This is a genomic window from Nocardia sp. NPDC004278, from assembly GCF_053602975.1.
In genome coordinates, this window is sequence record NZ_JBSGEQ010000019.1 from 112,695 (window position 1) to 169,844 (window position 57,150).

Genomic DNA, 57,150 nt, shown 5'->3' on the forward strand with positions numbered 1-57,150 from the left:
GCCTCGACATGTCGACCGTCGCCAAGCGGGGTCTGCTGGAGGCCCTGCGCGACCGGATCTTCGGGCCGCGCGGTCTGGACTACAAGGTGCAGTTTCCCGGTCCGACCGGCGCGAATGCCGTTGAGGCCGCGCTGAAGTTGGCCCGAAAAGTCACCGGCCGCCAGACCGTTATCAGCTTCACCAACGCCTTCCACGGCATGTCGCTTGGCGCGTTGGCGGTGACGGGCAATGCCGCCAAACGCGCCGGAGCCGGTGTGCCGCTGCCGCATGTGACGCCCATGCCCTACGACGGATTCCTCGACGAGCACGACGATCTGCGGTGGCTGCGGCGCGCGCTGGACGATTCGTCCTCGGGCCTGGACAAGCCCGCCGCGGTGATAGTGGAGACGGTGCAGGGGGAGGGCGGGGTGAATGTCGCACGCGCGCAATGGCTGCGGCAGTTGGCCGAGTTGTGCGCGGCGCGCGGCATTTTGCTGATCGTCGACGATGTGCAGATGGGTTGCGGACGGACCGGCGGGTTCTTCTCGTTCGAGCTGGCCGGTATCACGCCCGATATCGTGACGCTGTCCAAATCAATCGGCGGCTACGGATTGCCCATGGCGCTGGTGCTCTTCAAGCCCGAACTCGATCAGTGGGCGCCCGGCGAGCACAATGGCACGTTCCGCGGCAATAATGCGGCATTCGTCACCGCGCGGGTGGCGCTCGAGCACTACTGGTCCGATACCGCGCTGGAGTTCGCGACGCTGGCAAAGGGCGAGCTCGTGGCGGCCGCCCTCGCCGATATCGCGGCGGCGTTTCCCGGTGTGTCGACCCGTGGGCGTGGGCTGGTGCACGGACTGGTCTTCGAGGACGCCTCGCGTGCGGGCAAGGTATGTCAACTCGCCTTCGAACGCGGGCTGCTGGTCGAAACCTCGGGCTCGGCCGACGAAGTGGTAAAGCTGTTGCCGCCGTTGACCATTACCGAGGACGAGCTGAACCGTGGACTGGCACTGCTCGCCGGTGCGGTCGAGGTCATCTGCGGATAGTCACCGGCGCGCCAGTCCGATATCGATCACCGGATGGGCGCTCGGATCCAGTCGCGGGGCGCTGGTGCACGCGACGACTCCGGGCAGCAGCACGATGATCAGCGCTACCCGTATCGACAACTGATACCTCCCGAAATAGCGGCCCCAGGGGTGTCGACCCTGCTGCGCGTTCAACCGTTGCCCAGCGCTGGCGATGGGGCGGCGTTTCGGCGGTCGATACTCTCGGCAGACCTGGTCGGACCTGCGGTTTTGTCCCGTGCCATCGGCTTGTTCACCGAGCGCGGGTCGGCGCAGGTGACTGCTCCTGAACGGGCCTGGTCACCGACCAGCGAAGCGAACTTCAGCCCGGTGAACACCGCCGACAACTGGCTGTACTTCGGTCTCGGTGCCGGCATGGTCGCGCTCGGGGCGTTATTCGGATTTTCGGCCCACAGGGCTACCGGGCGCCGAATCCGTGTCGATAGGTGCGAGATACCTGATGACCCCGCATCGAGGGGAGTTCATCCAATTTCGCACCCGGTTTATCGGCTTTCGGGGGTGCATCAACTGGTGACGTAGGGGAATGCTCGTAGTAAGGGTCGCGGTTCCGCGCGGGCCGTGACTCCGCTGTAGGAGGTGATGAACGTGTCGGAGTCGCCAACGCTGCCGGTGCGCCTCTGGCGTGTGCAGCCCTGGAATCCCAGCCCACTGATGCGGATGTCGGATCGCTTCCAGGGGATCATGCGGATTCTGGCCGTCCTGATCGTGCTGCTCGCGGTGCCGATCGCGGCGGCAGCAGGGACCGCCGCCTACGGCACGGCCTCGGCGCGGATCCGCACCGAGAATGCATCGAAAGTCGCTGTGACTGCCACCATCACCGGCAATCCCGTGCGGGCCACGGCACCGGTCGCGGACCGAAACGGCTCGATGGTCGAGCACTACCAGGCGCAGGTGTCCTGGACCCGCGACGGAAAGTCCGCGACTGCGATAGTCGGCGTCCCCGATAACGCAAAAGCGGGTCAGCCGACCCCGGTCTGGCTCAGCCCGGACGGACTCCCGACCAGCGCCCCGCTGCGATCCAGCCTCGCCGCCGTGCACGGCATCAGTGTCGGCGCGGCCGTGCTGCTCGAAATCTGGCTCGGCGCGGCAGCCTTCCTCTGCGCCACCACCTGGGCCCTCGACCGCCAGCGCCATATCCACTGGGATCGCGAGTGGCGCCAGATCACCCACCCAACCGGCCAGGGCAGCCAATGAGCTGTCCGGACTCAGACCGTCAGGAAGGCATGGGTGACCTGGTTGAAATAGTCGGCGCGTTCCCACTGCACCCAGTGCCCGGCGTTCGCGGCGAGTAGCAGATCGCAGTTGGGCATGATGTCCGCCAACATCTTTCCCCCGCTGGGGCGGTTGACCTTGTCGGCGCTGCCCCAGATCACCAGCGTCGGAGTGGCCAACTCGGCCAGCCGGCTGTCGCGGGTGAAATCCATCCGCCACAGGGTGCGCAGGCCGGACGGGCGACGCAGTGGCGGATTCGCGATGACCTCGGGGTCGATGCTCGACCGGTAGCGGGTGTCGATGACCTCGGCGGGCACCGCACTGCCGTCGAAGACGAGGTCTTCGCGGATGAAGGTTTCCAGCTTCTCGCGGGAGGGGCCGGAGCCGGCGTAGTACGCGAGGAGATGTTGCAGCCCGGCGGTCGGCAGCGCGCGGGTGGTGCCGATTCCGCCGGGGCCCATCAGGACCATGCGGTCGACACGATCGGGGGTGTCCAGCGCCAGTCGCAGCGCACACGCGCCGCCGTAGGAGTTGCCGACCAAATGCGCCTTGCGAATGTCGAGTCGGTCGAGCAGGCCGCGAATGGAGTTGGCCAGATAGCCGAACGGGTCGTTCTGGTCGACACCCTTGCCGGACCGTCCATAGCCGGGCAGATCTGGCACGATCACCCGGAAGCTCTTCGCCAATTCGGTGATATTGCGGGAGAAGTTGGAGACCCCGGAGGCGCCGGGGCCGCCCCCGTGCAGCAGCAATACGGCCGGGCCTGCGCCGGTCTCGGCGTAGAAGATCGTTTTGCCGCCTAGCTCGACGGTCTGCTCGATCATCGTCGGTGTGCTCATTTTCGCTGTCCCTTATCGGTGAATCATTCTGTTGGGCTGGATATTTCGGCTCCCACCGTGAGTCCCTTCGGCGGTGACGGCAACGTCTCGTTCGCATCGGCGGCGGCGTAGACGAACCCATCGGGCCGCAGCGCCAGCACCGTCGCGTCGTGCTGGCGCATCCAGTCGACCAGGGCGTTGTCGATATCGACGGCAGCCCCTTGCGATATCGCTGTCCCCGCTGGTTGGAGCCGCATCAGGGGCACTCCGGCGGCCGTCCACTCGGGCCAGGCGCGTGCCGGTCCGAGATGGATCAGCCGCCATCCGGCCCCGATCACATCGTCGAGTCGCTCGCGGTCGCCCACCTCGTCGAGCACCCAGGGCTGTGGTGGTAGGTGTCCCACCGCCGCGTGCTTCGACGGGGAAAGCAAACCCTTCGGATAGTGGGCCGCCGGAAACCATTTGGCGCTGCGTAGGTAATCGCCGACGAACGGAAGTCGCATGGCTGCGCGGAACGCGATATTTCGCGCGGCGGTCACCGGTGGCCGCCGCTCGGTGATGACGCGACCGAAAAAGACTGCGGCCTTGGTCACTTCGCGGACATGTGGTTGGCGTTCCACCTCGTAGCTGTCGAGCACGCTCTCGGGCAGCGATCCGGTGACCACCGCGGCGAGCTTCCAGCACAGATTCGCCACATCGCGGACCCCGGCGGCCATGCCCTGTCCGATCCACGGCGGCATGACATGTGCGGCATCACCGGCCAGAAAGATGCGGCCGACCCGCCACCGATCGGCGAACCGGACATGATGGCTGTAGACGACCGCACGAAGAATTTTGACCTCACTGTCGGTAATGCCCTGGGCATTGAGCAGACGCCACACGGCGGCATCGGTGACGAGTTCCTTTTCGTCTTCACCGGGCAGTACGGGGAACTCCCAGCGGTGATGACCGAGTGGGGTGGGGCAGTCCACGGCCGGTCGGGCCGGATTGCAATGGAACCGCAGCCGATCGTGGGTCGGCCATTCATTGATGACCTCGGTATCGATGACGACCCAGCGGTCCTCGTAGGTGCGCCCCTCGAAACCCACCCCGAGCAGCCCGCGGGTCGGGCTGGAGCCGCCGTCGGCGGCGATCACATAGGACGCGCGGATGCGCTCGAAGGTATCCGCGCGCAGATCGGCGACCAGCAATTCGACGCCGTCGTCGTCTTGACCGGTGCGCATACATTCGTGCTGCAGAAGGACTTTCACATTCGGATACCGGTCCACACCGTCGCGGAGCACCTGCTCGAGCGCGGGCTGGTAAATGAACACCTGCGTGGGATGGCCATTGCCGCGCGGTGCGGGAACGAAGTTCAGGAACGAGCGTCCCGCAGCGTCGACGAACTCGAGCGGCTTATCCGCCAGCATGTCCTGCTCGAGTCGTTCGGCCAGGTCGAGCCGCTGCCAGATGCGGATGACCTCCTCGTCGGTCGCGATCGCCCTGGCCCGGCTGTAGATGGACTCGTCTCGTTCGATGACGACGACCTCGAGGCCGAGTCGGCCGAGGAAGTTCGCGGCAGTCACACCGGACGGGCCGTAGCCGACGATCGCGACATCGTAGGAGCGCTGGACGGTCACGTCGAGACCTCTCGTCATTGGGGGCTTTCGACCCGAAGGACCACATCTGGGGATTGTTCCCGTAGCGGCCACAACGGTATGACGATTTCATCAGAACGTCAATGGATCATCAGAAGCGCGGAGAGGGTCAGTAACCGACCTGCTGAAACCTCGGCATCGTCGCACGTCGCGGGCCCGTGGTTTGATCCCGCGCAGACGGCTTGTTTCCGCACTTTCTGACAAAATCATCAGATTCACTTGACGGAGTGTTGCCTCGCAACTGATGATTTGATCATTAGAGGCTGTGGAGGTAGCTGTGACGAGCATCGACAAAGGTGTCGGCATCGGATGGACGGTGCGGTTCGGCGGACACGAAATCTACGGTGCGGCCGGATCCGGTCCGTCGGTGTCGAGTCGGGAGACGCGGTCATGAGCGGCTTTCTGCGCCCGAATATCGACGGTTCGGTTTTCGGTGCCGTCCATCTGGGTTATGTAGTCGTGCAATCGAATCGGCTGCCCGACTGGCGGCGGTTCGCTGCCGACGCGATCGGGATGCACGTGGACGAGACCGGCGCGGACGCGCTGCGCTTCCGTCTGGACGATCGCGCCTGCCGATTCCTGGTCCAGCGCGGCCCCGCCGAGGATGTCATGGCCTTGGGCTGGCAGGTCGATGATCACGAGACCTTCGACCGCATCGTCGCTCGGGTGGCCGATCGTGGTGTCCCGATCACCGAGGGCACAGCGGCGGAGGCGGCCCTGCGCGGGGTGGAGCGACTGTGGCGCTTCGCTGGCCCGAAAGCTTTGGCGCAGGAGATCTTCACGGTTGCGGTGACCACACCGGATCCGCTGCGGATGCTCAGCTCGGGCTGGGTGACGGGGGACGCCGGAATGGGGCACGTCGCGATCGTTTCCCGCGAACCGGAGTCGATGCGCGGCTACTACCACACCGTTTTCGACTCCCGACTGAGCGACTACATAGACGAGAACGTCTCCGGGCTGAAGATGAAGATCCGATTCCTGCGGGTCAACGAGCGCCACCACTCGATCGCGATCGCCAACGTGCGCGGGGTGAAGATCGATCCGATTCGAACTCGGGTGCAGCACATCAATATTCAGTCCGCGACCTTGGATGACATGCTCGCATCCTTCCAGCGCGTCAAGGATCTGGGTTTCCGCATGGCGTGGTCGGTCGGGCAGCACACCAACGACCGCGAACTGTCGTACTACTGCGTGACGCCGTCCGGATTCGAACTCGAGGTCGGCTGGAACCCGATCGTGATCGGTCCGGAACTCGAATCCACCTGGGAGCCGACGACCTATCGGGGCATCAGTATCTGGGGTCACTCAACGGTCGGCGCGACGGTGCTGGACAAGTTCGCTCAGTTCCGCCGGGCCCTGCGCACGGTGAGCACCCCGGAGATCACGGTTCCGGAACTCACGGATGGCGGCCTGACCAACCGGCCACACCGTACTCGCGGCCATGGCCGAGGCGAGCCACGGCTCTCGGACAATGGCAGAAGCGGTCGAACTCGGCTGGGATGATGTGGGACCGGCTCCGCAGCGGTGGACTTCGCTCGGCATCGTTCCGCCGCTTGCGCTGTTCTTCTGGTGGGGCTATATCCGGCTGCCCGATCGACGCCCAATTCTGCTGGTCCGGCTGATGACTCGGGTCGGCACCTGGTAGGAAGCGCACAGTGAGACCGACGATGGCATGTTCGTGCGGCAATACTGCTGCAGCCAATGGGTTTCGGTGGACGGGCGCCATATCGAGCCGGCTGTAAACACGCAGTGGATGGGGCCGATCGAATCCCATATCCCCGACGGATCGGTGCAGCTCGCGATGTCGATTGCTGCGAGATCCTCATCTGGTCAAAGGGAAACGCTCCCCTCCCGCTCTCAACATATAGCGCACCCGGGGGCTTGCGGCAAGACCCGGGGCATGCTGCAGAATCGCAGGCCGAGTTCAGAACCTGCGGAAATGGGAGTACCGAATGCGTGTTGTCGACGAGCCGGGACGCGACGAAATACTTCGAGAGGAACGGCGCGTGACCGACACCGACGTGATCATCGTGGGCGCCGGCCCGACCGGCCTGATGCTGGCCGCTGAGCTGCGCCTGGCCGGAGTGCGACCGCTGATACTGGAGCGCCACCCACAGCTCCGGGACACCCCGAAGGCCCACGGTCTCGGCGGGCAGATCCTGCAACTGCTGCGCTACCGGGGCCTGCTGGAACGGATCCGCGCGGCCGTCACCGACCCCACGCCGGCTCCCATATTCCCGTTCGGGGGAGTGCATCTGGACCTTACGCAGCTGGCAGATCCCCCGCTGGAAGGTTTGCCGCTCCCGCAGCGGCGACTCGAGCGCCTGCTCGACGAACACGCTCGTGAACTGGGCGCCGACATTCGCCGCGGACACGAGGTAGTCGGGGTGAGCCAGGACGAGTCCACGGTGACCGCGGATGTGCGCGGGCCGGACGGACCGTATCGGGTGACCGCCCGATATCTGGTGGGCTGCGACGGAGCGCGCAGCCGGGTCCGCGGCCTGGCGGGCATCCCGTTCCCCGGCACCACTTATCCAGAGGTCAACCGACTCGCACAGGTCACCATGCCCGATTCGGTGACCATGCTCGACAACGGCGATCTCGACGTTCCCGAACTGGGCCGGATCCGTGCGGGTTTCACCCGAACAGACCGCGGTGTGTTCGCGGTCGGGTCACTCACCCCCGGAGTTCTGTTCCTGCAAACCACGGAGGACGAGCTCACTGAAGTCGACGATGACGTGCCGATGACCATGACCGAGCTCCAGGGGAGCATCCGGCGCGTACTCGGCGGCAATCTCCCGCTGGGAGACCCGATTCGGCTGTCGCGCTACCAATTTCAAGCTCGTCAGGCCGAACGGTACCGTGCCGGGCGGATCCTGCTCGCTGGCGATGCGGCCCACCTGCTGCCCGCCACCGGCTCGGCGATCAACGTCGGCATGCTCGACGCGGTCAACCTTGCCTGGAAGCTGGCCGCCGATATCAACGGCTGGGCGCCGACCGGCCTGCTGGACACATATCACGATGAACGCCACTACGCCGGTGCCCGCGCGCTGCTACAGACCCGAGCCCAGGTGGCACTGCGGCGCGGACACGACCCGGCCGCCGAAGCACTTCGGGCGGTTATCCAGGAACTGCTCGTCGACGAGCAGCCATTGCGCCGCATGGGAGCCCTTATCGCGGGCACCGACATCCGCTACCCACTACCGAACTCCGACCAGCACGCTCTGACCGGCACCTTCGCACCCGACCTCACCCTGCACACCGACCAGGGCACAACCAGCGTCGCGGAACTCGTGCACACCGCACGGCCGGTCCTCCTCGACCTTGCCGACCGCCCGGACCTCCGCGAGATTGCCCGAGACTGGCAGCATCGGATAGATATCCACACCGCAAAGACCGAAGACCGGCCAGCCGATGCCCTGCTGATCCGCCCGGATGCCCAAATCGCCTGGGTCGCAACGATCGATGAACCTGCTGATGCCGCCGCGCTCGCGCTCCGCGAGGCACTGTCCTACTGGTTCGGCACACCCCTGAAATCGGCAGTGCCGACCACGTCCGCCTGATCGGCCCACCGGACACCGCCCGATTCCACCTCGGGCAACAGACCGGCTGGACCTGCTCCGTGAAACCGACATCACCAATGTCATCGTCGATGAAGCGCAGCAGGTCGGCCGGGTCCATTCGTTGCCACCGGAATAGGGATTGCCGCACACAAATCGGAACCATCGAACGCGATAGATTCGGCGCAATCCGTACACATCGTGAATGCGAATATCAGTCGACCAAGATCGACGGGCGGACCGAACATGGAGCTGCCAGCGATACCCGTGCCGGTGTGAGTGATGTGCATCAGATCGGCTTCTTGGAGCGGCGTTCAATCGTCGCTCCGAGAAGCCATCGATATATGAGGGCGGGCGTCAACACCTTTGTCGTCCCGGGCTAGGCGTCCTCGGTGTCGACCAATGATGTTGAGTTTTCTACTTCTGTGCGCTGTGGTAGGCGGCGACCACGTCGGCGGAGATTCGGCCGCGGGCAGATACCTTGTGGCCGTTCTTGCGGGCCCATTCACGGATCACCAGCGATTGGTCCCGATCGACCGTCGAACCGAAGCCTTTGCCGACGCCACGCGGCTTGGTCAGGCGACCGGTGCGACGAGCGTTTTCCGTCCACGGTTCGAGGGTCGCGCGCAACTTGCCCGCGTTCTTGGTCGACAGATCGATCTCGTAGATCACGTTGTCGAGGGAAAAGCGAATGGTCTCGTCCGCCTTCGATGTGCCGTCGTAATCGTCGACCACCGTGACGGTTACTTTCTTGGCCATGAGCCATCCTTAGGGTAGATGCGGATATTTCCTTCGAATGCCAATTCGGATAGTCTATGCCGCCGAATCCCATTCAAGCTAGTTTGCTATGGCTGAACATGTCGCAATGGTCGAGAAATTCTTTCGACTCGCGTATCGGTCCGGCCATATGCTCGGCTGTGCGTGTTGCCGCCGAGCGAGATCGGGGATTCGATGTGGTATTAGCGCAACGGCTTCCGGCGCACGGCTGCCCACGCGGGAATTGACCCCAGAACGGTGTGGAAAGTGCCGTGATCTCCGCTCCACGAACCATCGCATATTGGGATCAAACAAAGTGCGCATCCGGGATCAGGTCAGAGTTGACGGCCCGCTGAACATACCGGCCGTTTTCGGGACCCGGTGGTGGCGGCTCGGGAGTGGCGAGGAGCGCTGTGGCTGCGGAGCCGACCTGCTGTTCGCGTTCGGGCTCATTGATGTCCCGTAGCTGGAAGGCCCAGCGCGCTTCGAACAGGCACGCCGGGCCCTGGGCGACCTGGGCGACGCGCTCCGGCCATGCCGTCGAGTACTCGGCGCTGAGCTGGCGTTGCCGATCGGGCAGCCACCATTGAGTCCACAACTCGCGCAGGCGTTCTCGGGCCCGCGCGTCGCGGGCGGCGAGGGCGACGAGTTCGATACACACGACGAGGTCCTGTCGGCTGCCATACGCGCCGGGGGTGAACATCGCGTCGATTGATTCGGCGGCAGGTCGGTCCGCCTCGGCGCTCAGCATCGCGGACCCGCAGGCGGCCACGGCTTCATTGACGAACGCCGCGTTCTTCCGATTCGACCCGGCGATCTCGGCCGCCAGGTGTCCCTCGGGACCGGAGCCTCGGAGGCTCATTTCGGTATGGCTGCCTCGCGGCGTCGGGCGAGCGCTTCGCCTGCGGATGACCCGTCGGCAAGCCCGCGCAATACGCACAGTGCCGGTTCTATCGGCTGCCCGGCGGTCAGCTGATCGAGCTGCTCGTACAGCGCACTCTCGACGGCGGCGATCTGGCGTGCGACCCGGCGTCCATCCGGGGTCAGGGTCAGCGAGACGAATCTCCGGTCGCCGGGGCTCACCTCGCGCTCCACCAGTCCCTGCCCCGTCAGCCGATCGACGAGCCTGCTCGGGCTCGTCGTGGTTTCACAGACGAGTAGCTCCCCGAGGCCGACCAGGGTCAGTGGTCCGAAGTCGTCGAGTACGCGCAGCACTTCCGCCTGAGACGGAGTCACCCCCAGCGGCCGCAGCTGCGCTGCCAGCTGTCGGTTGCCTTCTCGCTGGATCGCCAGAATCAGGTACCGCAACTCTTCCGCGGTTCTCACCGCACTCGCCTCATCCGCACCATTGCTCCTGCTCCCACGTAGGACCGCCACATAAACATTACACGACACCTATTGCTCAATAGTAGATGTTGTGTAATCTAGTTACACGACATCTACTGAAGGAGTAACACCGTGAGCACTGCCTTGGACCCCATCTCGAGCGTGTCGGTCATCAGCACCGGCACGGTCGCCATCCGCCCCGAACATGTCGGGCCGACGCGGAAGAACACCTATGTTTGGCTGTTCACCTCGCGCCGATGGACCGACCCGAGGCCGATCAATGTCTTCGTCATCGAGCATCGAGACGGCCTGGTCCTGTTCGACACCGGCCAGGACCGAGCTTCGGTCACCGACCCCGATTACTTCCCCGGTGGGCTGAACGGGCTGGTCTACTCCCGGCTCGCCAAGTTCGACATCGAACCGGCGCAGACGCTTTCGGCCGGAATCCGCCGGCTCGGGCACACGCTCGAGGACGTCCATACCGCTGTGCTATCGCATCTGCACCAGGACCACATCGGCGGGCTTCCCGAACTCGATCGCTCGGACATCGTGATCGACCGGATCGAATGGGACTCGCTGCACAAACCTCTGCCCGAGGCCCGAGGGCTGATGCCGACCCACATCGACCTGCCCGGCCTGCGCTGGAAGCAGGTGGAACCGGAAGGTCTGGCCGATCCCGCCATCCGCCCCTTCGAGCGCGGACACGATCTGTTCGGTGACGGCAGCCTGGTGCTGCTGCGCACTCCCGGTCACACCCCGGGATCGCTGTCGATGCTGGTGCGCCGCCCCGGACAGCACCCGCTGCTGATGGTCGGTGACCTCACCTACGACGACCGCCTGCTCGCCGAGGGACATCTGCCGGGCGTCGGCGACAAACGACAGATGCGAACTTCGGCACACCTGGTCAACGAACTCCGCACGGCGTTGCCCGGACTCGTCATCCTGCCCGCCCATGATCCGGGTGCGAGCGCACGACTGGCGCGTGCTTTGTCGAACCCGCCAGCCTCCATCCGGACGCAGGCGACATCATGATCAGCGAACAATCCGCACGGATACGTCTCGCAGCGACATCGGACGAGGTGCGAGCCGTGCTCCTCGACCCGCTGTCACTGCCCGAATGGAACCCGGCCTTTCTTCGAATACACGGCCGACCGGAGGCAGTGATCGGCGAACCCTATCGATTGATCGTTCGCCCCGGACTGTCCGGAACCTTCGACTACGTGAGCATCGAACCCGGCCGAATCGATACCCGCTGGAGCGTGCCGGGATTCACCGAACTGGGCAGTTGGCGCATCCAACCCTCCGGTGCCGCAACAGAAGTCGAGCACGCATTCGGTCAGGAAGGTCCGCTCGCCGCAGTGCTTGCCCCGGCCTACCGCTCGGTCGCACGAATACGGCTCACCCGGCTCGCGGCAAGACTCGGCCACACCGAGCCGTCGTCATGGCAGTCCAACGGGCTGCATTAACTGCGCTGTCAGCGTGTGGATTTGGAGTGCGGTATCCACCGCGCGGAATTCGACCAGCATCGGTGAGCAGGCGGTCGCACGGTCCGGGCGCTGGCGGTGTACGCCAGCGAACCCGGGCGGCGCGATCGCGCACATTCTCTTCGCCCCGCAGCGCGGCGGTCGCAGTCGAGGCGACGCCTCGGTATCCCGGTGCGAGGGTGGTGGTCTGCGGGCCTGAAACTCTGGGGAGCTGAGCGCTGTCGTCGGTTGGTGCGGCGGTGTGAATCGACGATCGCGACGGCCGGGACAGAACTGTGGGCGGCACGGCAACATTCTGGGCAACTTCACACGTTGGCCCCTCGGGTCGGAGAGACGAACCAGATCTCGAATCTGGCGTTTACGGAGCCAATCGTGTGGATACTCACACCACGGAACTGCGCCCCCGCTGGTCAGCGGGTCGCAGTACTGGGTGGTGCCCCCGGCAGGAATCGAACCTGCGACCTAGGGATTAGAAGGCCCTTGCTCTATCCAACTGAGCTACGGAGGCAGTGGGTTCCACGATGGCCGACATTGGCCGTGCTGTCCAGCAGGGCAAGTATAGCGACCGTCCAGATGGCTAGGTTCTTAGCATTAGCAACATTTCAGCCACCTGCGGCGCATGGGCCGAGCGAGTCGCGGGATGATCGACATCGCACCTCCGATCCGTTAGCCACCATATCGGCCCAATCCCCACCGGGCCACGCATTAACGGCCGACTACGCTCAGTTCCATGCCGTCACCGCAGGACCCGTCCGTCGCACCCGATCTCGAAACGGGTAAATCGGGCTCCGCGGCGACCTTCGCGACCATGACGGTGCTGGCGGGTGCGATCGCGGCGGTGGTCGCCGCGATGATCGTCGGACTGTCGGCGGCGCAGGCGTTGACCTTGCTCGGCATTCCGGATCCCGGACCGCTGACCACCTATGGCCTGCCCGCGCTGCGGGCGCTCGCCGATCTGTCCGCCGCATTGACTGTCGGCTCGCTGCTGTTCGCCGCGTTCCTGATACCGCCGCAGGCGAACGGCCTGCTCGATGTCGGCGGGTATCGCGCGGTCCGGCGCGCCTCGAACTTCGCGGTGAGCTGGGCCTGCTGTGCGGCGCTGCTGATACCGCTGACGGTGTCGGATACCACCGGGCAGCCGGTGAGTCAGATCTGGCGGCCGGAGCAGTTGTGGCGCGCGATCGGTCAGGTGGATCTGGCCCAGGCGTGGCGCACGACGGTGGTCTTCGCGCTGATCGTCGCGGTGGGTTGCCGACTCGCGCTGCGCTGGGGGTGGACCCCGGTGCTGTTCGGCGGTGCGGTCGTCACGATGATGCCGCTGGCACTGACCGGGCATTCGTCTGCGGGCGGTGCACACGACCTGGCGACCAACAGCCTGATCCTGCACCTGGTTTCCGCCGCGGTGTGGGTCGGTGGATTGTTCGCGGTGCTTGCGTACGCGATGCGCGGCGGCGGGCACACCGATATCGCGGCCCGGCGATTCTCGCTGACCGCCACCATCGCCTTCGTCGTGATCGGCGTCAGCGGTGTGATCAACTCCTGGGTGCGGGTGCCGTGGAGCGATCTGTTCACCACCACCTACGGCCGACTGGTGATCGCCAAGGCGTGCGCGCTCGCGGTGCTCGGCGGGGTCGGATATCTGCAGCGTCGCGCCAGTCTGCCCGCACTCGCCGCGAACCCGCGCGACCGCGCCGCGCTCATCCGATTCGGTGGTGTGGAAGCGCTGATCTTCGCGGCCACCATGGGTCTGGCCGTCGGGTTGGGTCGAACGCCGCCGCCACCGCCGACCAGCGTGCCGACCCCTACCGAGGTCGAACTCGGCTACAACCTGGACGGCCCGCCGTCGGTATCGCGACTGCTGTTCGACTGGCGCTTCGACTTGATCTTCGGCACGCTGTCCGTCGTGCTTGCGGTCCTGTACCTGATGGGGGTGCGGCGGTTGCGTGCGCGCGGGGACGCCTGGCCGGTCGGGCGGACCATTGCCTGGCTATCGGCCTGTGCGATCCTGCTTTTCGCCACCTCGTCGGGGATCGGGCGGTATGCCCCTGCGGCGTTCAGTGTGCACATGGGACAGCACATGGCGCTGTCGATGCTGGCGCCGATCCTGTTCGCGCTCGGTGGTGCGGTCACCTTGGCGCTGCGGGCCTTGCCACCGGCCGGGCGCAACGGCGTGCCCGGTCCTCGGGAATGGATTCTGGCGGCGGTGCACAACCCGGTCTCGCGCTTTCTGACCCATCCGATCGTCGCGTCGGTGATTTTCGTCGGCGGGTTCTACGCGCTGTACATGGGCGGTATCTACGATTCGTTCGTCGATTCCCATGCGGCGCATCTGATGATGAACCTGCACTTCCTGCTCAGCGGCTATCTGTTCTATTGGGTGGTGATCGGCATCGACCCGAAGCCGCGTCAGGTGCAGCCGCTGACCAAGCTCGGCATGGTATTCGGCTCGCTGCCCTTCCATGCTTTCTTCGGTATCGCGCTGATGAGCATGACGACGGTGATGGGTGGGTGGTTCTTCCGCAGCCTCGCCCTCGGCTGGAACAGCGATCTGCTCGGTGACCAGCGCACCGGCGGTAGCCTCGCGTGGGCGAGCGGGGAGGTGCCGTTGGTGGTGGTGATGCTGGCACTGCTCATCCAGTGGTCGCGCAGCGATGCCAAACTCGCGAAGCGGACCGATCGGGCAGCCGACCGGGACCATGACGCGGAGTTGGCCGCCCACAATGCGATGTTCGCCGAATTGGCCAAGCGGGACCGAGGAATGCGTCATTGAGTTCCATCGAGGTACAAGCAGTGAGTGAGCGGGGTGCCACGATGGTGGAGAACAGGCATGCCCGACGGGTGTATCGATCCGATGTCCGTGCCGCGCGCAGACGACTGGCCGGACAGGTGCGCAAGACGCCGGTATTCCATACCTCGATCGTGGGACCGAACGGGCCCGTCCCGGTCACGCTGAAGCTCGAATATCTGCAGCACGGTGGGACATTCAAGGTGCGCGGCAGCTTCAACGCGCTGCTGGAGTCGGCCGGACAGGTCGATCAGGTGGTCATCGCCTCGGGTGGCAACGCCGGGATCGCGGCCGCGTTGGCCTCCGCTCGCCTCAGCAAGCTGTGCACCGTGGTGGTCCCGGAATCGGCGCCGCATACCAAGGTGGCGGCGATGTGGTCCTACGGTGCCGAAGTGCTGTGGCACGGAACGACTTACGCCGAGGCCTACCGTTACGCGACCGAGCTCGCGAACGAGCGGGGTGCCCTGCAATTGCACGCCTACGACCTGCCCTCAGTGGTTGCCGGTGCGGGTGTGGTCGGGCTGGAGCTGGAGGAGCAGGTGCGCGGGCGGCCACCGGTGCTGGTCGCGGTCGGTGGCGGCGGGCTGGTGGCCGGGATCGCGGCGGCGCTCGGGCGGCGGCAGCAGGTGGTCGGGGTCGAACCGGAGGGCATTGCCACGCTGAACGCCGCATTGCACGCACAGCGGCCCGTGGAGGTGAATGTCGCCCGCATCGCAACGGAGTCATTGGGCGCCAATCGGATCGGGGATATCGCGTTGGATATCGCGCGTCGCTATGACGTGCGGTCACTATTGGTGACCGATGACGCGATTGCGACGGCCCGCGAATATCTGTGGCGGGAGTTTCGGATCGTCGTGGAATTGACGGGGGCGACGGCGCTGGCCGCCGTGCAGAGCGGCGCATATGTGCCCGCCGAAGGGGAGCGGCCCGTGATCGTGCTGTGTGGTGCCAATACCGACCTGGCGGTCTTCTAACTCGCGCGGGTTTCGGCGCCATCGCTCGTCGATGTCGCCATCGGGTGGCAGGGCCCGGTCGAGTCCGCCGGTCTGCTGTCGATCGAGATGTATGAAGTGGCGACTGTCCACATGTTTCGAAGTTGTCCACATTCGGGAATCGGGGCGGCCGGATGGGGTAACGAGCCGTCAGGCTGAAGGGGTCTTCGATGGCGAGGACGGAACACCTGAAGCGATCCGTGACGGATCGAAACGTAAAGGGGCGCAACGATGTACGAAGCGATGGTGACTGTGATCGGCACGGTCGTGACCCATCCGATCAAGCGCGATCTGACCAATGGGGAGCAGGTGGTGACCTTTCGGATGGCGAGCAATTCCCGGCGGTTCAATCCCGAGACCGGGGAGTGGGTGGACAACGGAACGCTCTATCTCACGGTCAGCTGCTGGCGCAGACTGGTGCTCGGTGTCGATGCCTCCCTGCGCCGCGGCGATCCGATCATCGCGCACGGCCAACTGCGTTCACACGAATACCGGGGCAGGGACGGCGCGGAACGCCGCGATGTCGAAATGCGCGCCACCGCGATCGGCCCTGACCTGTCCCGCTGCACCGCGCAGGTGGTCCGGCGCGCGGTTTCGGGCGTGGCGTCCGGACCCAGTACCCTGGCACGGAATAGTTGTGACCGATCCAGCGCTGATGATCGTGCACGCGTCGACGGCCAGGAGCCGGGGGAGGGCGCGACGTCCCTGTCTTCCGTACCGCCCCAGCTCGCTGATCCCGAGCCCGTCGACGCTTGACCGCACGGCCGGATACTCCCGGCGACAGTGGTGGCTCTGTTGCATTCCATCGATACCCACACCGATAGGCTTTCCCGTATGGCTGAGTTCATCTACCAAATGAAGAAGGTTCGCAAGGCGCACGGCGATAAGGTCGTGCTCGACGATGTCACCTTGAACTTTCTTCCCGGCGCGAAAATCGGCGTCGTCGGCCCCAACGGCGCGGGTAAATCCAGCGTGCTGAAGATCATGGCCGCACTGGACCAGCCGAATAACGGCGAGGCCTTCCTCGCCCCGGGTGCCACCGTCGGCATCCTGCAGCAGGAGCCGCCGCTGAACGAGGAGAAGACGGTTCGCGGCAATGTCGAGGAAGGCCTCGGCGAGGTCAAGGTGAAGCTGGATCGCTTCAACGAGATCGCCGAACTCATGGCCACCGACTACTCCGACGAGCTCATGGACGAAATGGGCAAACTGCAGGAGTACCTGGACCACGCCGATGCCTGGGATATCGATTCCCAGCTCGAGCAGGCCATGGACGCGTTGCGCTGCCCGCCGCCGGACGAGTCGGTCACCAACCTCTCCGGTGGTGAGCGCCGTCGCGTCGCACTGTGCAAGCTGCTGCTGAGCAAGCCCGATCTGCTGCTGCTCGACGAACCGACCAACCACCTCGATGCCGAGAGCGTGCTCTGGCTCGAGCAGCACCTGGCCTCGTACGCCGGTGCCGTGCTGGCCGTCACCCACGACCGGTACTTCCTCGACAATGTCGCCGAGTGGATTCTCGAACTCGACCGCGGCCGCGCCTACCCCTACGAGGGCAACTACTCCACCTACCTGGAGAAGAAGGCCCAGCGTCTCGAGGTCCAGGGCAAGAAGGACCAGAAGCTGCAGAAGCGCCTCAAGGAGGAGTTGGCCTGGGTGCGGTCCGGCGCCAAGGCCCGCCAGGCCAAGAACAAGGCCCGCCTGGGGCGGTACGAGGAGATGGCGGCCGAGGCCGAGCGGCACCGGAAGTTGGACTTCGAGGAGATCCAGATCCCGGCGGGTCCGCGCCTGGGCAGTGTGGTCGTCGAGGTCGAACATCTGGACAAGGGTTTCGGCGACCGTCAGCTCATCAAGGATCTGTCGTTCACCCTGCCGCGCAACGGCATTGTCGGCGTCATCGGCCCGAATGGTGTCGGTAAGACCACGCTGTTCAAGACGATCGTCGGGCTCGAGTCGCCCGATAGCGGTGAGGTGAAGGTCGGCGAGACGGTCAAGCTGAGCTACGTCGACCAGAACCGCGCGGGTATCGACCCGAAGAAGAACGTCTGGCAGGTCGTCTCCGATGGTCTGGACTTCATCGAGGTCGGCAACCAGGAGATGCCCTCGCGCGCCTATGTCAGCGCCTTCGGCTTCAAGGGCCCGGACCAGCAGAAGCCCGCCGGGGTGCTCTCCGGTGGTGAGCGCAACCGGTTGAACCTCGCGCTCACCCTCAAGCAGGGTGGCAACCTGATCCTGCTCGACGAGCCGACCAACGACCTCGACGTGGAGACGCTGAGTTCGCTGGAGAATGCGCTCGAACAGTTCCCGGGCTGCGCCGTTGTCATCTCCCACGACCGCTGGTTCCTCGACCGGACCTGCACCCACATCCTGGCGTGGGAGGGCGATAGCGATAACGACGCCAAGTGGTTCTGGTTCGAGGGCAACTTCGAGGCATATGAGGCCAATAAGATCGAGCGTCTCGGCATCGAAGCTGCCCGGCCGCACCGGGTGACGCACCGCAAGCTCACCCGCGACTGAGTTTCGCACTCGGCGGGGCGGTCGATGTACCGCCTCGCCGGGTGGCCTTTCGCCGCTGCGGCGGCTGGTCGCTGCGCGATCTGGAGGACGAAATCGCCGAGGCCACTTCGTGGTCCGATGAAGCCCGCGCGACGCGCCGACAACTTGAACGCGACGCACTCCTGGAACAACTCGCCGCCGCAACCGGTCTGCTCGGCCGCAACCAGTGGGATATAGGTATCGCGGGCGGTGCACAACCAGTCCAGGGGCGATCGCGGTGCACAACCAGTCCGGGGGTCGATCGTCCCCGAGCCGCTCCCTGGCCTGGTACAGCACATCGGTGACCACACCGTGGAAGGTCACGGCGCCTGCATTGACGATGCCGCGGTCGGAATGCAGTGTCAGCAGCTCGATTCCGTCGCGCAGCACCGTCGCGCCGGTCGCTCGCCAGTGCGACGTGCCGTAGCGACGTGGTCGTCCACAAGAAGTCGACGTCACGTGATGTGCCCGACTCGCGTGCGTATTGCTCCCGCACGGCCGTCACTTGCCGCAACTGCGCCCGTCGGGCTGAACGCCACGATCTCGGTGCTGGAGGTGACGATCGGTATGCGTCCGGGCGGCGCGAAATAGGAAATAGGCGGCACCGGTGATCTGGACCGGCGCCTCTCGTCCGCTGATGTGTGGCATCGCGTTCACTGCCTCTCGATATGCCGGTGGATCCCGTCATGAACGAAGCGTGAGGTCCAGCGTCACCATGTGACGTGCGCATGAATCACAGCGGAACCCGAGCTCGACAGGGTAACGGCGTGCACCAGTGGGCGCAGTCCGAGCAATCCACGGTGGGCATCGCCGAACGGCATTCGGAATCGGTCCGGCTCGGCGGCTGGTTGCAGGCCGCCGAGCGGTAGCATCCGCGCATGACGCCATCGAACGGTCGTTCTGCCGAAGGAATTGCGGAGAACACGCACCCGGCGGCGTCTGCATCGAAGGAAATACGGTCGATGCACATCCGGCCACAGATCTGACTATGGTTGGAAACGTGCATGCGCAGGCGCAGTCCGGGCATTGGGTCGCTACCACCGCGATCGCGTCTACCTGACGTTGCCGGTCCGATCAGGTGCTGTGCCGGGATCATCGACCTCGGCAACCAAGCGGCGAACGCTGTGGTATCGGTGAACACCCTGCATTTAGAAGGGAATTCACCCCCGCGTCTGCAAGGCACAGCTACTCTCGGACCGGCGTCACTTTGTTGCGGAACCGAATCCGAGGAGTTGGCGAAAAAAATGACTGTCTCGTCCGAATTGTCCAGCGCGGCGTGGGCCGCGGGATTGCCGCAGTCGCTGCGCGGCGAACTCGCGACGCTCGAGGAGGCGTATTTCCGCCACGTCGACGCGGGCGATGTGGACTGCGCGATCACCGGGATCACCCAGATCTTCCGGCGGCATATGGAGCTCGCGATGACCCGCACGGCCGGGCGGGCACTGGTCCGGGTGTACCACCCGGACGACGCCTCCGGGCTCGGCGCCGCGGTGCAGCTGGTCACCGACGATATGGCGCTGCTAGTGGAGTCGATCACCTCGTCGCTGAGCCGGATGGGCGTCAGCGTGAGCGAGGTGATCCACCCGATCTTTGAGGTGACGCGCGATGCGGACGGACGGCTGACCAGCGCCGCGCCGCACGAGGTCGATAGCAACGGCAGCACCGGTCTGCGCGAATCCTGGATGCACCTGCAATTGCACCCCTCGACCAGTCGCGCCCTACTGGACCGGATCGAACAGTCGATGCCGGATGTGGTCGCCGACGTGCGTCAGGTCATCGGCGATACCGAGGCCATCAAACAGGTGCAGAGCAATCTGGCCGATGAGCTCGAGCTGGCCGCCAAATCCGGCCACGCGCCGTTCTCCGATACCGATCTGGTCGATACCGCGAATCTGTTGCGCTGGTTGGACAGTGGCAATTTCACCGTGCTCGGCTACGCCCGCTACCGGTTCGGCGGCGAGGAGAGGCAGACGATCTCGAATCCGTTGCCCGGCACCTGCCTCGGCGTGCTGCGCCCGGATGTCGGCACCGATTTCCGAGTGCCGGTCAACGCGGGCGACCGTCCGCTGCTGATGCTCACCCAAGGCCTGGTGCCCGCAACCGTGCACCGCTCGGTGTACCCCTATTTCATCGGTGTCGCGGACTTCGACGAATCCGGCACGATCGTCGGCGAGCACCTGTTCATCGGTGTATTCACCGTGACGGCGGTGCACGAGAACGTCCTCGACATTCCGGTCATCGAGCGCCGGGTGCGCGCGGTGATCGAGCAGAGCGGCTTCGACCTGGATTCGTTCTCCGGTCAGGCCATGCTCGAGGTCATCCAGTCGTTCCCGCGCACCGAACTGTTCTCCTCCGATGCCGAGACCATGCGCCGCACGGCCACCGCGGTCCTGAATGTCGGTCTGCGCAGGCAGGTTCGGCTGTTCCTGCGTTCGGACGGTTTCGGCCGATTCGTCGCATGCCTGGTCTATCTGCCTCGCGATCGCTACACCACCCGGGTGCGGCTGGAGATGCAGGAAATCCTGGTCCGCGAACTGGGTGGCGTCTCCATCGACTATTCGGCGCGGGTCAGCGAAAGCGAACTGGCCAGTGTGTATTTCACGGTGCGCATGCCGGAGACGGGGGTGGGGGCGCCGCGCGAGGCAGTTGCCGGTGCCGATACCTCCGAGGCCAACCGGCTGCGCATCCAGAATCTGCTCGCCGAGGCGACGCACACCTGGGATGACCGCCTCAACGATGCGGTGAGCACCTCTACCGTGCTGGATCCGGGGGTTGTGCAGCGCTACGCCGAGGCGTTCCCGGAGGCGTACAAACAGGATTTCGCCTCCGACCGTGCACTGGCCGACGTCGTCCGGCTGGAGCGGCTGACCGAGGGTTCGATCGACCAATACCTGTACCGCCATGCGGATTCGGTTCCGGGCTCGTGGCGGTTCACCCTCTACATCGGCGGCACCGGCATCTCACTGAGCCAGGTGCTGCCGGTGCTGCAGAGTCTCGGTGTCGAAGTGGTCGACGAACGGCCGTACCAGATCCTGTTGGATCCGGTGCCCGGCGATGAGGGCGGGGAACGCTGGATCTACGACTTCGGTCTGCTGGCCCGGCCGGAATTGCTGCGCAGTTCGCTGGATAAGGATCTGGACGCCGAACTGCTGGAGTCCTCGGCCCGAGCCGATGCGCTGGCCTCGGCGGAGCAAGGGCTGCACGATCGGTTCACCGCGGCCTTCGAGGCGATGTGGTACGACCGAGCCGAGGCGGATGCGCTCAATGAACTCGTGCTGCGCGCCCGGCTGCCGTGGCGTGCGGTGTCGATCCTGCGGATGTACGCGAAGTACCTGCAGCAGGCCGATTTTCCGTACAGCCAGGCGAATATCGCCAGGGTCCTGCTCGCGTATCCGGATATCGCGAAGCTGTTCGTCGATCTGTTCACGGCGCGGTTCGATCCGGATACCGAATCCGCCGAGCACGCCGCCGAGTTGGAGACTCGGGTGCGCGGCCGCATCGACGACGTCGTCAGCCTGGACGCCGACCGCATCCTGCGCGCGATCCTGTCGCTGATCAAGGCGACATTGCGGACCAACTACTATGTGACCGACGCCGAGGGCAATTCGCGCGGGTACGTCTCGGTGAAGGTCGAGCCGCGTGAGATCGCCGAATTGCCCAAGCCGAGGCCGCAATTCGAGATCTTCGTGTACTCGCCGCGGGTTGAGGGCGTGCATCTGCGCTTCGGTCCGGTGGCGCGCGGCGGATTGCGCTGGTCTGACCGGCTGGAGGATTTCCGGACCGAGATCCTGGGTCTGGTGAAGGCGCAGGCGGTGAAGAACGCGGTCATCGTCCCGGTCGGCGCCAAGGGCGGGTTCGTGGTCAAACAGCCGCCAGCGGCCACCGGTGATCCGACCGCGGATCGGCAGGCGCTCGGCGCGGAGGGCGTCGAGTGCTACCGGACCTTCATCTCCGGTCTGCTCGATGTCACCGACAATGTGGACCGGGCAACCGGTGCCGTGCTGCCGCCCGCGCGGGTGATCCGCCGCGACGGCGATGACACCTACCTGGTCGTTGCCGCCGATAAGGGCACCGCGACCTTCTCCGATATCGCCAACGATGTGGCGCAGCGCTATGGATTCTGGCTCGGTGACGCATTCGCCTCGGGTGGTTCGGCGGGTTACGACCACAAGGCGATGGGCATTACCGCCAAGGGTGCCTGGGAGAGCGTGAAGCGCCACTTCCAGGAGATGAACATCGATACCCAGACCGAGGATTTCACTGTGGTCGGGGTCGGCGATATGAGCGGTGACGTCTTCGGCAACGGCATGCTGCTCTCCGAGCACATCCGGTTGGTCGCGGCATTCGACCATCGGCATATCTTCCTGGATCCCGATCCCGATGCGGCCACCTCGTTCCGGGAGCGGCAGCGGATGTTCGCGCTGCCGCGCTCGTCCTGGGCGGACTACGACACCTCGCTGATCAGTACCGGCGGTGGCGTCTGGGATCGCACCGTGAAGTCGGTGCCGATCAGCCCGCAGGCGCGAAAGGCGTTGGGGCTGGCCGATGATGTGGTCGCGCTCTCGCCGCCGGAACTGGTGCGCGCGATCCTGCTTTCGCCGGTGCAGCTGCTGTGGAACGGTGGTATCGGCACCTACATCAAAGCGAGCACCGAGACCAATGCCGAGGTCGGCGACAAGTCCAATGACGCGGTGCGGGTCAATGGAAAACAGTTGCGGGTCAAGGTGATCGGCGAGGGCGGCAATCTGGGCGCGACCGCGCTCGGCCGCATCGAGTTCTGCCGCAACGGCGGCAAGATGAATACCGACGCGCTGGACAACTCGGCCGGTGTGGACTGCTCCGACCACGAGGTCAATATCAAGGTGCTGCTCGACGGTGTGGTCAGCGCGGGCGGACTGCCCGAGGCCGAACGCAATCCGCTGCTCGCCTCGATGACCGATGAGGTCACCCAGCTGGTGCTGCAGGACAACGTCTCTCAGAATTTCCTGATGGGCATCTCGCGGGCCGAGGCGCCCCGGATGCTGAATGTGCACCAGCGGCTCATCGAGGATCTGGAGGCGCGTCGCGGGGTGGACCGCGACCTGGAGGCGCTGCCGTCGCAGGTGGAGATCAAGCGCAGACTCGAGGAGGGCACCGGTCTGGCCTCGCCCGAGCTGTCCAATCTCATGGCGCACGTGAAGCTTTCGCTCAAGGCCGATCTGCTCGAGACCGATCTGCCGGATATCTCGTACTTCGCCAGCAGGCTGCCGGAGTACTTCCCGACACCTTTGCGGGCTCGGTTCGGCACCGCCATCAAGCGGCACCGGCTGCGTCGGGAGATCACCACCACGATGGTGGTCAACGAAATGGTCGACTACGGCGGCATCACCTATGCCCATCGGCTGAACGAGGAAATCGGAGCCAGCACGACGGATGCGGTGCGCGCATTCGCGGCGGCCAGCGAGATCTTCGACCTGCACGATATGTGGGCGCGGATCCGGGCCACCGACGCCTCGGTGTCGGTGCGCGACGAACTGGAGCTGGAGACCAAGCGGACGCTGGACCGCGCCTCGCGCTGGTTGCTGAGCAACCGTCCGCAGCCGATCGCGGTCGGCGCGGAGATCAACCGGTACAGCAGGGGCGTGCGGGAGCTGGCGCCGCAGGTGCCCGGCTGGCTGCGCGGACATCACGTCTCGATACTGACCGATCAGTCCGCCGAATTGATTGCGCGCGGCGCGCCGACCGACCTCGCCACCGAGGTCTTCGGGCTGCTGAATCTGTTCCCGCTGCTCGATGTGTTGGATATCGCAGATATCACCGATCGCGACGGCGATGAGGTCGGTTCGCTGTACTACGCGCTCAACGATCACCTCAAGATCGATTGGCTGTTGCAGGCGGTCAGCCACCTGGAACGCGGCGATCGCTGGCACGCGCTGGCCCGGCTCGCACTGCGCGACGATATGTACGGTTCGCTGCGCTCGCTGACCCTCGACGTGCTCTCCGGCGGTGACCCGGAGGAGACAGCGGACGAGAAGATTGCATACTGGGAGTCGAAAAACCAGTCCCGGCTCGGACGCGCTCGGGCAGCGCTGTCGGAGTTGTTCGAGTCCGGAACCCACGATCTCGCCACGCTGTCGGTTGCGGCGCGGCAAGTGCGAAGCATGGTGAGCGGGGTGGGCGCCCAATCGGAGGTACCACGTTGACGAGTCCGTTGAGCAGCAGCGGAAAGGCGCAGGGCGGCAGCCTATTACTGCCCAAGCGATTCCACGCCAAGGTAGACGTCAGGTGGTCGGATATGGACGTGTTCCAGCACGTCAACCATGCCCGCATGGTGACGTTGCTGGAGGAGGCGCGGATTCCGTGGCTGTTCGAGGACGGGCGTCCGACCGCCTCGTTGCGTACCGGCTGTGTGCTGGCGGACCTTCGGGTCCGCTACCGCGGTCAGCTGCGGCACGAGGACACCCCGCTGGATATCGCGATGTGGATCGAGCAGCTGCGGGCGGTTGATTTCACCATCGGTTACGAGGTCCGAGCCAACGGCGCGGCCCCGGACTCGCCGCCCGCGGTGCTCGCCTCCACCCAGATCGCGGCCTTCGATATGCGGACGCAGCGCCTGCGACGGCTCACCGATACCGAACGTGACTACCTCGCCGAGTGGAAAGAATGAGCGATTGCCCGGGGCGTTCGGGCGGCGGAATCGTTGGGCAGTAATGGCTGGTTTCGGCCGTCGGGCAGTGGTCGTCGGTATCGGCGGCCGTGCGGTGGCGGCTGAATCCGCTGGCATAGCGGTGGTGGCGGACTGCGGTCGTCGTATGGTGGCGGCCGCGATGTGGTGATGTGGGAGCACTGATGTCGGGACAGCGCGTCCTGGAGGTTTCCGATCCGGCCGAGCGGGAGAATCTGGCGACATTTCTGAGCCGGGCCGTTCGGCTGGATCCCGCGGTGGTGGTGCGTCTGCGCCGTCGTGGCGAACGATACGTATCCGCGTGGGTGGCAACGGGTTTCGAAGCGCTCGCGGTGCGCACCGTGCTCGCCGAGCTCGGTTCCGACGATGTCACCGTCGGTGCCGATCTGGTGCTGGCCGGTTTGCCGTCCGGAAGTCCGATCGATCTCGGCTATTCGATGGATTCGGCCTGGCGTGGTGCGCTCCCGCCGGATGTCGGCTTCGAACATGTCGACGATGTGCCCGCGCGCACCCTCGTCGAGCTCGCCGAACAGGGTGCGGCACTGGCCAAGGAACACGGCAGCAGCCATGGCCCGCCCGCCTCCCTGCTCGACCAGACGGTGCTCACCGTCTCCGGGGCGCTCGACCAGGTCCAGGTCCCGATGCGCGTCGTATTCGCGCTCACTGCAATGGATTTCATCCCCCACTCCGGTGACAGGGCCGACCCCCGCCGCATCCCGACCGCCGAAATCGTCCGGGTCCGTGCCACCAGAACCTGGCTCCGCCTCGATGCCCGCTACGGCTCCGTCGCCCGCCGTCGAGGCGGCGGCATCCCGCTTACCCCCAGCTGATCCGAACGCCCTGCCGCCGCTGCCTGTCGCGAATTCCCGCACCTCCGGTCGGGATTCGCATCCGTCGCGCAGTGCGGATCCCGAGAGCGGGTGCGGCTGAATGGATTTGGTGATGCGGAACCGGCGGGTCAGGAGAGGCCGAGCAGGCGCAGGAAGGCGGTGGTTGCGGCCGCCGCGAGGATGACGACGAGCATGGGCTGGTTGCGCCAGGCCAGCAGGCCACCGACCAAAACCCCTGCGGGCAAGGCGAATCCGAGGTGGCCGGAGCCGGTGGGCACTGTGGTGATGGCGACCATCGCCGTGAGCAGGACGACCGCGCCGATCTCCAGCAGTTTCGTTGCTCGCTCCGGGAAGCGGATGCGGTTGCGCAGCGCGGGGCCCGATGAGCGGAAGGCGTAGGTTCCGGCGGAGAGTGCGGACATGGCCACCAGCAAGATCGGGGTACTCACGCCTGTGCCGCCATGGTCCTCGGCTCGGCCGGAGCTCCGCCGATGAATCGCTCGCTCATGCCGCCCGCGCCTCTCCGGGCTCGGCCTCGCCGTCGTCGTTCCGCGAGATCGCGAAGAACAACCCCGAAAGCGCAACCAGCACAGGCATTCCGGCGGGTAGGAACGGCGCGCTCGCCACGGCCGCGATCGCTCCGATCAGCGCCGCCCGCAAGGTGTCCCGCGCCCGCAGCGCGGGCATGACCAGCGATAACAGCACCGCGGGGAACACCGCGTCCAACCCGATCGCACCGGTGTCGGGCACTATCGTGCCGATCAGCGCGCCGATCGCCGCACCGCCGGGCCAGGCGATGAGCACACCCAACCCGCTCACCCAGTACGCGGCCCGCCGACGCGCAATATCCGGCTGGGCCAGGGCCAGCGCGACGGATTCGTCGTTCATCACATGGACGCCGATCCGCCGCCGCCATCCGGTGCCGACCACATCGGGCACCGAGAGCCCGTACGGCAGATGCCGGGCATTGACCAACAGCCCGGCCAATACGGCCGCGATCGGGCTGCCACCCGCCGCCATGATCCCGATGAAGAGGAACTCCGCACCGCCCGCGAGCACGACGATCCCGAGCACGATCGGAACCCACATTGGAAAACCCGAGGTGACGGCGGTAGCGCCATAGGAAACCGCAATCAGACCGACCGCCAGGAGTACCGCCGCGATGCCGGCGAGTGTGTCCCGATCGAGTGTTCGCCATATCGAACGCATGTAGCTTATAGTGAACACGGCGGGGCGATTCGTCAATATGATTCTCTGTTGGGCGGTTCAACTGTGTTGATGACCCACCCCGGCCGGCTTTACCGGCCTGCCATCCCCCTAGTCGACGGGAGCGCGCATGGACCAGGATCCGACGACGCCGCAGGCAGTGATCGCCGCTGCGCTGCGCCGGGAGCGTGCCCGCGCCGGGCTGTCGCTCACCGAGGTCGCCAACCGTGCAGGCGTCGCGAAATCCACACTGTCCCAACTGGAATCGGGTACCGGAAATCCGAGCCTGGAGACCATGTGGGCACTGTGTGTTGCCCTGGATATGCCCCTATCGCGGCTGCTCGACCCGCCACGCCCGACCGTTCAGGTTATTCGCGCGGGGGAGGGCCCGGTATTGGTCGCCGCGGAATCCGACTACCGCGCCACCCTGCTGGCGGCCGGACCTGCGAATACCCGCCGTGATTTCTTCCGGATCACCGCCGAACCCGGCCACGCCCGCAGATCCGACCCGCACAGTCCAGGTGTGATCGAGCACGTACTGCTGGCCAGCGGCCGCGCCCGCACCGGCCCGATCGACGCAACCGTCGAACTCGGACCCGGCGACTACATCTCCTACCCGGGCGATGCCCCCCACGTCTTCGAAGCCCTGGCTCCCAACACCTCGGCGGCTTTCGTCATCGAGTACACCTAGTCGGAAATCGTCGGCCGCGGACGCAGCCGGATGACGTGCACCGATCGACCCCCGTGGATGCGTACCTGGTGGCCGTGAACGCGTGCGGCGAATGAATGCCAATCCCGGCCCGACGGAACCGATCCGGTCGGGAGCTAGGCGGCACCCTCGCCGAGATACTGCAACCACACCGGATCCAACTCCGCGGTGGTCGACAACAGCCGCCAGTGCGGTCCCTTCGGCGAGACCAGTGGCGAACGCAACGTCCAGCCCAACTCGCTGAGCAGTTTGTCCGCCTTGCGGTGGTTACACGGGGCACAACTCGCGACGCAGTTCTCCCAGGAATGCTCGCCGCCGCGACTGCGCGGGATGACGTGATCGATGGTCTCTGCCTTACCACCGCAATACCCACAGCGGTAGCGGTCGCGATGCATGAGGGCGGCGCGGGTCATCGGGACGCGCGCCCGATAGGGCACATGAACGTAGCTGCGCAGCCGGATGACCGACGGAATCGTGACGGCGGATTCGGCGGAATGCACCACCGATCCCTCCGGATCATGGTGGACGGTATCGGCTTTATCGCAGATCAGGAGCACCACGGCGCGGCGTGCGGACAGCGCGGTGAGCGGCTCGTAGGTGGCATTGAGAAGCAACACCCGGCGCTTCAACCAATTGGCGGTCTCGTTCTGGACCGGCGTGAGGTGCGGATTGTGGTGAGCAGGCTCACCGGTGCGATGTGCACCCGGATAGTGATCGGACAAGATGTGCAGCGGAGTAGCCCCCGACCCACGATTGTGGACGTCGGCGGGCTGGAGTTGTCGGTGCGTCCTGGCCTCGTGTGATCGGCCGTGCCGCTGCTTCATGGGGACCCCGGTTTCATAGTTATCAAGATCATGTGGTATCTCGGCAGAGACTGCCACCCAGTTGACCATGGAATGCGCACTATTGCACGGTGATTTCGCACAATGTCGGATGAACTGTGGTTGAAGGGCTGCCCGTTCGTGACGCGGGCACAATGGAGTGCGGCCCGTAGCGATCGCTTGCGGGTCGCCCGAAACGGCCCGTAGCGATCGCTTGCGGGTCGCTCGAAACGATCAGTGCGGACCGATCGAGAGGACCTGATGACTTCCGGCGAGCAGACAGCGACGTCGTTCTACGACGCGATCGGCGGGGCGGCGACGTTCCACCGGATCATCGCGGCGTTCTATCGAGAGGTGGCGGCCGACGAGGTATTGCGCCCGCTGTACCCGGAGCAGGACCTCGGACCGGCGGAGCGGCGGCTGCGCATGTTCCTGGAGCAGTACTGGGGTGGGCCGCGCACCTACTCCGATGAGCGCGGACATCCGCGGCTGCGAATGCGGCATATGCCGTTCAAGATCGGTCCGGTGGAGCGCGACGCGTGGCTGCGCTGCATGCGGATCGGCGTGGCAGAGATCGGACCGGAAATTCTGGATGATGAGCATCGCAAGGCATTGCTCGATTACCTCGAGATGGCGGCAAATTCGCTGGTGAATGCTGCCTGGTGAGATCGTTTTGGTCGAGCTCCCGCATTGTCCCGAGGTTTTCGACTCGCATATCGAATGCTGAATATTTGCCAGATATCATCGAACATGGCTGAGCCTGAGCGAATTTGCCGAAAATCTTTGGCACTATTACGGATGTGACTGATACGCCTGCCATCCCGGCGCCGGTGGATCGCACCGCCCAACCTTGGTGGCGGTCGGCCATGTTCTACCAGATCTATCCGAGGTCCTTCGCGGACTCCGACGGTGACGGGATCGGCGATCTCCGCGGGATTCGCGACAAGCTCGGCTACCTGGAACTACTCGGGGTCGACGCACTCTGGATCTGTCCGGTGATGCGCTCTCCCATGGCCGACGGCGGCTATGACGTCGCCGACCCGCGCGATATCGACCCGCTCTTCGGCGGTATGGCGGCAATGGACGAGCTGATCGCCGAGGCGCATGACCGCCGTCTCAAGGTGACCATGGATCTGGTGCCGAACCACACCAGCGACCAGCATCCGTGGTTCGCGGCGGCGCTGGCCGCGGCACCGGGCAGTCGGGAACGCGAGCGCTACATCTTCCGCGACGGCCGCGGACCCGACGGCGCGACGCCGCCGAACAACTGGCCGAGCATCTTCGGCGGGCCCGCCTGGACCCGCGTTATCGAGCCCGACGGCCGGCCCGGCCAGTGGTACCTGCACATATTCGCGCCGGAGCAGCCGGATCTGAACTGGGCAAATCCCGAGATCGCCGCCGATTTCGAGCAGACGCTGCGGTTCTGGCTGGATCGGGGCGTCGACGGGTTCCGCCTCGATGTCGCGCACGGTATGGCCAAACCGGACGGCCTGCCCGATATGGAACGCGTCGAAACCAAGATGCTGGTGCACGACGACGACGATCCGCGTTTCAACAATCCCGCCGTGCACGAGATCCACCGCCGCATCCGCAAGGTGCTCGACGAATATCCGGACGCGGTCTCGATCGGCGAGGTCTGGGTGGACGACAACACCCGCTTCGGCGAGTACGTCCGGCCGGACGAACTGCACCTGGCCTTCAACTTCCGCCTCGCCGAGACCCGGTTCGATGCCGACGCGGTGCGCGCGGCCATCGACAATTCGCTCGCGGCCGTCGCGCCGGTGGGCGCGGTGCCCACCTGGACGCTGTCCAATCACGACATCGCGCGTGAGGTCACCCGGTACGGCGGCGGTCCCGTCGGCGTGGCGCGGGCCCGCGCCATGATGATGGTCGAGCTGGCACTGCCCGGCGCGGTTTTCATCTACAACGGCGCCGAACTCGGACTGCCCAATGTCGACGATCTGCCCGAGGCGGCGCTGCGGGATCCGGTCTGGGAACGTTCCGGACATACCGAGCGCGGACGCGACGGCTGCCGGGTGCCGATTCCATGGGAGGGGGCAGCGCCGCCGTTCGGATTCACCACGGGCGAGGCCTGGTTGCCGATGCCGCCGCAGTGGGCGGCGTCGACGGTCGAGGCGCAGCTGGAGGCGTTGGGCTCCACCCTGTCGCTGTATCGCATGGCGATCGAATTGCGTGGTGTCCGACCGGAATTCGCGGGCCCCCGGGTCGAATGGTACGGCAGCCCGGCCGGTTGCCTCGCCTTCCGTCGGCTCGGTGGACTGGTCTGTGTGCTGAACGCCTCGCCCGTGCCGATCGCCTTGCCGCCCGGTGACGTGCTGCTCGCCAGCGCCCCGTCGGAGAACGGTCAGCTGGCCGCCAATGCCGCCGCCTGGCTGGTGTGACCGGACAACACGAGCTCGACCAGAACGCGAACTACTACACGGCATCGTCTACCGTTAGGCCTGTGAGTGAGCGAAGCGAGCGAACCATGTGCCAGCGCGCCATGCGGACGACGAAGGCGAGCGCCAGCGAGGTGCAGTCGTGAGCATTCTCGAGACAGTGCTGATCTTCCTCGGCATCCCGCTGGTGATCTACGGCGCGATCGCCGGATTGTCGTTTCTCGGCAAGCCACTGCCCGGCGAGAAGCCGGTCCACTACGACCTCGGTCAGAAGTGGACCCAGCCTCCCGTGCTGTGGAGTGCCACCGACGAGGTGACCGGATCGGGTCACCACACTGCTGAGTCGTCGCATGGACATGCGGCGATCGAGTCCACCGCGGTGGAGCTGATCGGAGGCCGGGCAAGTGGCAAATTCTAATTGGCCCGCGGTAGTCGAATCCGAATTGCCGCACGGTTCGGTGGTCACCAGCAGCGGCCGCGTCTCCGGTGTGCACGAGGCCGGCGCGGTGTTCAAGGAAGCCCCGTTCAGCGATGACGAGCGGCTGGCCATGGACAACGTGCTCACCGAGGCGACCCGCGCGACCAAGGTGCGCTTCAACATCTTCATCGGCGATCTGGGTGCGGATCCGGCCGCCGGTGCGGACGCGGTCTTCCCGGCGACCCCCGAGGCGGCGCGTTCGGTGCTCATCGCCGTCTCGCCCAACGACAAGGCCGTAGAGGTCCGTTCCGGCAGCGAGATCGCCGACCGGGCCAATGACCGCGTCTGCCAGCTCGGCGTCACCGCCGCCCTGAGCTCCTTCCGCCAGGGCCAGCTCATCGACGGTCTGATCTCCGCGGTCCGCGTCATGGCCGCCGCCATCGGCCGCTGATCCACCGGTTTCACCCCGGCGCGTTCACCTGCGAAGGTGGACGCGCCGTTTGCGTTGTGCCGCACGGAACATCGAGCGGCGGCCTGCAATGTCTCGGGACAGATGCGAACGGGGCGTGCTCATCGCAATGATCTGCACGCCCCGTTTCGATCCGGCTAGGTGCCGTCGCCTCGTTCAGCCCCGGGCGTCGAAGGCGCGGGCGCGCAGTGAGCGTTCGATGCCCGCCTTGCCCTCGGTCACCAGGCGGCGCAGGGCGGGCGGGTGATCACCGGCGAGGAACTTGTCCGCCGTTGCCACGGCGTCCTCGCTGATCGCCCAGACAGGGTAGAGGCCGACGACGACGGTTTGCGCAACCTCGCTGGAGCGGCGCTCCCAGACCCCGGGCACCTCGGCGAAATAGCGGTCGACATAGGGCGCGAGCAGCTCGCCCTGGCCCGCCGGTGCGAACCCGCCGACGATCGAGCGGGCGGTGATATTCGGCACCGAATCGTCGGTCATCACCGTGTTCCAGGCCTGCTCCTTCACTTCGGCGATCGGCCGCGCCGTCGCCGCCGCCGCCGCTTGGCGCTTACCGGCGGCGGTGGGGTCGTTGGCCAATTCCTGGTCGATGACCGGAGTGTCGAGGCCCTCGGCATCGATCTCGCCCGCCGCCGCCAGCGCGGTGACCAGCCGCCAGCGCAGATCGGTGTCCACCACCAGACCGGGCAGACCGACGGTGGCCGGATCGCCGTCGAGCAGTTCGCGCAGCACCTCGGTATGCCAGGCCTGCAGCCGCGCGCCGGTGAGCGCATTGACAAAGGCGAGCTGATGATCCGAGCCCGCCGCGGCCTCACGGGCCAGTTCCAGCAGCCGGTTGGCGTATTCGGTCCAGCCGGTGGCATTCGCCCACTCCGGATCGGCATAGCTGCCGATCGCGGTATTGGCCTGCATCAGAAGTCGCTGCACCACACCGATTTCGGTCTCGGTGCCGATTCCGCGCTGCACCAGGGCGACGAAGTCGCGTGCGCGCATCTCGGCCTGCCTGGTCATCTCCCACGCGGCCGACCAGCACAGTGTGCGCGGCAGTGGTTCGACGATTTCGTGGATGCGGTGCAGCACCACATCGAGCGAATCGGGATCGAGGCGAACCGAGCAGTAGGTGAGATCGTCATCGTTGATCAGCACCAGCTGGCCGCGTTCCACGCCGACGAGTTCGGGCACCTCGGTGCGCTCGGCCGCGTCGAGGTCGAGTTCGATGCGGTTGGTGCGGACCAGCTTTCCGTCCCGTTCGCCGTACACACCGATCGCAAGGCGATGCACGCGCCGCTCACCCGCGCCCGGCTGCGCACCCTCCTGGACGACCGCGAACCTGGTGAAACGGCCGCCGGGATCGACCTCGAAATCCGGACGCAGGATATTCAGTCCGGTGGTCTTGAGCCACTGCGTGCCCCAGCCGGACAGATCGCGGCCGGAGGACTTCTCCAGTGCCGACAGCAGATCGTCGAAAGTGGCATTGCTGTAGGCGTGTTCGGTGAAGTAGGCGCGCAGTCCGGCGAGGAACGGTTCCAGCCCGACATAGGCCACCAGCTGCTTGAGCACGGAAGCGCCCTTGGCGTAGGTGATTCCGTCGAAGTTGACCTCGACCGCGTGCAGATCCGGAATATCGGCAGCGATCGGATGCGTGGAGGGCAGCTGATCCTGCCGGTATGCCCAGGACTTCTCCACATTCGCGAAAGTGGTCCAGGCACTGGTGTACTCGGTCGCCTCGGACTGGCACAGCACCGAGGCGAAGGTCGCGAACGACTCGTTCAACCACAGGTCGTCCCACCACTTCATGGTGACCAGATCGCCGAACCACATATGCGCCATCTCGTGCAGCACCGTCTCGGCGCGCCGCTCATAGGATGCGCGGGTCACCTTGGACCGGAAGACGTAGTCCTCCAGGAAGGTGACGGCACCGGCGTTCTCCATCGCGCCCGCGTTGAATTCCGGGACGAACAGCTGGTCGTACTTGCCGAACGCGTAGGGCACACCGAAGTTCTTGTGGTAGAAGCCGAAGCCCTGTTTGGTCTCGGTGAACAACCGGTCGGCATCCATGTGCTCGGCGAGCGAGGCGCGGCAGTAGATGCCGAGCGGGATGGTGCCATGGTCGTCGGTGTAGGCGTCGGTCCATTCTGCGTACGGGCCCGCGATGAGCGCGACCAGGTAGGTGCTCATCTTCGGGGTGGTGCGGAACAGGTGCTTACCGGGATCGGCGAGCAGCGTATCGACGGCGGCCCCGTTGGAGATGACCTTCCAGTTCGGCGCGGCGGTCACGCTGATATCGAAGGTGGCCTTGAGGTCCGGCTGGTCGAAGCAGGCGAACATGCGCTTGGCGTCGGCGGTTTCGAACTGCGAGTACAGGTAGACCGCGTCATCGGTGGGATCGACGAAGCGGTGCAGGCCCTCACCGGTATTGGAGTATTCGCAGTCGGCCTCGACGACGAGTTCGTTGCGCTCGGCCAGACCGGTGAGTGTGATGCCCGTTGACTCGTCGTAGTCGGCGATATCGATCGCGGTGCCGTTGAGCACGGCCGAGCGGACCCCGCGGGCGACGATATCGATGAAGGTGCTCGCACCCGCAGTCGCGGTGAAGGTGACCGTGCTGCGGGAGAAGAAGGTCTGCTCGCCCGGCTTCCCGGCCCCGTCGGTCAGGTCGAGGTCGATGCGATAGGTCTCGACCTGCACTGTCGAGGCGCGTTCGATTGCCTGGTCGCGAGTCAGGTTCGGTGCGGACATGGGACTCCTTCGTTAGTCGAAGAACATGTGCGGGCGGGCCGCCCGGCGGGCACAGCACTCACCACAATGCCACCTCGGTAAGGTTGCCCGCGCGGAAGTCTTTCCCATAAACCCTATCGATCAGGATCGGAGCGCGACGTGCAGCACATCCACGCCGGAAAGGTGCGCGACCTCTACGAGGACGGCGAAACACTGCTGCTCGTGGCGTCGGATCGGGTGTCGGTCTATGACGTGGTGCTGCCGACGCCGATCCCGGATAAGGGCGCGCTGCTGACCCAGCTGTCGAACTGGTGGTTCGAGTACTTCACCGACGTGCCCAACCATGTGGTCTCGGCGACCGATGTGCCCGCGGAATTCGCCGGTCGCGGCATTCGGGTCAAGCCGCTGAAGATGCTGCAGGTCGAGTGCATCGCGCGCGGCTACCTGACCGGCTCGGGGCTCAAGGAGTACGAGCAAAGCGGCACGGTCTCCGGTGTCGCACTGCCGCCGGGGCTGCGCGATGGCGACAAACTGCCCGAACCGATTTTCACCCCGTCCAGTAAGGCATCCGAGGGCCACGACGAGCCCATCACCTTCGCGGACGTGGTGAACCAGGAGGGCCGCGAGGTCGCCGAGCAATTGCGCGATCTGACATTGCGGATCTACACCCGAGGCGCCGCGCACGCCGCGCAGCGCGGTGTCATCGTCGCCGACACCAAGGTCGAATTCGGTTGGGACGGTGACACTCTCACCCTGGGCGATGAGGTGCTGACCTCGGACTCCTCACGCTTCTGGCCCGCCGCCGAATGGGAGCCCGGCCGCCCCCAGCGCTCCTTCGACAAGCAGTTCGTCCGCGACTGGTCCACCTCGACCGGCTGGAACAAGGAATATCCCGGCCCGGAGATCCCCGCCGATATCGTCGAAGCCACCCGCCAGAAGTACATGGAAGCCTACGAACTCATCACCGGGCAGGCCTGGGGCGGCGCAACCCGCTGACCGCTGGGCAGGGTCTCGGGCGGTGCGGAAGCGGTCAGCTGAGGTGTTGAGCGAGGCGGTCCAGGTAGGGGCGTTGGCCGTTTCCGAGCTTTTCGTGGGCGGTGCGGAGGTCGAACCAGGCGGCGCGGTCGATTTCCGGGAAAGTGGCGGTTCGGCCGGATTTGGGCGGCCATTCCATATCGAAGGTGCCGGGCACCACTTCGGCTGGGTCCAGGTCGGCCTCGACGGCCCAGACGGTGAGGTTCTTGGTGGATTTGCCACTGCCGTAACGAACCTCGCCGAGCGGCACCCGCTCGCCTTCGGGCACCAGTAGGCCGAGTTCCTCGGTGAACTCACGGGCCGCGGCGTCCTCGGGGCTCTCGTCCTCCGGGTCGTATTCGCCCTTCGGAATCGACCAGGCGCCCGCATCCTTATGCGCCCAGAACGGTCCACCCATATGCCCGATCAGGACCTCGACATCACCAGAACTCCGGCGGAACAACAGAATCCCAGCACTGAATTTCCCAACCACACCTAGCAGTCTGCCGCCTGTGGCAAGTAGACGCGCACGCGACACGGCCCCACCGCAGCGACCCCGCCGCCGCTCTCAGATCTGGCAGGGCCTCCGTGCGCGCCAGGGGCCCGACGTGCGACTCCGGCAGCCTGTCACACGCTCAACCACCACTCGAGGGTCTATCTCGCTAACGGTGTTTCCGGCGTTGTTCCTCAGTAGGTTTGGGCGTTGGGCCAGCGGTCGGCGAAGGTGCTCGCGAAGGCGTTGACCGCGGGTTTCCAGCGCCTTGTCCATCGTGCCCGTCCCTGGCCGCCCCGATCGAGGCGAACGGGGAGGGCGGGTGTGGTGGGGTCAGCGGCGGTGGTGGAGGTGGGCCGCGCGCAGGGTTAGGTAGTTGCGTTCGGGGGAGCTGGTGGTGTGGTGGGCGGCAGCGGTGTAGTGGGTGATGGCGGCGTCGAAATCGCCCGCCATTTCGTGTAGGTGGCCGCGGACCGCGTCGAGGCGGTGGTTGCCCGCCAGTTGATCGTCGAGGGTGGCGGCGAGTGCGAGGCCAGCGGTGGGGCCGTGGACCATGGCGGTGGCGACGGCACGGTTGAGGGTCACCATCGGGTTCTTCGAGATGCGCTCGATCATGTTGTACAGCGCCAGGATTCGCGTCCAATCGGTGTCCTCGGCACGCCGGGCCTGCGCGTGCAGCACCGCGATCGCGGCCTGGATTTGGTAGGGGCCGGTGAGGCCCGATGCCAGGGTGCCGGTCGTCAGCGTGGTGCCTTCGGTGATCAGCGCGCGATCCCACAGAGCGCGGTTCTGCTCGGCGAGCGGAATCAACTCACCATGGGGCCCGGTGCGCGCGGCCCGGCGGGAGTCGGTGAGCAGCATGAGCGCGAGCAGTCCGGTCACCTCGGTGTCGTCGGGGAGCAGCAGGTGCATGGATCTGGTCAGGCGGATGGCCTCGGCGGCGAGATCCGTCCGCTGCAGGTTGGGCCCCGAGGTGCTGGTGTGCCCCTCGTTGAAGATCAGATACAGCACGTGCAGTACCGAACCCAGCCGCTCGCGCCATAGCGGGTCACCGGGTCGGGCGAACGGCCGGTCGAGGGTGGCCAGCTTCTTCTTGGCCCGCGTAATCCGTTGCGCCATGGTCGCTTCGGGTAGCAGGAAGGCGTTGGCGATCTCCACTGTGCCGAGTCCGCCGACCGCGCGCAATGTCAGCGCGATGGCACTCGCGGACGACAGTGCCGGATGGCAGCACAGGAAGAACATGGCGAGCGTGTCATCCCGATCGATGGCCTCGGCATCGGGCACATCGCGTTCGAAGACCGTCGTCTCCCTGCGCCGCCGAGCCACTTCGGCACGCACCGCATCGGCCATCCGCCGGTGCGCGACCTGGATCAGCCACCCGCGCGGATTGTCCGGCAGACCGTCGGCGGCCCATTGCGTCGCCGCCGCGAGCATGGCCTCCTGCAGCGCATCCTCGGCGGTGTCGAAATCACCGAACCGGCGCACCAAGGTGCCAAGGACCTGTGGCGCGAGTTCGCGCAACAGGTCCTCGATGCCCGCGGGCAATATCGTGCTCATCGCGGACTACTGGTCGGTCGCCGGAACACCCATCACCGCGCGCACCTCGATGCGCTCACCGATCGGCTGTCCGCCCGGCCCCGGTGCCGCCGACGCCTGCGCGGCAATCTGCAGCGCGCGCTCCGGGCTCTCCACATCGACGATCCAATATCCGGCGAGGAATTCCTTGGTCTCCGGAAACGGCCCGTCGGTGATCACCGGTGCCGAGCGTCCGTCCGAACTGACCACCCGCGCATCCTCCGGTCCGGCCAGTCCCTGGGCGTCGACCAGTTCACCGTTCTTGGCCAGCTCCGCACCCAGCGCCTGCTGGAAATCCAGATGCGCCTGGATCTCTTCCGGCGTCCACTCGGTGATCGGGATATCGCAGTTGGCGGCGGGTGCGTAGGTCTTGAGCAGCATGTACTTCATATCCGGTCTCCCTGGCCTTCGGTGCGCCCGTCCGGCGCGCTCGCAATGCGGTCGGAGCGCGTCACGCCGATTCGACACATTCTCGAATAGTTGGCCGTGACCCGCATCACAGGGGCGTCGCGGGATCGGCGAGCCGGTCCGGATCGACCTGCTGGCCGATCAACTCCCTGATCCGGTCGGTGACATCCCAGATGTTCACGTTCATGCCCGCCAGTACCCGGTTGTCGGCGTCGAGCCAGAACGCGACGAATTCGCGCTTGGCCTCATCGCCGCGCACCACCACCCGCGCGTACTCGCCGGGCGCGGCATAGCCGGTGTACTCCATGCCCAGGTCGTATTGGTCGGTGAAGAAGTAGGGCAGCCGCTCATAGGACGCGGACTTGCCCAGCATGGTCCGGGCCGCAACGGCGGGCTGGTTGAGCGCATTGGCCCAGTGCTCCACCCGAATCGGGCGGCCGAGCACCGGATGCTGCTCCTCGGCGATGTCGCCGACAGCGACGATATCCGGGTCGCTGGTGGCCAGGCCGGCATCGACGAGCACGCCGCCATTGGTCGCGAGCCCGGCATCCGCGGCCAGCTCGATATTCGGACGCGCACCGATCGCGACCAGTACCGCATCGCCTTCGACGACGGTGCCATCGGCGAGCCGGACGCCGGACGCCAGATCCGTCTCCACGGTATGAGTGATGATCTCGCTGACCTGCGCGCCGAATCGGAAGTCGACGCCGTGGTCGCGATGCAGCTGCGCGAAGACCCGGGCCATTTCCGGCCCGAGCGCCGCCAGCAGCGGCAATTCGGCGGATTCGACAATGGTGACCTCGACCTGGGCGGCGCGCGCGGCCGAAGCGACCTCGAGCCCGATCCAGCCCGCCCCGATGATGACGAGGCGGCGCGCGGTGCCGAACAGTTCGATCAGGGTGTCGGAATCGCCAATGGTGCGCAGGGTGTACACGCCGCGGGCGTCCATACCGGGAATCGGCAGCCGGCGCGGTGTCGACCCGGTCGCGAGCGCGAGCTTGTCGTAGCCCAGCGTCGAACCATCCGGCAGCGTCACGGTTTTCGCGGTCCGATCGATCGCACCGACCTCGGTGCCCAGTCGCACGTCGATGTGGTGATCGCGGTACCACTGGCCCGGATCCACGGTGAATTCCTCGAGCGATTTCTTGCCCGCCAGATGTTCCTTCGACAGCGGTGGGCGCTCGTAGGGCAGATAGTCCTCGGCGCTGATCAGCGTCACGGCTCCGGCGAAATCATTGTCGCGCAGTGCCTCCGCCAGTTTGGCCGCGGCCAGACCGCCACCGACGATGACGAAACGCTGATCAGAGGTCATTGCGGACTCCTTTTCGGGAGGGAACCGGATGCCTGCGTGTCAACCCTACTGGGACCCGATGCCGCCTTTCGGGAAATCGGCGACCGGCACGGGAACGAATCGCACGGTTTCGTGGTTGGCCACGGGTAGCGGTGTGCCGCGCCAACTGCATGCGATGGAGAGGAACAGGTCATGAGCGAGACGACCACCAAGAATGTCGCCGATTTCTGGTTCGACCCGCTGTGCCCGTGGTGCTGGATCACCTCCCGCTGGATTCTGGAGGTCGAGCAGGTCCGCGATATCGAGACCCGCTTCCACGTGATGAGCCTGTCGGTGCTCAATGAGGGCAAGGAGGGGCTGCCGCCGCAGTACGAGGAGCTGCTCGCCACCGGCTGGGGGCCGGTCCGGGTCGCCATTGCCGCCGCGCAGGAGCACGGTGACAAGGTGCTTTCCCCGCTGTACACGGCCATGGGCACCCGCATCCACAACCGGCGCGAGGAGTACGCGCGCGACTCCCGCAAGGAGACTCTCGCCGCGGTGATCGCGGATTCGCTCGCCGAGGTCGGCCTACCCGCCGAACTCGCCGCGGCCGCCGAGAGCACGGAATTCGACGAGGCGCTGCGCAAGAGCCATCACGAGGGCATGGACAAGGTCGGACCCGATGTCGGCACGCCGACCATCCACATCAATGGCAAGGCGTTCTTCGGTCCGGTGCTGTCGCGGATCCCGCGCGGGGAGGAGGCCGGGAAGCTGTGGGACGCCGCGGTCACCCTGGCCGACTACCCGCATTTCTTCGAGCTGAAGCGGACCAGGACCGAGGATCCGGTCTTCGACTGAGAGCGCTGCGCTACGGCACGGGTTTCGGCGGCAGCGCCGGAATCTCGCCGTAGCTGCTCGGATACGGACCGGCCGGGGGCGCACCGGCCGGTCGGCTCGGACGCCGGAACAGACGGCCGTGCCTGCTGCGGTCGCGCAGCGCCCACATCCGCCAGGTCAGCACCGGATGCGAGGCCATGGCATTGATGACCCAGACGAAGAAGCCCTTCTCGACCGCGGCCCGGTCGGCCATCTCGTCGAAGCCGACCAGTTTGTTCAGGTACTTGCCCGCGGCCAGGGTGCCCATGGCGGCCGGTGCACCCACATGTCGGTTGCAGTAGCCGTGGTTGTCGGCGGTGTACTCCTGGGACCGGATCAGTGAGCTGCCGATGATCGGCAGCGACGGCGCGACGAACATGCCGAGCTGGCGCCAGTACGAGGTATGCCCGGCCGCGATATGCCCGACCTCGTGACCGATGATGAAGGCGAGTGCATCGGGTTCGCGTGCAGCGCCGCCGATTTCGAACAGATCGCTGTAGACCGCGACATAGCGCCGGAACCCGTGCCCGGAGGCGAAGGCATTGATCTGACCATTGCCGAGTACCACGTAGGCGTCGGGAACCTTGGCCAACCCGAATCGTGCCGCCGCCTCGACCACCATCTGATAGCCCTCGGGGAATTGCGTCGGTGACATCTTGACGGCGTTGACCCGCTGGGCCGCATAACCCATACCGCGCAGGAACCAGACCACGATCGGCGCGAAGACCAGGATCGCCACGTACAGACTCGGCAGCTTCCCGCCCAGGATGAGGTCGACGAACACCAGCAATGCCAGCAGCAATGCGAGCGTGGTGATCACACATACGACCACGAGCAGCGGAATCTCCCACGGATGCCGCGCGGGCATACCGTACGGCGACAGACCGCGCGGCTGACGCTGCGGCGGTGTCCCGGGCGGCACCGGGACCACACCGTGGGGACCTGGGGTGTACGGCGCCGGACCGTAGTGGGGCGTCGGGTACGGCAACCCGGGGTAGGGCTGGGGTGTCGAGGGGTATTGAGGCATCGAGGGGTACTGGGGCGAATCCTGGTGGTCGGAAACACGTCCGCTCGATGTGGCGGTCGCGTCCTGAGCCTGCGCCCATCCGCTCAATGCGGGATAGGGGTCGGCGGGATGGCCCGCCTGCTGGGGCGGCTTGGATTCGGGCGGCTGCATACGGAGAACTCTATTCATTTGCCGGAGACGACGTTCGGAACCGTTGTCGCGCGGTGGTCCCGGTGGCCGCGAACATGGGTGGCATACCTGTCGATTCGCCGCGGCCGCTACCGGTGTTAATCCGGCTGGCACGGTGACGCATGTCCCCCTCGCGGCACGCCCGCACACGCCTGACACAATCGCAGCCATGCGCGTATACCTGGGTGCCGACCATGCCGGTTTCGAACTGAAGAATCACGTCAAGGCCCATCTGGAGCAGGCGGGCCATGAGGTCGTCGACTGCGGCGCCCTCGAGTACGACGCGCTCGACGACTACCCCGCCTTCTGCATCGAGGCGGCCCGCCGCACCGTCGCCGACCCGGGCAGTCTCGGCCTGGTCTTCGGCGGCAGCGGCAATGGCGAGCAGATCGCCGCGAACAAGGTGCCCGGCGCCCGCTGCGCCCTGGCCTGGAGCGTGGAGACCGCCCAGCTGGCCCGTGAGCACAACAACGCGCAGCTGATCGGCATCGGCGGCCGCATGCACTCCACCGAGGAGGCGCTGGCGATCGTGGACGCGTTCATCTCGACCAAGTGGTCCGAGGAGCCGCGCCACCAGCGCCGCATCGACATCCTGGCCGAGTACGAGAAGACCGGTGTGCCCCCGGCTGTTCCGGCCTACTGAGCGCGTAATACGCCGTCCCGCAAGGCGACCCGGTGTCCCGGGTCGTCTCTGCGGCGCAGCAGAGAGGATGCCGGGCTCGGATGCCTGAGGGCCATACGCTGCACCGACTGGCGCGACTGCATCAACGGCGCTTCGCCGGGGGAGTGGTGCGGGTATCCAGTCCGCAGGGCAAGTTCGCGGCCGGTGCCGCCCGGGTCGACGGTCAGGTGCTCACGCGGGCCGAGGCGTACGGCAAACATCTACTGCACCACTACGAGTCGGGTCTCATCGTGCATGTGCACCTCGGCCTGTACGGGGTTTTCACCGAGGTGCCGTTGCCGATGGGGGAGCCGGTTGGGCAGGTGCGGATGCGGATCGTCGGCGACGCATCGGCCGATGATCGCCTGTACGGTACCGATCTACGCGGCCCGACCGCCTGTGAGGTGTACACCCGCGCGGAACTGACGGCGCTGACCGATCGGCTCGGCCCGGACCCGCTGCGGCGCGGCACCGATCCCGAACGGGCCTGGCGGCGGATGCACCGCTCGCGCAGGCCGATCGGCGCGCTGCTGATGGACCAGCAGGTGCTTGCCGGTGTCGGCAATGTGTACCGCGCGGAACTGCTCTTCCGGCACGGCATTTCGCCGCAGCGTCCGGGCACGTCGCTGAGCGCCGAGGAGTGGGACGCGATGTGGACCGATCTGGTTGCGCTGATGCGGGTCGGGGTGCGGGTCGGCAAGATGGTCGTCGTCCGCCCCGAGCACGACCACGGTGAACCGTCTTATGCGGCCGACCGCCCACGCACCTACGTCTACCGCCGCCCCGGCGCCCCATGCCGCATCTGCGGCACCCCCATCGCGCACAGCGTGCTGGAGGGCCGAAACCTGTTCTGGTGCCCCAGCTGTCAAGCCAGCTGAACGATTACCAGGCCCGCTGATGACCTCATCGGTGATCAACGGGCCTCGGTGGTGGCCGAACCGCGTGGTGGCGGATCAGCCCGCAACGGCTTTGATGTCGGGTTTATCGGTTTCGGCAAGGGCGAAGCGGCGACCGCCAGCGGTCTTCGCCGAGTACATCGCGCGATCGGCGCGGCGCAGCAGATCGGTGAAATCGCAGGATTCGCCCGGCGGTGAGTAGGCGGTGCCGACACTCGCCGAGACCGGTACCGGACCGGCCGTCGACCACACCGGATCACGCAGTGCCGCCACGATGCGGTGCGCGATATCGCCGAGGGTGTTGTGGTGCGGGTTGGTGGCGAGCACGAATTCGTCACCGCCGTAACGGCAGATGACGGTCTCCGGCGGACAGATCTCGCGCAGCCTGCGGGCCAGTTCGACGAGCACCTCGTCGCCGACGGCATGGCCGTAGTTGTCGTTGATCTGCTTGAACCGGTCCAGATCGATCAGCAGCAGGCCGACGCCCCGGTTCGGGTCGGCCGCCATCAGCCGCACCTTGTCCTGCAGCAGCGTGCGGTTGGCGAGGTCGGTGAGCGCGTCGTGGGTGGCCTCGTGCCGCAGCCGATGCTGCAATGCGGCGATCTCCTGGACCCGCAATGACACCGCCGCCGAAAGGTTCTGTTCCTGTTGGGCCAGTGCCCGTTCCTGCAGCGCCTGGGCGTAGCTGTCGATGGCCTGGCTGGCGACCAGCGGCCAGCGCGTGGCGACCAGCGACCCGGGCGCCCCCGCCGGGAAGCCGAGCAGCCAGCGGGTGGCCTGGGCCAACATTCTGGTCCGTTCGAACGGCGCCTCGACCAGCCGTGCCCCCAACATCCGCGCCTCGGGCACCGGAAAGGGCTCGGACCTGGCCAGTTTCAGTAGCTGCTCGATGATCTCGGCCAGCACCGGTTGTAGCTGTTCTGGTGACGCATGTGATCCCGGTTCCGCGCAGACCGCACTCGCCCACGCGCCAGCCTTCTGCGCTACGGGTGGTTCGATATCCGCAGACATCGCACTCACCCGCCGCGGGTGATGTCGGTACCCGGGTGCCCTGTTCCCACGCAGGTGCCGGTTTCACCCCGATCGTTCCCACTGCTACGCGGTTGTGTCCACCTCGCTCGGTGCACGCTCACCGCCCCCTTTCCAGATACCCCCGTCCGGCAAAAAGGATCCTAGCAAGCCACTCGGCACCGAAAAACGCTGTTTTACAACGAGTTCTCGATCCTTGGCGAATGGCGATCGGGTATGTGATCGCTGCCGCGCTTCCGGCGTTACACATGAGTTCTGTTCGCCGGAAAGTCGCGGACCGACACGCCGACGGCGCGCCGAAAGGGGCTGAAATCAGGTGGCTACCGGCCCGTTCATGTCTCGGCGAGAACGGCCGAGCGGCTCGAAGCGATTAGTGATAGCTATGAGCTATTATTGCCGGCTGGGCCGTGGCCTCGCGTCCGTCAACTGTTCACAGTCGTTCGGCGGGGGCGGATTAGCGTTTCCGGCGCTGCATTCGGTACAGTCGGTGCGCACACGACATCGTGGCGATCCCATCGATGTCGTATGCCTGCGGGTGTAGTTCAATGGTAGAACCTCAGCCTTCCAAGCTGATGGTGCGGGTTCGATTCCCGTCACCCGCTCCATGCAGGATTCATCCTCGTCGGCGCTCTCTTTCGCCGCGAGGCCACGGGGTGTAGCGCAGCTTGGTAGCGCATCCGCTTTGGGAGCGGAGGGTCGCAGGTTCAAATCCTGTCACCCCGACTGGAACAGTAGGGAGGGTCGGGGCGGGATAGGGTGGGCCTGAATTCGCCCGGTTGAGCATCGTCGCCGGTCCGAAGTTGTTCGAGAGGGGATCTTGTATGCCAGCGCCGTTGGAGGACCGGGTTACCAACCTCGAGACGCTCATGGCCGCGTTGACGATGCAGCAGGCGGAAGCGAAGGCGAAAGCTGGTTCGCCGACCGACCTCGCCGCGTTGGGCGCGAAGGTTGCGCGCAACCATGACGCGGTTATCGAGGAGATCGGCAGTCTCAGGGCTGAAATCAATGACCGGTTCTCCGGCGTTGACGACCGGTTCTCTGCTGTTGATGATCGGCTCTCCGGCGTTGACGGTCGGCTCTCGGCGATCGATGGCCGGCTCTCGGTAATGGATGACCGGTTCTCTGATGTCGGTTCGAAGTTGGACCGCATCCTGGCGGCCCTTGGCGTCGATCAGGACGGTGTGTAACCGGGCACGTCCGCACGATCATGCCCGGCAGCATCGAAGCGTTGGTTCGGTGGCCGCCGAAGTGTTGCCGGATAGTCTGCTGTGGCGATGCGGGGCGGTAGCTGAGGTCTGAGGGGATCGGGCGGGACATTCGAATCGATGCTCAGCTGTGGTGAATCTGTCGGCTTGCTGTGAGTCATCGGTCCTTGCCGATTCTGGGCGGCATCGGGGCAGGCGGTGCGGCATATTGTGTAGCCGTGCCCGACCGTGACGCGTCACCGGCCGCGAGCGTGCTGGTCGTCGACGATGAGCCGAATATTCTCGACCTGCTCTCCGCCGCGCTGCGGATGAGCGGATTCGACGTGCACACCGCGGCCAGTGGGCTCGAGGCATTGGCCGCGGCGGTGCAGCGGCCACCGGACATCGTGGTGCTGGATGTGATGCTGCCGGATCTGGACGGCTATGCGGTGGCGCGGCGGCTGCGGGAGTCCGGCAACCAGGTGCCGGTGTTGTTCTTGACGTCGCGGGATGCGGTCGAGGATCGGATCGCCGGACTGGCCGCCGGTGGCGACGACTATGTGAGCAAACCGTTCAGTCTCGAAGAGGTCGTGCTGCGGCTGCGCGCGATTCTGCGTCGCACCCAGGGTGCGGAGTCCGACGACAGGGTGCTCAGGTACGCGGATCTGGAGCTGGATGTCGATGCGCATACCGCACACCGTGCCGGCGAAGAGATCTGCTTGTCTGCCACCGAATTCAGCCTGCTGCAGTATCTCGTCGTCAATGCGGAAAAGGTGGTCAGCAAACAGCAGATCATCGATCGGGTGTGGAGTGCGGCGACCGGGCGCGACGCCCGGGTCGTCGAGACCTTCATCAGTCAGCTCCGACGCAAGGTGGATGCCCGGAATCCACCGTTGATCCATACGATTCGCGGTGTCGGCTACACCATCCGGCAGGGCGGCGCGCGCTCGTGACGGCCGGTCGGATCTGGGATCGGCGGCGCCGGTTGACATTGCGCACCCGGCTACTGCTGGTCCTGGTCGCGATCGCCGGGATCGGGATGGCGGCATTCGGGCTGCTCAGCATCGCGATGTTGGATCGTGCGCTGCTCGATCGGGTGGACGAACAGCTGAATCATGTTGCCAGCGATATGACCTCGACCAAGCGACCACCGCCGCCGCCACCGTCGGGTGCACCGGAGTACGAGCAGTTGCCTTCGGACTTTCGGCTCATGTTCTTCGATGTCGCGGGTCGGCCTATCGGCAGGCTCGGTGCGCCGGTCGAGTTGAGCACGGTACCGGCTTTGCCGTCGATGGACGCGGCCTCGGTGCGGGCCAGAGCGAATACCGCTTTCACGGTCGGCGACCAGAAAAGCGATATCCGGTGGCGGGTGCGCACGGTCGTACAGCCAGCGACCGAATGGCAGCCCAATGGCGGCACTGTCGCGATCGCGATGTCGCTGGCAACCACCGAGGCGACCACCGGCAAACTCCGCGCCATCGAGCTCGCGGCGGGCGCAACGCTGCTGATCGCCATTTCGGTGATCGCGGCGGTGCTGGTCCGGCTCGGCCTGCGACCGCTGACCCGGATCGAGCACACGGCCGAGGCGATCGCCGCGGGAGACCTGGATCGCCGTGTCGCACCGACCGATCCGCATACCGAAGTGGGGCGACTCGGCGCCGCATTCAATGTGATGGTCACCCGGTTGTCCTCGGCGCTGCGCCAACTCGCCGATTCCGAACGGCGGATGCGGGCCTTCGTCGCGGATGCCTCCCATGAACTGCGCACCCCGCTGACTTCGGTGCGCGGGTACGCCGAGCTGTATCGGCGCGGCGGCGCGCAGGACGAGGCGGGTGTGCGGGAGATGATGCGCCGGATCGAGGGCGAGGCGATCCGGATGGGCCTGCTCGTCGACGATCTGCTGCTGCTCGCCAAGTTCGACCAGGAACGTGCGCTGGATCTGGCGGAGGTCGACCTGGCGGCGCTCGCGGCGGATGTGGTGCGCGATGCGGTAACCCGGGCGCCGGACCGGGATATCGGACTCGATGGTCCGGACGCGCCGGTCCGGGTGGTCGGTGACGAGCACCGATTGCGGCAGGTCGTGACGAATCTGGTCAATAATGCGTTGGTACACACGCCAGCCGAGGCGTCGGTCACCGTTGCGGTCGGGATCCGAGCCGCGAATACGCTGGTCGATCCGGTGGCTGCCGAGGCGGGCGCGGCACCGCCCGAGGCATCCGAATTCGCCGTGCTCGATGTCCGCGACGACGGACCCGGCATTGCGCCGGAGAACGCACCGCGCATCTTCGACCGCTTCTACCGGGCGGCCGAATCACGTTCGCGCACCGGTGGTTCGGGGCTCGGACTCGCCATTGCCGATGCGATCCTCGGTGCACACGGTGCCCGGATCCAGCTGCTGCGCACGCCCGGCGCGGGCACCACGTTCCGAATCCTCTTCACCGCCATCTGAATCTTCGGCGTGGACATGCATCCGTTGCCTCCGACAGTGCGGTTCGGGGCTCGATTGCCCGAGGAAAGAGGGCTGCTGTGGGCAGATTTCGTGGACACCGCGCTCGCCGTCGGCCGGGCATTGGACATGCTGCAGAAGGTGCTGCTGCTGATCATCTGGGCAGATAAGGCTCGTCGGCGGATTCGCGCGGGTAGGTTAAGTTAATGACTGTTCTGGAGCTGTGTCCCGGAGGGACTCGTGTCCTTGACCCTCGCCCAGCGCGCGACGCTCGGCCTCATCTGCGATACCTTCGCGCCGGGGGACGGGGCTGAGTTGCCGTCCGCGTCGCGCCTGGGCGCCGTCGACGCGGTTGAGCAGTTGCTGGCCCGCAATCCGAGTGCGGCGCAGCGCCGCGCCTTCGAAACCCTGCTGCGCATGTGGAATTCCCGCACGTTCGGGCTCCGGGTCAGTCGGCGATGAGGTGGTTCAGGGAGCGGCCGGTGGCCGGGGCGGTGCCGCGTTCGCGTTGGCGGCGGATGATGTAGCGGCCGGGGGCGATTGCGCTGGCACCGTGTTTCGGGTGGATGAGGTAGGCCCCGACGTGGGTGTCGAGCATGCCGAGGGCCAGGTTGGTGGTGTCGCGGACATCGGTGGTCCGGCGGCAGGTGCCCGGGTCGGCGACCAGGCCGTGCGGATTGCCGCCGGCGCCGCTGCGCAGCAGTTCCAGTCCGGTGGTCGGAATTTCCCGCCAACGCGCCCGGTGATTGTGCTTGGATCGGCGTATGTCCTATCGGAAGGACTCGCGCGTCGACGCCTATATCGACCCGCTACCCGAGTGGCAGCAGGCGATCTGTCACGAGGTTCGCGAGCTGGTGCACGCCGCCGATCCCGAGGTCGTCGAAACCATCAAACGCACCGTGCAGCCGTACTTCGTGCTGGACGGCAATATCTGCGCACTGCTCGCGGCGAAGACGCACGTGAATGTGTTCCTGTACGACGGCGGCATCGTGCCCGATCCCGAGGGCATCATCACCGGCGGTCACGAGAACAAGACCGGCCGCACCGTGGCTATCCATGACGGTGAAAAGCTCAATGCCCCAGCACTTCTCGCGATGTTCGAACAGATCATCGCGAACAATCGGGCGGGCGGCTGGCGCAAGTTGAAGCGCGAAAGCTGAAGCCGCGCACCGGCCGCCGTTCGGACGGCCGGTGCGCAGGTGTGCTGCTAGTAGCCGATGGTGAAGCGGCGCTGGATGAATCGCGGCAGCTCGACTTCGTCGAGCAGGGCGACGGCGGCGTCCTCGATCGAGATGCGGCTGCGGCCGTCGGTATCGCGGACCGGCTGGTCGCCGCCGATCCGGTAGCGGCCGGTGCGTTCGCCGGGGGCGATCAGTTCGGCCGGGCTGAGGTAGGTCCAGAGCCGGTTCGAGGTGCGCAGGACATCGAGGGCGGCGCGATGGCCGCGCACCGCGGCGGCATATTCGCGGGGTAGACCCAGGTCATCGAGGGTGTCCGTGAGGCGCTGGTCGTCATCGGCGGTGACGCGGCCCGGCTCGTACTCCAGGCTGCCCGCGCCGCCGACCACGATCAGACGGGTTCGCGGATGTGTGTCGAGTGCGCTCAGGAGCGAGCGTGCGGCGCTCCCGTAAACCGTCGGGTCGGCGATCGACTGGGCGACGGTGCCAGGGAAATCCGTTGCGGCATTTCCTGGTTGGTAGCAGCTGATGAGGACGTCCATGCCGGGCAGTGCCGCGGCGATGGCCGCGCTGTCGAAGACGTCGAGGCTCTGCCAGGTGACATTCGGCTGTTTATCTGCGATTCGACTCGCGTCCCTGGTGAACGCGGTGACGTGGTGGCCGCGGGCGACGGCCTCGTGACGACCTGGTCACCGCCCTGATCAACGATGTCTACTCCGACCTCGCCGACGCGGTCGAAGCCGCCCGCGACGCGCGCCCCGCGACCGACGCCTCCGGCCGAATCTTCGCTTGGGCCTGCGCATTTCGCGATTGGTCCCTGGCGAACTCGCCCGGCTTCCGCCTCATCTACGGTGATCCGGTGCCCAACTACCGGCCCCCGGAAGGCGGCGCGGCCCCCGACGCGGAGCACCGCGTATGCGCCGGCCTCACCGGCTTGGCCGCAGGCGCCTGGCCACACGCCGAAAAGCACTACGCCGATAACGGTTTCGAGTGGTCCGACTTCGACCCGAAACTCGTCGGCGAGGTAAAAACGGAATTCCCAAACCTCCCCCCAGCCGCAGTAGCCATCGCCCTACGCATCTGGGGCCACCTGCACGGCCTGGTCTCCCTGGAAATCCTCGGCCACCTACGCTCCCAAACCACCCACCCCGCCAAGCTCTACCACAACGAAATCCGCCACCTGATCCGCTCCCTCGGCCTAAACCCCCCACCCCCTAACCTCGCCCCCACGCACCCGCTTGGACAAGCGATCACCATGCGCTCACGCAGGTAAACATCGAGAGTGCACCTGCATCAGCGCATTCTCGGCGGATGACCGGTGTGTTTTGGGTGCGGATTGGTGGTTGGGCGGAGTGGCTGTTCGGTGCCATTTTGGCGATGCGGGGGGTGGGTTCTGGACGCAGCAGACGGCGGTGGCCGGTCAGGGGGTCATTGGCGATGGCGCTGTACGTCGTGGCCAGGGCGGTGGATACGCCGTTCCGGCCGGGCGTCATCGCATCGTAGGGGCGGATGCCGAGGGGCATATCGGCCCGGCCGTCACAGACCGCGCCGCGAGCAGAGTCGACAAGTGAGGCAATTTCTCGGCCAGATCCACCTGGTCTGCCATGCCTTCCGGCAGGAGGTTGCACGCCGGTCATCCGATCGGCGCGCGTGCAATCGCGGCTTGTTAGAGGCGCGGGTCGACCGGCTCGGACTCGAGTGCGAGGACCGCGAACACGGCCTCGTGCACGCGCCAGAGTGGTTCACCCGTGACGAAACGGTCGAGTGCCTCCAGTCCCAATGCATACTCCCGCAGTGCCATTGAGCGTTTGCGGCCGAGGCTGCGGGTGCGCAGTCGGCGCAAGTTGTTGTCACGCAGGTACTCTGGGCCATAGATGATCCGAAGATATTCGGGGCCACGGCATTTCATGCCCGGTTGCACCAGCCGATCACCGTCGCCGCGGACCATCGCGTCGTACGGCTTCACCACCATGCCCTCGCCGCCTGCCGTGGTCAGTTCGATCCACCAGGAAGTGGCGGTGGCCGCGCTGGCCGGATCGGTCAAATCGACGACCATCCGGCCGGTCGGGGTGAACAGCTCGGCGTCGGCGGCCACCAGGCGGTCGATCTGCGACAGGTGCCAATCATGGTCGCGCACTGCGTAATTGACGCCCGAACCGGCCAGGATCTGGAACGGTGCGATTCGTAGTCCGGCCAGGCCATCGACCGACCAGCAGTAGCGGCCATAGGCGGCGGTGAAGGCCGCCGCGTCGGTTTTGCGTGCCATGGTGCGGTCCGCGAGATCGGCGACATCCAGGCCGCGGGCGGTGACGGCGGCCAGCAGATCGGTCGCCGTATCGAGTGCGGCGCGCGCCGCCGCGCCGACGGCGGCGTACTGATTGCGCAGCAGGCCAACGGCTTTGGCCGACCACGGCATCACCTCGGCATCCAGCAGCAGCCAATCGGTGTGCAATTCCTCGAACAGGCTCGCGGATTCGGCTGCGGCACGCACTCGCGTGAGCAGTTCCTCGGTCTGCGCCGTGTCATCGAAGAACGGGCGTCCGGTGCGGGTATAGAGCGCACCGGTGCTGCCGTCGTCGACGCCGAACCGGTCGGCCGCGGTCCGCGCCGAACGTGTCACCAGCACGATTGCGCGCGAACCCATGTGCTTCTCCTCGCACACCACGTGCCGCACGCCCTCGGACCGGTAGTAGTCGAAGGCCTCGGCAGGATGTTCGAGGTAGCCGTCCAGCTGGGTGGTCGCACACGGTGCCATGGTCGGGGGCAGGTACACCAGCCACCGCGGATCGATCGCGAAGCGGCTCATCACCTCCAATGCGGCCCCGGCGTTCTCCTCCTGCACACCGACGCGGCCGTGCTGGCGGGTTTCCACCACCCGGCGACCCATGACATCGTCCAGGTCGAGTACGCCCGGATCGCGGTGCACGACACCGCCGGGTGTCGCGATGGTGGTGGCCGCCAGCGGCCGCACCGGCTCGTACCAAACCCGCTCGGCCGGAACCGAAACCGGTACGCGCTCCGGATAGCGCAGGGCCGAGAGCTTGCCGCCGAAGACGACGCCGGTATCCAGGCACAGGGTGTTGTTCACCCAGCGCAGGTCGGTCACCGGCGTGTGGCCGTACAACACAGTGGCACGGCCACGGTAGTCCTCGGCCCACGGATAACGCACCGGAAGGCCGTATTCATCGGTCTCCCCGGTGGATTCGCCGTACATGGCGAAGGCGCGAACCCGCCCGGACGCACGCCCGTGGTACTCCTCTTTGAGTCCGGCATGCGCGACCACCAACCGGCCGCCGTCGAGTACGTAGTGGCTGATCAGACCGCGGCAGAAGTCCAGCGCCGCCTTGCGGAAGTCCTCGTCCTCGGCCGCTAACTGGGCCAGCGATTCCGCGAGCCCGTGTGCGATGCGCACCTTCTTGCCATCGAGCGCACGCACCAGCTTGTTCTCATGATTTCCGGTGACGCACAGCGCCGTTCCCGCGCGCACCATGCCCATGACGAGTCGCAACACGCCGGGGGTATCCGGCCCACGATCGACCAGATCGCCGACGAATACCGCGGTGCGTCCGGCCGGGTGACTCGCGCCGACCGCACGTCCCGCATCGTCGCGCGCCAGCTGGTAGCCGAGTTCCCCGAGCAGCGTCTCCAATTCGGTGCGGCAGCCGTGCACATCGCCGATCACGTCGAACGGTCCGGTGCGGTCACGCCTGTCGTTCCACGCCTTTTCGTCGACAATGGTGGCGGACTCGATCTCCTCGGCTCCGCGCAGTATGTAGACCTTCCGGAAGCCCTCGCGTTCCAGACCGCGCAGACCTCGGCGCAGTTCGCGCTGTTGTCTGGTGACCACGTGCCGGGCCAGGTGTGACCGGTCGGGGCGTAGCGCATTGCGTTCGAAGCACACGTCGTCGGCGACGTCGAGCACGATCGCCACCGGCAGCACATCGTGCGCCCGCGCCACCGCGATCAGTTCCTGACGCGCCTTGGGCTGCACATTGGTGGCATCGATAACGGTGCGCAGTCCGCGCCGCAGTCGGATACCGGCGATATGGTGCAGCAGTGCGAAGGCATCCGGCGTCGCGGACTGATCGTTCTCGTCATCGCTGACGACGCCGCGACAGGCGTCCGACGAAACGATTGCGGTGTGCCGAAAGTGTTTGTGCGCGAATGTCGATTTCCCGGAGCCGGTGCTACCGATCAGCACGACAAGTGAGAGCTCCGGGACCGCCAGTTCGGTCATCACGCCGCTCCTCTCGTTGTATCGTCGGACGTCGCGGCCCTGGTGAACAGCGCCAGCTGCGTGGGCGGGCCGAATTCGGGATGTTCGACACCGACGGGCTCGAATCGCACCGCGTACCCGTACCGTGCGGCCACGCGGGATGCCCAGTCCGCGAATTCCGCACGGGTCCATTCGAACCGGTGATCGGAATGCCGGAACTTGCCCGCCGGAAGTGTTTCGTATACCACGTTGTGCTCCGCGTTCGGCGTTGTCACGATTACCGAACCCGGTGTAGCCGAGCCGAATACGGCATATTCGAGGGCGGCCAGCCGTGGCTCGTCGATATGCTCGACGACCTCCATCAGCACCGCCGCGTCATACCCGTGCAGTCGCGCATCGGTATACGTCAGCGCCCCCTGGAGCAATGTCAACCGCCGCGCCACCCGCTCCGGCATCCGATCCAGCCGCAACCGCCGCTTGGTGATATTCAGTGCCCGCATCGATACGTCTACCCCGACAACGTCGGTAAAAGCCTTGTCCGCCAACAATTCCCGCAATAGTGCCCCCTCCCCGCAGCCGAGATCGAGCACCCGATGCGCCCCGACCTCCCGCAGCGCGGCCAATACCGCGGCCCGCCGCATAACCGCCAGCGACGGCGTACGCTCGTCGCTCCCTATCGCGGTGCCCGCTATCTCCACAGCCTCCGTCGATGTTGGCTGTTCCGCCACGTCCTTGGTGGATGTGGGCTGTGCTGCTGCGTTCTCGGTGGATGCGGGGTGTGCCATCGCGTCCTCGATCGGCGTGGACTGTGCAACCGCGTTCTCGGTGGATGCGGGCTGTGCAATCGCGTCCTCGATCGGCGTGGACTGTGCTACCGCGTCTTCGGTGGACGCGCGCTGTGTCACTGCGGCGTCGATCGACATGGCATCCTCGGTCGCCGGGAACACGTCGCGCCCGGCATTGTCGAACACATCCTCGGACTCGGAGCTCGCCCCTTCGGTAGATACCGCGAAAACTACAGGCGCAGTGCCGGTTTCAACGGATTCACCCGACCGGTCCGCCGATGCTCCGCCACTGTTCACATCGTCGGACACGATCGTGTCGTCGGCTGTCTCCAGCGCCTCGTCGAAACCTTCCTCGACCGCATCGAGCTCCTCCGGCTCCACATCGTCGACCTCGGCGAGCCGCGCCAGCGCGGTGCGCACCAGCGACTGGCGTCGAGCCAGGTAGCGCCGCGTGATCCAGGCGCGTTCCGGATGGTCGGCGAGCCAGCCGGCACCCGCGCGGATGAGCTTGTCGACCTCGTCGGCGGCCAGCCAGTAATGCTTGGCGCCATCGAGCACCGGCAGTAGGACGTACAGGTGCGTGAGTGCGTCGGCCAGGCGGATGGTGCCGGTGAGCTCCAATCGCACGTAATGCGAATCGCCCCATTCCGGGAAGGCCGGATCGAGGGGGAGTGGTTCGGCGATCACGCTCCAGCCCAGCGGCGCGAAGACCCGCTCGGCCGCCTCCGGTCCGCCCTTGCACGGCACCGCGGGCAAGGCCATCCGGAGCGGCAGCGCGGTGCGCACCAATTCGGGTCGCTGGTCGCAGCGGCCGTGCAAGGCGGTGCGGAATACCGCGCCGAGTGCGACCGACAGCAGTGACGACGCCGCGTAGGGCCGGTCGTTGACATACTGGCCGAGGCTGAAATCCGGTGTGCTGCGGGAACGCCCGCGCACCAACCGAATCGGATCGATCTCCAACAGCAGCGCCGCCGTGCATCGGGCGGCGGTGGCCTCCGGATACACGATATGCGCGGTGCCGTAGGACTGCTCGAACGCCTGCACCCGGTCAGGATTCTTGTGCAGCAAGAAGCCCAGATCGGTCGCGGGCCAAGCCGCGCCCTCCGGCGGTGTGCAGGTGATCGTCAACAGCATCTTGCGATCGTCGCCGAGCCGCAGACCGCACGCAAGGAGGTTTCGGTGAGCTGATCAGAGACTGACGTCCGGCCAGGTCCAGTTGGCGACGGCCGGGATGTCCTCGCCGTGTTCGCGAGTCCACGCGCGAGCATTCCAGCGGGCGTCGACCATTTCCTGCCGCAGCCCGGCCGCCTGCTCTCGCAGCGTCGGCACCCGGTCGATGACGTCCATCACCAAGTGGTACCGGTCCAGGTTGTTGAGCATGACCATATCGAAAGGTGTTGTGGTGGTTCCCTTTTCGATGTATCCGCGCACGTGCATGTCGCCGTGGTTGGTGCGGCGGTAGGTCAGGCGGTGGATCAGCCACGGATATCCGTGGAACGCGAAGATCACCGGACGGTCCCGCGTGAACAGTGCGTCGAACTCACTGTCGGACAGTCCATGTGGATGTTCGTCCGCGGGTTGCAGTCGCATCAGGTCGACCACATTCACCACCCGGATACGCAGTTGCGGCAGCCGCGCACGCAGAATCGCCACCGCCGCAAGCGTTTCCAACGTCGGTATATCGCCAGCACAGGCGAGTACGACATCGGGGGAGGTGCCAGGATCGTCGTGCTGTCCGGCCCACTCCCAGATTCCGGCACCGCGCGCACAGTGCACCGCGGCATCGGAAACCGAGAGCCAGTCGGCCTGTGGCTGTTTCCCCGCGACCACCACATTGACGTAATGCCGCGAGCGCAGACAGTGGTCGTAGGTCGACAGCAGCGTATTCGCGTCCGGCGGCAGATACACCCGCACGATCGAGGGCTTCTTGTTCAGCACCACATCCAGGAATCCGGGATCCTGATGGGTGAAACCATTGTGGTCCTGGCGCCAAACATGTGACGACAATAGGTAATTCAGGCTCGCGATGGGCTGCCGCCATGGGACCGCCGCACTCGCGTCCAGCCATTTGGCGTGCTGATTGAACATCGCGTCGACAATGTGGATGAATGCCTCGTAGCAGGTGAAAACCCCGTGTCTGCCGGTCAGCAGATAGCCCTCGAGCAGTCCCTGGCACATATGCTCGGAGAGCACCTCGATAACCCGCCCGCCCCGGTCCAGGGCCACATCGAATTCGCCGATTTCGGCCTGCCAGTCGCGCCCGGTTACCTCCAGAATGTCCTGCAGCCGATTGCTGGCCAGCTCGTCGGGGGCGAAGGTGAGGAAGTTATCGGTATTGCGTGCGGTGACATCGCGCAGCCAGCCGCCGAGCACCCGGGTCGCCTCGTGCTGCGTCGCACCCGGCTCCGGTACCTCGACGCCATAGGAACGCCAATCCGGCAAGCGCAGGTCTCGAACGAGCCTGCCCCCGTTGGCAATTGGATTCGCGCTCAGCCGCCGATCACCATCGGGCACCAGCTCGAGCAGTGCCGGAACCGGCCTGCCCGACTCATCGAACAGCTGCTCCGGCCGATAGGCCCGCAACCACTGCTCGAGCACCGCGCGGTGCCGGTCATCGGTGCGCGCGGCCGCCAGTGGCACCTGATGTGCGCGGAATGTGCCCTCGACCTGATCGCCGTCGACCACCGGCGGACAGGTCCACCCCTTCGGCGTGCGCAGCACGATCATCGGCCAGATCGGGCGCACCCCATCGGTTCCCGCGCGGGCGATGTGCTGAATCTCCGCGATGCGATCCAGACAGGCGTCAACGGCGATCGCCATCTCCTGGTGGACCCGCGCCGGGTCGCTGCCCGCGACGACGATCGGCTCGTAGCCGTATCCGCGCAGCAGGGTCAGCAATTCCGACTCCGGAATGCGCGCCAGGATGGTCGGATTGGCGATCTTGTACTGATTCAACGCGAGAATCGGCAGCACCGCCCCGTCGCGCACCGGGTTGAGGAATTTGTTGGCATGCCAGCTCGTCGCGAGCGGCCCGGTCTCCGCCTCGCCGTCGCCGACCACGCAGAACACCGTCAGATCCGGATTGTCGAGCGCCGCCCCGAATGCGTGCAGCAGCGAATAGCCGAGCTCACCGCCCTCGTGGAAGGAACCAGGTGTTTCCGGCGCACAGTGACTCGGCACGCCACCGGGGAAGGAGAACTGTGCAAACAGCGCGCCCATCCCGGTTTCATCCTGCGGTACATGGCTGTAGAGCTCCGAATACGTCCCCTCCAGCCATGCGCATGCATTCGGCCCCGGCCCGCCGTGCCCGGGACCGGCCACGAAGACGGCATTCAGATCGCGCTGGCGGATCGCCCGATTCGCATGCACCCAGACCAGGTTCAGGCCGGGCACGGTGCCGAAATGGCCGAGCAGCCGCGGCTTGATGTGTTCGGCGCGCAGCGGTTCGCGCAGCAGCGGATTGCGCATGAGATAGATCTGGCCGACCGCGAGATAGTTCGCGGCACGCCACCACGCGTCGATCGATT

At 66.1% G+C, this 57,150-nt stretch carries 49 protein-coding genes, 3 tRNA genes and 2 pseudogenes (2 of these 54 running past the window's edge); 33 read left to right on the forward strand and 21 right to left on the reverse strand.

Annotated elements, in window-relative coordinates:
- The 3 genes and pseudogenes from ectB to ACWEO2_RS26795 all read left to right on the forward strand — a co-directional run.
- A protein-coding gene (ectB, locus tag ACWEO2_RS26785; protein WP_452407822.1) for a diaminobutyrate--2-oxoglutarate transaminase crosses the window boundary here: on the forward strand, positions 1-1,025 show its 3' portion. 232 nt of this gene lie to the left of the window's left edge; only the last 1,025 of its 1,257 coding nucleotides appear in the window; its start codon lies beyond the left edge, outside the window; its stop codon occupies positions 1,023-1,025.
- Between the two features lie 327 nt (positions 1,026-1,352).
- A pseudogene (locus ACWEO2_RS26790) lies at positions 1,353-1,433 on the forward strand (DUF4383 domain-containing protein); the annotation flags it as partial.
- A gap of 216 nt (positions 1,434-1,649) precedes the next feature.
- Positions 1,650-2,258 (forward strand): Rv1733c family protein, encoded by a 609-nt coding sequence (locus ACWEO2_RS26795; RefSeq protein WP_452407823.1) that lies wholly within the window; start codon positions 1,650-1,652, stop codon positions 2,256-2,258.
- Positions 2,259-2,269: 11 nt separating this feature from the next.
- Here ACWEO2_RS26795 and ACWEO2_RS26800 read toward each other — a convergent pair whose 3' ends face one another.
- Entirely contained in the window at positions 2,270-3,115 is an 846-nt protein-coding gene (locus tag ACWEO2_RS26800) for an alpha/beta fold hydrolase (protein WP_452407824.1), read from the reverse strand.
- A 23-nt stretch (positions 3,116-3,138) separates the two neighbouring features.
- Positions 3,139-4,731, reverse strand: coding sequence for a bifunctional 3-(3-hydroxy-phenyl)propionate/3-hydroxycinnamic acid hydroxylase (locus tag ACWEO2_RS26805; RefSeq protein ID WP_452407825.1), 1,593 nt, complete (start codon positions 4,729-4,731; stop codon positions 3,139-3,141).
- A 390-nt stretch (positions 4,732-5,121) separates the two neighbouring features.
- Here ACWEO2_RS26805 and ACWEO2_RS26810 point away from each other — a divergent pair, with 390 nt between their 5' ends.
- The 3 genes from ACWEO2_RS26810 (at position 5,122) to ACWEO2_RS26820 (ending at position 8,294) form a co-directional block, all read left to right on the forward strand.
- On the forward strand, positions 5,122-6,234 hold the full coding sequence (locus tag ACWEO2_RS26810) for a VOC family protein (RefSeq protein ID WP_452407826.1): 1,113 nt from the start codon (positions 5,122-5,124) through the stop codon (positions 6,232-6,234).
- Positions 6,203-6,376, forward strand: a complete 174-nt coding sequence (locus ACWEO2_RS26815) for a hypothetical protein (RefSeq protein WP_452407827.1) — start codon at positions 6,203-6,205, stop codon at positions 6,374-6,376. Before ACWEO2_RS26810 ends, ACWEO2_RS26815 begins: the two co-directional genes overlap by 32 nt.
- Positions 6,377-6,737: 361 nt before the next feature.
- Positions 6,738-8,294: an FAD-dependent monooxygenase gene (locus tag ACWEO2_RS26820; RefSeq protein ID WP_452407828.1), complete on the forward strand. Its 1,557-nt coding sequence runs from the start codon at positions 6,738-6,740 to the stop codon at positions 8,292-8,294.
- A gap of 414 nt (positions 8,295-8,708) precedes the next feature.
- On the opposite strand, the gene ACWEO2_RS26825 is transcribed toward ACWEO2_RS26820, so the two are convergent.
- From ACWEO2_RS26825 to ACWEO2_RS26835, 3 genes are all read right to left on the reverse strand, one after another.
- Positions 8,709-9,050, reverse strand: a complete 342-nt coding sequence (locus ACWEO2_RS26825) for a histone-like nucleoid-structuring protein Lsr2 (RefSeq protein WP_452407829.1) — start codon at positions 9,048-9,050, stop codon at positions 8,709-8,711.
- 304 nt (positions 9,051-9,354) lie between these two features.
- Positions 9,355-9,909, reverse strand: a complete 555-nt coding sequence (locus tag ACWEO2_RS26830) for a hypothetical protein (RefSeq protein WP_452407830.1) — start codon at positions 9,907-9,909, stop codon at positions 9,355-9,357.
- On the reverse strand, positions 9,906-10,373 hold the full coding sequence (locus ACWEO2_RS26835) for a MarR family winged helix-turn-helix transcriptional regulator (protein WP_452407831.1): 468 nt from the start codon (positions 10,371-10,373) through the stop codon (positions 9,906-9,908). The genes ACWEO2_RS26830 and ACWEO2_RS26835 overlap by 4 nt, the downstream gene beginning before the upstream one ends.
- A 132-nt stretch (positions 10,374-10,505) precedes the next feature.
- Between ACWEO2_RS26835 and ACWEO2_RS26840 the strand changes: the two genes are divergently transcribed.
- A complete protein-coding gene (locus ACWEO2_RS26840) occupies positions 10,506-11,405 on the forward strand; it encodes an N-acyl homoserine lactonase family protein (RefSeq protein ID WP_452407832.1) in 900 nt (299 codons plus the stop codon).
- Positions 11,402-11,839, forward strand: coding sequence for an SRPBCC family protein (locus ACWEO2_RS26845; RefSeq protein ID WP_452407833.1), 438 nt, complete (start codon positions 11,402-11,404; stop codon positions 11,837-11,839). The genes ACWEO2_RS26840 and ACWEO2_RS26845 overlap by 4 nt, the downstream gene beginning before the upstream one ends.
- 449 nt (positions 11,840-12,288) lie before the next feature.
- On the opposite strand, the gene ACWEO2_RS26850 is transcribed toward ACWEO2_RS26845, so the two are convergent.
- Positions 12,289-12,365: transfer RNA gene (locus tag ACWEO2_RS26850), tRNA-Arg, on the reverse strand.
- Between the two features lie 222 nt (positions 12,366-12,587).
- On the opposite strand from ACWEO2_RS26850, the gene ACWEO2_RS26855 reads away from it, so the two are divergent.
- The 7 genes from ACWEO2_RS26855 (at position 12,588) to ACWEO2_RS26885 (ending at position 25,657) form a co-directional block, all read left to right on the forward strand.
- Entirely contained in the window at positions 12,588-14,627 is a 2,040-nt protein-coding gene (locus ACWEO2_RS26855) for a cytochrome c oxidase assembly protein (RefSeq protein ID WP_452407834.1), read from the forward strand.
- Positions 14,628-14,668: 41 nt separating this feature from the next.
- Positions 14,669-15,616 (forward strand): threonine/serine dehydratase, encoded by a 948-nt coding sequence (locus tag ACWEO2_RS26860; RefSeq protein ID WP_452407871.1) that lies wholly within the window; start codon positions 14,669-14,671, stop codon positions 15,614-15,616.
- A 249-nt stretch (positions 15,617-15,865) separates the two neighbouring features.
- Complete coding sequence (locus ACWEO2_RS26865; protein WP_452407835.1) at positions 15,866-16,390, forward strand: single-stranded DNA-binding protein; 525 nt, start codon at positions 15,866-15,868, stop codon at positions 16,388-16,390.
- Between the two features lie 78 nt (positions 16,391-16,468).
- Positions 16,469-18,145: an energy-dependent translational throttle protein EttA gene (ettA, locus tag ACWEO2_RS26870; RefSeq protein ID WP_354957583.1), complete on the forward strand. Its 1,677-nt coding sequence runs from the start codon at positions 16,469-16,471 to the stop codon at positions 18,143-18,145.
- Between the two features lie 1,262 nt (positions 18,146-19,407).
- Positions 19,408-24,345 (forward strand): NAD-glutamate dehydrogenase, encoded by a 4,938-nt coding sequence (locus ACWEO2_RS26875; RefSeq protein ID WP_452407836.1) that lies wholly within the window; start codon positions 19,408-19,410, stop codon positions 24,343-24,345.
- 8 nt (positions 24,346-24,353) lie between these two features.
- Entirely contained in the window at positions 24,354-24,809 is a 456-nt protein-coding gene (locus tag ACWEO2_RS26880) for an acyl-CoA thioesterase (protein WP_452407872.1), read from the forward strand.
- 182 nt (positions 24,810-24,991) lie between these two features.
- Positions 24,992-25,657 carry a hypothetical protein gene (locus tag ACWEO2_RS26885; RefSeq protein WP_452407837.1) on the forward strand — a complete coding sequence of 222 codons (666 nt, stop codon included), beginning with the start codon at positions 24,992-24,994 and terminating at the stop codon, positions 25,655-25,657.
- 128 nt (positions 25,658-25,785) lie between these two features.
- Here the strand turns inward: ACWEO2_RS26885 and ACWEO2_RS26890 are convergent, their stop codons facing one another.
- Entirely contained in the window at positions 25,786-26,106 is a 321-nt protein-coding gene (locus ACWEO2_RS26890; protein WP_452407838.1) for an AzlD domain-containing protein, read from the reverse strand.
- Positions 26,107-26,161: 55 nt separating this feature from the next.
- Positions 26,162-26,866, reverse strand: a complete 705-nt coding sequence (locus ACWEO2_RS26895) for an AzlC family ABC transporter permease (protein WP_452407839.1) — start codon at positions 26,864-26,866, stop codon at positions 26,162-26,164.
- A 127-nt stretch (positions 26,867-26,993) separates the two neighbouring features.
- Between ACWEO2_RS26895 and ACWEO2_RS26900 the strand changes: the two genes are divergently transcribed.
- Complete coding sequence (locus ACWEO2_RS26900) at positions 26,994-27,554, forward strand: helix-turn-helix domain-containing protein (RefSeq protein WP_452407840.1); 561 nt, start codon at positions 26,994-26,996, stop codon at positions 27,552-27,554.
- Between the two features lie 134 nt (positions 27,555-27,688).
- On the opposite strand, the gene ACWEO2_RS26905 is transcribed toward ACWEO2_RS26900, so the two are convergent.
- Positions 27,689-28,396, reverse strand: coding sequence for an HNH endonuclease (locus tag ACWEO2_RS26905; RefSeq protein WP_355181103.1), 708 nt, complete (start codon positions 28,394-28,396; stop codon positions 27,689-27,691).
- A gap of 258 nt (positions 28,397-28,654) precedes the next feature.
- Between ACWEO2_RS26905 and ACWEO2_RS26910 the strand changes: the two genes are divergently transcribed.
- The 4 genes from ACWEO2_RS26910 (at position 28,655) to ACWEO2_RS26925 (ending at position 31,661) form a co-directional block, all read left to right on the forward strand.
- Positions 28,655-29,059, forward strand: a complete 405-nt coding sequence (locus tag ACWEO2_RS26910; RefSeq protein WP_452407841.1) for a globin — start codon at positions 28,655-28,657, stop codon at positions 29,057-29,059.
- 200 nt (positions 29,060-29,259) lie between these two features.
- Entirely contained in the window at positions 29,260-30,795 is a 1,536-nt protein-coding gene (locus ACWEO2_RS26915) for a glycoside hydrolase family 13 protein (RefSeq protein WP_452407873.1), read from the forward strand.
- Between the two features lie 139 nt (positions 30,796-30,934).
- On the forward strand, positions 30,935-31,210 hold the full coding sequence (gene ctaJ, locus ACWEO2_RS26920) for an aa3-type cytochrome oxidase subunit CtaJ (protein ID WP_354957575.1): 276 nt from the start codon (positions 30,935-30,937) through the stop codon (positions 31,208-31,210).
- Complete coding sequence (locus ACWEO2_RS26925) at positions 31,197-31,661, forward strand: DUF5130 domain-containing protein (protein ID WP_355181108.1); 465 nt, start codon at positions 31,197-31,199, stop codon at positions 31,659-31,661. The genes ctaJ and ACWEO2_RS26925 overlap by 14 nt, the downstream gene beginning before the upstream one ends.
- Before the next feature lie 174 nt (positions 31,662-31,835).
- On the opposite strand, the gene pepN is transcribed toward ACWEO2_RS26925, so the two are convergent.
- Positions 31,836-34,418: an aminopeptidase N gene (gene pepN, locus ACWEO2_RS26930; protein WP_452407842.1), complete on the reverse strand. Its 2,583-nt coding sequence runs from the start codon at positions 34,416-34,418 to the stop codon at positions 31,836-31,838.
- Between the two features lie 138 nt (positions 34,419-34,556).
- On the opposite strand from pepN, the gene ACWEO2_RS26935 reads away from it, so the two are divergent.
- Entirely contained in the window at positions 34,557-35,393 is an 837-nt protein-coding gene (locus tag ACWEO2_RS26935) for a phosphoribosylaminoimidazolesuccinocarboxamide synthase (RefSeq protein ID WP_452407843.1), read from the forward strand.
- 34 nt (positions 35,394-35,427) lie between these two features.
- Here ACWEO2_RS26935 and ACWEO2_RS26940 read toward each other — a convergent pair whose 3' ends face one another.
- The 4 genes from ACWEO2_RS26940 to ACWEO2_RS26955 all read right to left on the reverse strand — a co-directional run bounded on the left by ACWEO2_RS26940 (position 35,428) and on the right by ACWEO2_RS26955 (position 39,199).
- Positions 35,428-35,904 (reverse strand): NUDIX domain-containing protein, encoded by a 477-nt coding sequence (locus tag ACWEO2_RS26940; protein WP_452407844.1) that lies wholly within the window; start codon positions 35,902-35,904, stop codon positions 35,428-35,430.
- Positions 35,905-36,237: 333 nt separating this feature from the next.
- Positions 36,238-37,461, reverse strand: coding sequence for an RNA polymerase sigma factor (locus tag ACWEO2_RS26945; protein ID WP_452407845.1), 1,224 nt, complete (start codon positions 37,459-37,461; stop codon positions 36,238-36,240).
- A gap of 6 nt (positions 37,462-37,467) precedes the next feature.
- Positions 37,468-37,869, reverse strand: a complete 402-nt coding sequence (locus ACWEO2_RS26950) for a YciI family protein (protein ID WP_452407846.1) — start codon at positions 37,867-37,869, stop codon at positions 37,468-37,470.
- Between the two features lie 106 nt (positions 37,870-37,975).
- Complete coding sequence (locus ACWEO2_RS26955; RefSeq protein WP_452407847.1) at positions 37,976-39,199, reverse strand: NAD(P)/FAD-dependent oxidoreductase; 1,224 nt, start codon at positions 39,197-39,199, stop codon at positions 37,976-37,978.
- 171 nt (positions 39,200-39,370) lie between these two features.
- Here ACWEO2_RS26955 and ACWEO2_RS26960 point away from each other — a divergent pair, with 171 nt between their 5' ends.
- A complete protein-coding gene (locus ACWEO2_RS26960; protein WP_452407848.1) occupies positions 39,371-40,015 on the forward strand; it encodes a mycothiol-dependent nitroreductase Rv2466c family protein in 645 nt (214 codons plus the stop codon).
- 10 nt (positions 40,016-40,025) lie between these two features.
- Here ACWEO2_RS26960 and ACWEO2_RS26965 read toward each other — a convergent pair whose 3' ends face one another.
- Positions 40,026-41,060, reverse strand: coding sequence for a M48 family metallopeptidase (locus ACWEO2_RS26965; protein WP_452407874.1), 1,035 nt, complete (start codon positions 41,058-41,060; stop codon positions 40,026-40,028).
- Positions 41,061-41,397: 337 nt separating this feature from the next.
- Here ACWEO2_RS26965 and ACWEO2_RS26970 point away from each other — a divergent pair, with 337 nt between their 5' ends.
- Positions 41,398-41,871: a ribose-5-phosphate isomerase gene (locus ACWEO2_RS26970; RefSeq protein WP_354957565.1), complete on the forward strand. Its 474-nt coding sequence runs from the start codon at positions 41,398-41,400 to the stop codon at positions 41,869-41,871.
- Positions 41,872-41,951: 80 nt separating this feature from the next.
- Positions 41,952-42,767: an Fpg/Nei family DNA glycosylase gene (locus tag ACWEO2_RS26975; RefSeq protein ID WP_452407849.1), complete on the forward strand. Its 816-nt coding sequence runs from the start codon at positions 41,952-41,954 to the stop codon at positions 42,765-42,767.
- Positions 42,768-42,842: 75 nt separating this feature from the next.
- Here the strand turns inward: ACWEO2_RS26975 and ACWEO2_RS26980 are convergent, their stop codons facing one another.
- The gene (locus ACWEO2_RS26980; RefSeq protein WP_452407850.1) at positions 42,843-43,796 is read right to left on the reverse strand and encodes a GGDEF domain-containing protein; all 954 of its coding nucleotides are present in this window, start codon (positions 43,794-43,796) and stop codon (positions 42,843-42,845) included.
- Between the two features lie 549 nt (positions 43,797-44,345).
- On the opposite strand from ACWEO2_RS26980, the gene ACWEO2_RS26985 reads away from it, so the two are divergent.
- The 7 genes from ACWEO2_RS26985 to ACWEO2_RS27015 all read left to right on the forward strand — a co-directional run bounded on the left by ACWEO2_RS26985 (position 44,346) and on the right by ACWEO2_RS27015 (position 47,906).
- Positions 44,346-44,419: transfer RNA gene (locus ACWEO2_RS26985), tRNA-Gly, on the forward strand.
- A gap of 44 nt (positions 44,420-44,463) precedes the next feature.
- A tRNA-Pro gene (locus tag ACWEO2_RS26990) sits at positions 44,464-44,537 on the forward strand.
- A gap of 110 nt (positions 44,538-44,647) precedes the next feature.
- On the forward strand, positions 44,648-45,001 hold the full coding sequence (locus tag ACWEO2_RS26995) for a hypothetical protein (protein WP_452407851.1): 354 nt from the start codon (positions 44,648-44,650) through the stop codon (positions 44,999-45,001).
- Between the two features lie 236 nt (positions 45,002-45,237).
- On the forward strand, positions 45,238-45,951 hold the full coding sequence (locus ACWEO2_RS27000) for a response regulator transcription factor (protein ID WP_452407852.1): 714 nt from the start codon (positions 45,238-45,240) through the stop codon (positions 45,949-45,951).
- Positions 45,948-47,447, forward strand: a complete 1,500-nt coding sequence (locus tag ACWEO2_RS27005) for a sensor histidine kinase (RefSeq protein WP_452407853.1) — start codon at positions 45,948-45,950, stop codon at positions 47,445-47,447. Before ACWEO2_RS27000 ends, ACWEO2_RS27005 begins: the two co-directional genes overlap by 4 nt.
- 54 nt (positions 47,448-47,501) lie before the next feature.
- Complete coding sequence (locus ACWEO2_RS27010; protein ID WP_452407854.1) at positions 47,502-47,651, forward strand: hypothetical protein; 150 nt, start codon at positions 47,502-47,504, stop codon at positions 47,649-47,651.
- Between the two features lie 33 nt (positions 47,652-47,684).
- A complete protein-coding gene (locus ACWEO2_RS27015) occupies positions 47,685-47,906 on the forward strand; it encodes a hypothetical protein (RefSeq protein ID WP_452407855.1) in 222 nt (73 codons plus the stop codon).
- Here ACWEO2_RS27015 and ACWEO2_RS27020 read toward each other — a convergent pair.
- A complete protein-coding gene (locus ACWEO2_RS27020; RefSeq protein WP_452407856.1) occupies positions 47,893-48,042 on the reverse strand; it encodes a hypothetical protein in 150 nt (49 codons plus the stop codon). The genes ACWEO2_RS27015 and ACWEO2_RS27020 overlap by 14 nt on opposite strands.
- A gap of 166 nt (positions 48,043-48,208) precedes the next feature.
- Between ACWEO2_RS27020 and ACWEO2_RS27025 the strand changes: the two genes are divergently transcribed.
- Positions 48,209-48,604, forward strand: coding sequence for a DUF1801 domain-containing protein (locus ACWEO2_RS27025; protein ID WP_452407857.1), 396 nt, complete (start codon positions 48,209-48,211; stop codon positions 48,602-48,604).
- 47 nt (positions 48,605-48,651) lie between these two features.
- Here ACWEO2_RS27025 and ACWEO2_RS27030 read toward each other — a convergent pair.
- Positions 48,652-49,287 (reverse strand): annotated as a pseudogene (locus tag ACWEO2_RS27030) (NAD(P)-dependent oxidoreductase); the annotation flags it as partial.
- 116 nt (positions 49,288-49,403) lie between these two features.
- Here ACWEO2_RS27030 and ACWEO2_RS27035 point away from each other — a divergent pair.
- Positions 49,404-49,895: a TetR-like C-terminal domain-containing protein gene (locus tag ACWEO2_RS27035; RefSeq protein ID WP_452407875.1), complete on the forward strand. Its 492-nt coding sequence runs from the start codon at positions 49,404-49,406 to the stop codon at positions 49,893-49,895.
- Positions 49,896-50,288: 393 nt separating this feature from the next.
- On the opposite strand, the gene ACWEO2_RS27040 is transcribed toward ACWEO2_RS27035, so the two are convergent.
- The 3 genes in view from ACWEO2_RS27040 to ACWEO2_RS27050 are tightly spaced (at most 54 nt apart) and all read right to left on the reverse strand, a layout consistent with a single transcriptional unit that may run on beyond the window.
- Positions 50,289-52,859: a polynucleotide kinase-phosphatase gene (locus ACWEO2_RS27040; RefSeq protein ID WP_452407858.1), complete on the reverse strand. Its 2,571-nt coding sequence runs from the start codon at positions 52,857-52,859 to the stop codon at positions 50,289-50,291.
- Complete coding sequence (locus ACWEO2_RS27045; protein ID WP_452407859.1) at positions 52,859-54,757, reverse strand: 3' terminal RNA ribose 2'-O-methyltransferase Hen1; 1,899 nt, start codon at positions 54,755-54,757, stop codon at positions 52,859-52,861. Before ACWEO2_RS27045 ends, ACWEO2_RS27040 begins: the two co-directional genes overlap by 1 nt.
- Positions 54,758-54,811: 54 nt before the next feature.
- Positions 54,812-57,150 carry the 3' portion of a phosphoketolase family protein gene (locus tag ACWEO2_RS27050; protein WP_452407860.1) on the reverse strand. Its footprint extends 130 nt past the window's final position, so only the last 2,339 of its 2,469 coding nucleotides appear in the window; its start codon lies off the right edge, out of view — the gene reads right to left on this strand; the stop codon is at positions 54,812-54,814.

Excerpts from the sequence above, each read along its gene's own strand:
- ACWEO2_RS26855 (WP_452407834.1), top strand. The coding sequence starts at position 12,588 with ATGCCGTCACCGCAGGACCCGTCCGTCGCACCCGATCTCGAAACGGGT.
- ACWEO2_RS26970 (WP_354957565.1), top strand. The coding sequence starts at position 41,398 with ATGCGCGTATACCTGGGTGCCGACCATGCCGGTTTCGAACTGAAGAAT.
- ACWEO2_RS26975 (WP_452407849.1), top strand. The coding sequence starts at position 41,952 with ATGCCTGAGGGCCATACGCTGCACCGACTGGCGCGACTGCATCAACGG.
- ACWEO2_RS26825 (WP_452407829.1), bottom strand. The coding sequence starts at position 9,050 with ATGGCCAAGAAAGTAACCGTCACGGTGGTCGACGATTACGACGGCACA.
- ACWEO2_RS26800 (WP_452407824.1), bottom strand. The coding sequence starts at position 3,115 with ATGAGCACACCGACGATGATCGAGCAGACCGTCGAGCTAGGCGGCAAA.
- ACWEO2_RS26980 (WP_452407850.1), bottom strand. The coding sequence starts at position 43,796 with ATGTCTGCGGATATCGAACCACCCGTAGCGCAGAAGGCTGGCGCGTGG.
- ACWEO2_RS26950 (WP_452407846.1), bottom strand. The coding sequence starts at position 37,869 with ATGAAGTACATGCTGCTCAAGACCTACGCACCCGCCGCCAACTGCGAT.
- ACWEO2_RS26965 (WP_452407874.1), bottom strand. The coding sequence starts at position 41,060 with ATGCCTCAATACCCCTCGACACCCCAGCCCTACCCCGGGTTGCCGTAC.
- ACWEO2_RS26885 (WP_452407837.1), top strand. The coding sequence starts at position 24,992 with ATGTCGGGACAGCGCGTCCTGGAGGTTTCCGATCCGGCCGAGCGGGAG.
- ACWEO2_RS26865 (WP_452407835.1), top strand. The coding sequence starts at position 15,866 with ATGTACGAAGCGATGGTGACTGTGATCGGCACGGTCGTGACCCATCCG.
- ACWEO2_RS26910 (WP_452407841.1), top strand. The coding sequence starts at position 28,655 with ATGACTTCCGGCGAGCAGACAGCGACGTCGTTCTACGACGCGATCGGC.
- ACWEO2_RS26845 (WP_452407833.1), top strand. The coding sequence starts at position 11,402 with ATGATCAGCGAACAATCCGCACGGATACGTCTCGCAGCGACATCGGAC.
- pepN (WP_452407842.1), bottom strand. The coding sequence starts at position 34,418 with ATGTCCGCACCGAACCTGACTCGCGACCAGGCAATCGAACGCGCCTCG.
- ACWEO2_RS26815 (WP_452407827.1), top strand. The coding sequence starts at position 6,203 with ATGGCAGAAGCGGTCGAACTCGGCTGGGATGATGTGGGACCGGCTCCG.
- ACWEO2_RS26955 (WP_452407847.1), bottom strand. The coding sequence starts at position 39,199 with ATGACCTCTGATCAGCGTTTCGTCATCGTCGGTGGCGGTCTGGCCGCG.
- ACWEO2_RS26960 (WP_452407848.1), top strand. The coding sequence starts at position 39,371 with ATGAGCGAGACGACCACCAAGAATGTCGCCGATTTCTGGTTCGACCCG.
- ACWEO2_RS26810 (WP_452407826.1), top strand. The coding sequence starts at position 5,122 with ATGAGCGGCTTTCTGCGCCCGAATATCGACGGTTCGGTTTTCGGTGCC.
- ACWEO2_RS27040 (WP_452407858.1), bottom strand. The coding sequence starts at position 52,859 with ATGACCGAACTGGCGGTCCCGGAGCTCTCACTTGTCGTGCTGATCGGT.
- ACWEO2_RS27045 (WP_452407859.1), bottom strand. The coding sequence starts at position 54,757 with ATGCTGTTGACGATCACCTGCACACCGCCGGAGGGCGCGGCTTGGCCC.
- ACWEO2_RS27020 (WP_452407856.1), bottom strand. The coding sequence starts at position 48,042 with ATGCTCGACACCCACGTCGGGGCCTACCTCATCCACCCGAAACACGGT.
- ACWEO2_RS26915 (WP_452407873.1), top strand. The coding sequence starts at position 29,260 with ATGTTCTACCAGATCTATCCGAGGTCCTTCGCGGACTCCGACGGTGAC.
- ACWEO2_RS26945 (WP_452407845.1), bottom strand. The coding sequence starts at position 37,461 with ATGAGCACGATATTGCCCGCGGGCATCGAGGACCTGTTGCGCGAACTC.
- ACWEO2_RS26805 (WP_452407825.1), bottom strand. The coding sequence starts at position 4,731 with ATGACGAGAGGTCTCGACGTGACCGTCCAGCGCTCCTACGATGTCGCG.
- ettA (WP_354957583.1), top strand. The coding sequence starts at position 16,469 with ATGGCTGAGTTCATCTACCAAATGAAGAAGGTTCGCAAGGCGCACGGC.
- ACWEO2_RS27025 (WP_452407857.1), top strand. The coding sequence starts at position 48,209 with ATGTCCTATCGGAAGGACTCGCGCGTCGACGCCTATATCGACCCGCTA.
- ACWEO2_RS26905 (WP_355181103.1), bottom strand. The coding sequence starts at position 28,396 with ATGAAGCAGCGGCACGGCCGATCACACGAGGCCAGGACGCACCGACAA.
- ACWEO2_RS26895 (WP_452407839.1), bottom strand. The coding sequence starts at position 26,866 with ATGCGTTCGATATGGCGAACACTCGATCGGGACACACTCGCCGGCATC.
- ACWEO2_RS26860 (WP_452407871.1), top strand. The coding sequence starts at position 14,669 with ATGGTGGAGAACAGGCATGCCCGACGGGTGTATCGATCCGATGTCCGT.
- ACWEO2_RS26830 (WP_452407830.1), bottom strand. The coding sequence starts at position 9,909 with ATGAGCCTCCGAGGCTCCGGTCCCGAGGGACACCTGGCGGCCGAGATC.
- ACWEO2_RS26875 (WP_452407836.1), top strand. The coding sequence starts at position 19,408 with ATGACTGTCTCGTCCGAATTGTCCAGCGCGGCGTGGGCCGCGGGATTG.
- ACWEO2_RS26900 (WP_452407840.1), top strand. The coding sequence starts at position 26,994 with ATGGACCAGGATCCGACGACGCCGCAGGCAGTGATCGCCGCTGCGCTG.